Source organism: Falsiroseomonas sp. (genome assembly GCF_051860665.1).
Lineage (GTDB): Bacteria > Pseudomonadota > Alphaproteobacteria > Acetobacterales > Acetobacteraceae > Falsiroseomonas.
Map to the genome: position 1 here is coordinate 1 of NZ_JBHYDM010000015.1, position 55,522 is coordinate 55,522.

Sequence of the window (55,522 nt, forward strand, 5' to 3'; positions counted from 1 at the left end):
CGCCGCGGACCGGGCGGCGCTGCGCGGGGTCTCCCGGCTGGTGGCCCGCGGCGTGGCGCGGGTGGAGGCCCGGCTGGCGGGGCTGGCGGCGAGATTGGTTCTGCTGACCGAAGTGCCGCTTCTTTCGTCCCGCCTGGCCGCATCGGCCGACTGGGGAGCAAGGACGAGCAAGGACAGCAGGGCCAGCAGGATCAGCCGCATGCGATAGTATTCCCCCATTCACCACGCCGGCCTGATGGCCTGGCGTGGTCCCCCGAACCCCCAAGGGTTCCCCGAAACCTACTAGACTGACGCCCCCGTGACCTGTCAACGCGCATTTCAGGATGTTACGTGAGATGCGGAAGTCCCAGCCAATCCTGGCTTTGCATCTCGTTCAGCCGGCTCGCCGTCCGGGCGAACATGGCAGCATTATGACCTTCTTCGTGCAGCCGGTCCGGAATCGCCTCGGCACTCGCCAGCAGCTTCACGCGATGTTCGTAGAGCGTATCGACCAGCGTGATGAAGCGCCGGGCGCGGTCGAAATTCTCCGGATTGAGACGGGGAATCCCGTCCAGCACCAGCGTGTGGAAATGGGTCGCCAGGGCGAGATAATCCGCCGGGCCCAGCGGCCGGCCGCAGAGCGACTCGAAATCGAAGCGCGCCACCCCGTCCACCGCCTGCGGCACCTCCAGCGTGCGGCCCAGCAGGGTCAGCCGCGTCGGCTTGCCGTGCTTCTGCCCGGTCAGCTCCTCGAAGGCCCGATCCAGCGCCCGGGTCGCCCGCTCATCCGCCGGCACATGCCAGGTGGGCAGGGCACGGATCCGGTCGCGGCGATAGTCGCGTGCCGATTCCAGCGTCAGCACCTCCAGCCGGCGGGAGATCAGGCCGATGAAGGGCAGGAAGGCATCGCGGCCGGGCCGGCCCTTGAACAGGTCGGCCGGCGCCGTGTTGCTTGTGGCCACCACCACCGTGCCGCGGGCGAAAAGCGCCTGGAACAGCCGGCCGAGGATCATCGCATCGGCGATGTCATGCACCTGGAACTCATCGAAGCAGAGCAGCGCCGCCTCCGCCGTGATGGCATCCGCCAGCGGCGGGATGGGGTCCGTGGTATCGCCGTGCTGCTTCTTCCAGGCATGGATGCGCCGATGGGCGTCCTGCATGAATTGATGAAAATGGATGCGGCGCTTGCGGGCGACCTCCGCCGTCTCGAAGAACAGGTCCATCAGCATGGACTTGCCGCGCCCGACCTCGCCCACGAGATACAGGCCCATCGGCGTGCCGGGCGGCGCCTCCTCCGCCGCCACCGGCTTGCGGCGGGTGAAGCGGGCGAAGAAGCCGCCCTTCTCCGGCTCCTCCGGATGCGGGTCATAGCCCTGGGTGCGGCGCCAGAGGTCCTGCAGCACCTCCACCGCCCGCGCCTGGGCGGGGTCGGCGGCCAGTGCGCCTTCCGCGAGGCGGGCACGGTAGGTCGCGAGCGGACCTCCGGGGGAAGGGCGATCGTTCATGCGGCGCGCGATACCGCGACAGGGCGGGCGCGGCAACGCCGTGCAGGAAAAGCAAGGGCGGGGAGAAGGTATTCTCCCCGCACCCCTCATCTATTTTTGGTGAATGGGGCATGCTGGGGGCATGACGAAGCCCACCGCTGCCCTGCTCTATGCCCCTGACGGGTATGATACCTCCCGGCCCAAGCTGATGGGGCGCCACGCCGCCGGCGCCGGCTTCCTCGGCGGCCTCGTGCGCCATGCGGGCTTCGACCGGCTGGTGGCACTCACCCGCAGCCCGGGCGATGCGGCGGCCTTCCGCGCCCAGCTCGCCGAACTCGGCGCCACCGTGCCGGCGGAAACCCTGGGCGATGCGGAATTCCCGCGCCTGGCGGAGACCGGCTGCCTGATGCTGCCGGGACCTGAACTGTCCAGCTTCGCCTGGCGGCGCCGGCGCATGTCAGCGGCGCCGGCCTTCAGCCTGGTCGGCATCACCCATACCATCGCCTCCGCCACCGCCATGGATTCGATCGCGGAGATGCTGGTGGCGCCGGTGCAGCCCTGGGATGCGCTGATCTGCACCTCCACCGCCGTGCAGGCCGCGGTGCGGCGGCTGTGGCAGGCGGAGGGCGCCTGGCTCGCCCGCCGCACCGGCGCCACGCGGATCGAGGGCCCGGCCCTGCCGGTCATTCCACTCGGCGTGGATGCCACGGCGCTGGCGCCCGACCCGGCAGCGCGGGCGGAATGGCGCCAGCGGCTGGACATTCGGCCGCAGGATATCGCGGTGCTGCACCATGGCCGCCTGTCCTTCCACGCCAAGGGCCATCCGCTGCCGATGTTCCTGGGCATTGCCCGCGCGGCGGCGGCGGCACCGGCGGGGGCCAAGGTGGTGCTGATCCTGTCGGGCTGGTTCGCCGATACGGTGCAGCGCCGCGCCTTTTCCGGGATGGCGAAGGCGCTGGCGCCGAACCTCGAGATCCGCCTGGTGGAGCGGCCGGAGACCAATACCACCCTGCGCAGCGCGGCCGATCTCTTCACCCTGCTGTCGGACAATATCCAGGAAAGCTACGGCCTGGCCCCGGTGGAGGCACTCGCCGCCGGCCTGCCGGTGGTCGGCACCGACTGGGACGGGCTGAAGGATACGGTGGAGCACGGCGTCACCGGCTTCCGGGTGCCCACCCTGCTGGCCGGCCCGATGTCGGACCTCGCCGCGCGGCACGACGACGGCATGGATACCTATGACCAGTATATCGGCGGCGTCGCGCAATTCACCGCCGTCGATGTCGGCGCGGCGGAGACCGCCTTCGCCGCGCTGATCGGCGATGCGGAGCTGCGCGCCCGCATGTCGGCGGCCGCCCGTGCCCGGGCGGTGGAACGCTACGACTGGAAGCCGGTGATCGGCCAGTACCAGAGGCTTTGGGCAGAGCTCGCGAAACTGCGCGGCGCCGGCCGTGGCGAGCGCGCGGCGCGGCTGCGCGGGGAGGATCCGGTGCCGCGCCGGCCCGACCCCTCCGCGCTGTTTGCCGACTACCCGACCCGCCGTCTGACGCCCGAGACCCGGCTGCGCCTGGCGCCCGGCCTCGCCGATGCGGCGGCGGCGGTGGCGCGGCTGCAGGCGATCGCCGGCCTCAGTGGCGGCGCGGCGCGGCGCGAATTGCTGCCGTCGGCGGAGTTGTTCCAGGCCGCCCTGGCGCCGCTGGAGGCCGGGCCGGCCACGGCCGGGACCCTGGTGGCGGACCTGCCGCCGGGGCAGGCCCGGGGCGTGTTCCGGGCGCTGGCCTGGCTGGTGAAGATCGACGTGCTGCGGCTGGAGGCGGCCGCGTGAGCATCGCGGCCGTGATCTTCGATTGCGACGGCACGCTGGTGGACAGCGAGTCGATCGGCGCGGCCGTATTGGCCGAGGCCTTGGCCGAGGAAGGCCTGGCGATGAGCCCGGCGGAGGTGCTGCTGGCTTTCCGCGGCGCCCGCCTGGCCAGCTGCATGGCCGCGGTCTCGGCGCGGATCGGCCGCGCCCTGGCGCCGGATTTCGAGCCGCGGCTGCGCGAGCGCACGGCGCTGGCGCTGCGCCAGGGGCTGCGCGAGATCGAGGGCGCCACGGCGCTGGTGCAGGCGCTGACCCTGCCCTTCTGCGTCGCCTCCAACGCGCCGCGCGCCAAGACGGAGCTGAGCCTGACCGTCACCGGCCTGCTGCCGCATTTCGCGGGACGCATCTTCAGCGCCTACGAAGTCGGGTCCTGGAAGCCCGATCCCGGGCTGTTCCTGCACGCCGCGGACGCGATGGGCGCCGACCCGGCGCGCTGCCTGGTGGTGGAGGATTCCGCACCGGGCGTGCAGGCCGCGCTGGCGGCGGGGATGCAGGTGGTGGCGCTGCTGCCGGAAGGCCCTTTGCCCTGGCTGCCCGAAGGCGTGCGACATGTGCGGGCGCTGCACGAAGTGGCGCGCCACTTCACCCCCGGCGCCGGAACCGCTCCACCGCACTGACCAGCGCCGTCCGCACCCCCGGCTCCAGCGCCGAATGCCCGGCATCGGGGATCACCGTCAGCCGCGCCCTTGCCCAGGCGGCGGCCAGTTCGAAGGCGGTGTCGCAGGGGCACACCATGTCGTAGCGGCCCTGCACAATCTCCGCCGGGATATGGGCGATCCTGTCCATGTTCCCCAGAAGCCCCTCGGGCGGCAGGAACAGGTCGTGGCGGAAGTAATGGGCCTCGATCCGCGCGAGGCCCAGCGCCGTGCGGTCCTGCGCAAAACTCGCCACCGTCTCCGGGCTCGGCAGCAGGGTGGAGCAGGAGCCCTCATACAGGCTCCAGGCGCGGGCCGCCGGGCCATGCACCATCGGGTCCGGGTCGCACAGGCGCTTCAGATAGGCGCTCAGCAGGTCGCCGCGCTCCTCCGGCGCCACATGCTCGGCGAAGGCCGCCCAGGCATCCGGGAAGACGCGGCGCAGGCCATAGAGGAACCACTCCACCTCCGCCGCCCGGCCGAGGAAGACGCCGCGCAGCACGCAGCCCGTCACCCTTTCGGGATGCGCCTGGGCATAGGCCAGCGCCAGGGTGCTGCCCCAGGACCCGCCGAAGAGCAGCCATTTCTCGATGCCGAGGAAGCGGCGCAGCGCCTCGATATCCGCCACCAGATGCGGGGTGGTATTGTCCCGCAGCTCCCCCAGCGGGCGGGACCGGCCGGCGCCGCGCTGGTCGAAGATCACCACGCGCCAGTGGTTCGGGTCGAAGAAGCGGCGATGGATGGCGCCGGCGCCGGCGCCCGGCCCGCCATGCAGGAACAGCGCCGGCTGGCCGCGCGGATTGCCGACCTGCTCCCAGTACATGACATGCCCCGAGGAGAGGGGCAGCAGCCCGGTCTCATAGGGGGCGATATCGGGATAAAGGTCGCCACGGGGCATGCCTGCCCTTTACGGGGCGTGGGCACCCCGAGTCCAGAAGGCTTGTTTGTGACCGTTTGAGAATGCCGGCGGTTGAGGATCCGCAGGGAATTTTGCGGCCCTGGAAGGCGCCGGGCGCCGCCGATGCTGGTTGCATCGGCAAGCCCGGCGTCGCGCGGATAGCGCGCCATAGGCGCGACCCAGGGGCGGAAAAGAGCCGCGGAGCGGACCCGCAGGCATTCTCAAACGGACACTTACGCCCGCTGCTGCGGATTCCCGCAAAGGGACCCTTCGCCCGCGGCCCGATCATCCCTAGTTTGGGGAGATGGCCGAGACCCCCTCGGCCGGCTCCCGTTCCGCCACCGCCGGCGCCCTGCGCTGCGGGGTCTGCGGAACCGAAAGCCGGCACCCCGCTTTCCGCCCCGCGCCGCCCGAACAGGCGCCGGACCTCGACCTGCGACCGGGGGAGCCGGTGCGCTCCACCATGGCACGCTGGCTGCAGCAATGCCCGGGCTGCGGCTATGCGGCGCCCGATATCACCCGCGCCCATCCGGCCGCGGCGGAGGCGGTGCGCGCCGCCCCCTTCCGCGCCCTGCTGTCCGAAACCGGCACGCCGCCGCTGGCGCGCCGCTTCCTGGCCTGGGCGCTGGTGCTGGAGGAGACCGGCGCGCTGCATGCCTCCGCCGAGGCGACGCTGCATGCCGCCTGGGTGGCGGATGACCTTGGCCGGCCGGACCTCGCCCGCGCCTGGCGGCTGGATGCGGTGGCGCTGTGGCGCGGCGGGCCCCAGCTGGATGCCGAGCAAACCGTGCGGGTGATCGATGCGCTGCGCCGGGCGGAGGCCTGGGGCGATGCCGGGGCGACGGCGGAGGCGCTGGCGCTGCGCGAACCGCCGGAGGCGGTGGCCCAGGTGGTGGCGCTGGAGCGCCGGCTGATCCAGGCCCAGGATTCCGGGCGCCACACCGTCGCCTCCGCCCTGCCGCCGCCCTCGCGCCGGCCGCATGTGACGCATCAGCGGATCGAGGCCCGCGGCGAGGGAATCTGGGCGCGGCTGCGGCGCTGGCTGGGGCGCGGCTGAGCCGCCCGCGCGGGCCTCACTCCGTGCAGGCCATCCGCTCAGTCGCCGTCTGGATATAGAGGCGGGCCGGGCGGGGCGGCTGCAGCGTCATCTCGCAGCTCATGTTTTCCCGCACATTGCTGGAAGCCCGCGCCCGCAGGCGGACGGCGCCGGTATAGGCGGCGATGAAGGTCCAGCAGGCGGACTGGCCGAGCGGCAGGCTGCTGGGCCCGTCGAGCAGCCTCTGCCAGCCCGCATTCCGCGGGCCCGGCGCGCCCGGCAGGGCCAGGGCCTCCAGCGTGAATTGCGCGAAGAAGCGGCCGCGATTCTCGACGCAGATCTGGTGGCGCGGCAGCGAGGGGTCATGTTGGCCCGGGGGAAAGCTCTGCGCCAAGGCCGGCATCGCGCCCAGGGCCAGTCCAGCCAGCACCGCCGCCACGCCCCACCGCACCTTCCTCGACATCGCTTGTCCTCCCTGGCCCCTTTGCCCTTCGATATCCCATGGCGTGCCGCGGATGCCAGTCGGCGGGCCCTACCGCCGCGATAGGTGAAGCCGAGGTTCCATGCCCTGCGGCTTGCCCCGCATCGCATCGCAACGTATAGTTATAATATAACATCACCAGGACCTGCCTCGCCATGCTTCGGCGCAGCCTATTCTCCCTGCCGGCCCTGCTGCTGGCCGCCCCGGCGCGGGCGCAGGCGGCCACGCCGCTGGTCGTCGCCTCCTTCTCCATCCTCGGCGACATGGTGGCGCAGATCGCCGGCGATGCGGTGCGGCTGCGGACCATCGCCGGGCCGAATGTCGATGCGCATAGCTTCGCGCCCCGCCCCTCGGACGCGCAGGCGCTGCGCGAGGCGGCGCTGGTGGTGCGCAACGGGCTCGGCTTCGATGGCTGGATGGACCGCATGCTGCGCGCCGCCGGCTATCGCGGTGCCGTGGTCACCGCGACCGAGGGCCTGACCCCGCGGATGATGGACGGCCATGCGCACAACCACGACCATGGCGGCGCCGGCCGGCGCCAAAACCATTCGGTCGGCCCGCGCCAGGTGCCGGATCCGCATGCCTGGCAGGACCTGCGCTTCGGCATCCATTATGCCCGCGGCATCGCCACCGCACTCGCCGCCGCGGCGCCCGCCCAGGCCGCCGCCATCCAGGCGGGCGCGGCCGCCTATGTGGCGCGGCTCGAGGCGCTGGATGCCTGGGTGCGGGCACAGGTGGCCTCGGTGCCGGAGGCCCGGCGCAAGGTGGTCACCAGCCACGATGCCTTCGGCTATTTCGGCGCCGCCTATGGCGTGACCTTCCTGGCGCCGCAGGGCATCTCGACCGAGGCCGAGCCCAGCGCCGCCGATGTCGCCCGGCTGATCCGCCAGATCCGCGCCGAGGGCATTTCGGCCGTGTTCCTGGAGAATATGGGCAATCCCGCGACGCTGGAGCGCCTGGCGCGGGAGGCGGGGGTGACGGTGCAGGGCCGGCTCTATGCCGATGCGCTTTCGGAACCCGGCGGCCCGGCGCCCAGCTACGAGGCCATGTTCCGGCACAATCTCGGCCTGCTGGTTCCCGCCATGCGCGGTGCGGCATGAGGCCGCTTCTGGCAGCGCTGGCGGCGCTGATCCCCTTCACCGCCGCGGCCCAGGACAGCGCCAGCGGCTTCCGCCCGCACCTGGCGACGGAGGTCGATCTCGGCCTCTATACCGTGGGGACCACCAGCGCCTCCGACCCCGCGCGCCGGGGCACCAGCAGCTATCTCTATGGCGAGCTGGCCGCCGGGCTGCACCTGACGCCGAATTTCTCGCTGCAGGGCGTGCTGGCCTTCGAACCGATCGGCGAGGGCGATGCTCTGGGCGGCACGCCGGGCGGCGGCACCACCTTCTTCCGCCGGCAATCCGCCTTCCTGGAGGCGCTGTTCCTCGAATGGAAGCCGGATGCCGACACAACCCTGCAGGCCGGGCGCTTCGTGGCCCCCTTCGGCCGCGGCCACCACGATTTTCCGGGAATCCTCACGCGCATCCGCGCGCATGAGGTGAACGCGATCACGGACAGCCTGGGCGTCGCAGCCACCCATACCCTCTACTCGGACCCGACATGGGGCGAGCACGACATCTCGGCCGCGGTCTTCACGCTGGACCGGACCTTCCTCTCCTCCACGCTGCTGACCCGCCGGTCCTGCTGCGACGAGCGCTACGAACGCTTCAACCGCAACACCCGCGCCCAGGGCGGGCCGGGCAATACCGGGCAGCTCGACAATGCCGTGCTGGCGCTGGATGGCGATGGCTTCGCCTGGGCACCGGGCCTGTCCTACCACCTGGGCCTGCTGACCCGCGGCGCCGGCGATGACGGCACCGCGCGCGAATGGGGCTATACGGTCGGCCTACGCTACGAGCAGCGCTGGTCCGCCACCCAGCGCACGCTGTTCTTCGCGGAGGGGGTGCAGTTCCGCAACGCCGCCGCCCGCCCGCGCACCGAGATCACCCTGCTCGGCCTCGACCCGGATACCGGCGACGAGATCGAGACCATGCTGGACACCTCCATCCGCGAACGCCGCACCTTCACCACGCTGGGCGTGCAGCACCGCATCGGCGAATGGCGCGGCACGCTGGCCTGGCAGCGGGACCAGCGGAAGCGCAGCGTGGAGGCGCTGCCGACGGAGAACTACCTCGAAGCCTCCATCGGCACCGACCTGCCGCACAATTTCTCGATCGATGCGGGCTACCAATACGCCCGCTATGCGCGGGAGGAGACGGGCGGCCTGGGGACCAGCCACGCGCTGCTGCTGCGGCTGGGGTGGAAGGGATTCTGAGGGGGTGGGCCGAGCCCCCACCCCGACCCTCCCCCGCAAGAAAAGCCCTCCCCCGTTTACGGGGGAGGGTTGGGGTGGGGGCCAGCAGGGGCTGACGCCATCCCCCGCCCCCTGCCACCCTGCCCCGCATGGACTTCCCCACCACCGCCGCCGCCGCCCGCCTTCTCCAACCCGAACTCGCCGCCCGCGTCATCGCCGAGGACGCGCACGGTGCCATCCGCGTGGTCGCCGGCGCCGATGCCAGCACGCTGCGCTTCGACCCGACGCGCACCGTCCATGCCGCCATGGTCGGCCTGGATGCCCAGACCCTGGCCCCGCTCGGCGAGGCCGGCGCCACTCGCTCCGGCGGCCTGCCCTATGTCCCCGGCCTGCTCGGCTTTCGCGAAGTGCCCGCCCTGGCCGAAGCCTTTGCCCGCCTGCCCGCCCGCCCGGACCTGATCCTGGTGGATGGGCACGGCCTGGCGCATCCGCGCGGCCTCGGCGTCGCCTGCCTGCTCGGCGTCTCGCTGGATGTGCCGACCATCGGCGTCGCCAAATCCCTGCTGGTCGGCAGTGTGGAAGGCGACCTTGCCGACACGGCGGGCGCGGAGGCGCCGCTGGTCTGGAAGGGCCAGGTGATCGGCCTGGCGCTGCGGACGCGGCGCGGCGCCAATCCCATCTACATCTCCATCGGCCACCGCATCTCGTTGCCCACCGCCCGCGCCTGGGTGCTGGCGCTCGGCCGTGGCCGGCGGCTGCCGGAGCCGACGCGGCTGGCGCATGAGGCGGCGACGCGGGTGCGGCTGGCGGCCCGCCCGGCCGCGGGGTAGATGCGCGACATGGCACGCTTGTGGATGGTCTTGGGCGCCCTCTCGGGGCTGATCGCGGTCGGCATGGCCGCCTATGCGAGCCATGGGCTGCCGGCCGAGACCGCCAGCCTCGCCAATACCGGCGCCTCGCTGCAGGCCTGGCACGCCCTGGCACTGCTCGGCTGCGGGCTGCTGGCGGAACGCCGGCGCGGGCCGCTGGTGCATCTGGCCGCCTTCTGCTTCCTGCTGGGCACGCTGGGCTTTGCCGGTGGCGTCTATGTGCGGGTGCTGACCGAGACCTCGCTCGGCCCGGTCACGCCGCTGGGCGGCACGCTGCTGCTGGTCGGATGGGGCATCCTGGCCGCCGCCGCGGCGCTCGCGCCCGAGCGATGATCGCCAGCGCCTATCTCGCCGCCGAGGGATTCGAACAGGACCTGGCCGAGGAACTGTCCCGCGCCGGCCGCCGTATCTCCGCCTGGCACGGGCGCCTCGCCCTCTCGCCCGATCCCCCGGCCCCGGCCGCCTGGGCGCTGGAGGCCTGGACCGCGCCGCAGGACATCCCCGTGGCTTCCGTCAAGCAGGCGGCCGATGCGCTGCGCGCCATCCAGCGCAACTGGGCCGGCTATGCCGCCGCGCATCACCGTCGCAGCGCGCTGATCGCCGAAAGGCTGCCGCCGGTGAAGGCGCGGCCGCTGGTCTTTCCGGAAGCCGCGCCCGGCGGCCATCTCGGCGCCTGGACGCTGCTGGCGCCGGACCGGCTGCTTGCCAGCCCCACCAAGACCAGCCCCTTCGTCAATGGCGCGGTCGCCTTCGTCGAGGATCGCGAAGGCCCCCCCTCCCGCGCCTATCTGAAATTGTGGGAGGCGCTGACCCGACTCGGCCGCCACCCCGGCCCCGGCGAGACCTGCCTCGACCTCGGCGCTGCGCCGGGCGGCTGGACATGGGTTCTGGCGAAGCTGGGCGCGCAGGTGGTGGCGGTGGACAAGGCGCCGCTGGATCCGGCGGTGGCGGCGATGCCCGGCGTGACCATGCGCGCCGAGAGCGCCTTCGGCCTGGATCCCCGGGCGGAGCCGAAGGTGGATTGGCTGTTCAGCGACGTGATCTGCTACCCCGCGCGGCTGCTGGCCCTGGTGCAGCGCTGGATCGCCGCCGATGCGGCCCGCAACTTCGTCTGCACGCTGAAATTCCAGGGCGAGACCGACCATGCGACGGCGGAGGCCTTTGCCGCCATCCCGGGCGCCGTGCTGTTCCACGGCGCGCACAACAAGCATGAGCTGACCTTCGCGCGGCTGGCGCCCGGCTGATCCTGCGGGCGGCGGGGATCGAACCCGCATGGCACAAGGCCGAGGGTTTTTAAGACCCTTCCGTCTACCGTTCCGGCACGCCCGCCTCCCGGCCACTATGCCGGCGCGGACCTTTCCCCGCCAGGGCCTGCTGCTAGAGCCGTTTCACCGTAAGCGAAGACGCTGAAACGGCTCCAGCTTATTGTTCTGACGCATTTTCCGAGTCGCCATGCGAAGCCGCATGGCTTGAAAATGCTCTAACCGGGGGCCGGGTCCACCTCGGCATGCTCGGCCAGAACCAGCTCCGCCTCCATCGGGCGTCGCACGCTCCACCACTCGCACTGCTCCTCCCGCCCCCGCGCGGCGCACCAGATATGGCCGATGCCGAGCGGCCGCATGCCGAGGCCGCGCAGCACGGCGCGGGAGGCCAGGTTGTCGGTCTGCACCGCCGCCCGTGCCTCGCCGACGCCGAGATGGCGGAAGGCGGCGGCCAGCGCCGCCGGCGCGGCCTCCCGCATCAGCCCCTCGCCATGGAAGCGGTCGCCGAGCCAATAGGACAGCACCGCGCGGTTGCGATCGGCCTCGGCGCGGGAGGCGCTGATCCAGCCCATCACCTCGCCACTGCCGCGCCGGGTGATGACCATGGGCAGGGCAAGGCCCGCCATGGCGGCGGCCCGCGCCTCCCCTAGCCGCGCGGCCGCGGCCTCGGGCGCCAGCCGCACCGGCCAGGAAGCCAGGCGCGCGCTGATTTCCGGCCCCATCAATTCCGAAAGTGGAACGGCATCATCGGGATGTGGAAGACGGAGGCACAGCCTTCGCGTGCAGACCTCACGAAAAGGATCGCCCGATGCGCTCATGTATCGAGTCTGCCACTGTTAACGAACCCTTACCAGACGGGCGATCAACCGGGGGGCGAGTCTTTTCCTAGGAAGATCAAAGAGGCGCGAGAGGCTCCAGCGCCAATGCCGAACTTGTGATCGGGTGTCCGAAAAGGAAAAAAAACCAGACTTTCCGTGGTAGCGACCCTGGCCGGATTCGCCTGCCCCGCCGAAGCCCAGCGCCGGAAAGGCGGCGTATTCCACCGCCCGCCCGGCCACCAGCGCGCCCGACCGGGTGCCGGAAGCGACCGCCGCCTGCTCCGCCCGCGTCGCCCCGAAAAGGTAGATGGCGAGCGGCACCGGCCGGGCCCTGATCCAGGCGCAGGCGGAGGCGAGATCCGGCACGGACAGCACCGCCAGCACGGGGCCGAAGATTTCTTCCTCCGCCAGCGCCTGGCCCGGTTCCGGAAAGGCGATAGCCAGGGCGCGCTGCCGGCCTGGGCCGTCCGGCCCGAGTTTTTGCAGCGTCACGCCCCCCACCAGCCGGTCCAACCGCGCCGCCTGGGCGGGGCTGGCGATGCCCGATTCCGGCAGGGCGATGCCGCTCGCCCGGCAGGCCTGAAGAAAATCCTCCGGACGGTGGCCGACCAGCAGCACGGTATCCGGCGCGATGCAGGTCTGGCCCGCATTCACCGCCTTGCCCGCCAGGATATCCCGCGCCGCCGCGGCGAGATCCGCGCCGGGCAGCACCAGGGCCGGGCATTTGCCGCCGAGTTCCAGCGTCACCGGCACCAGGTTGCGCGCGGCGGCCTCGGCCACCTTGCGGCCGGTCTCGGTGCCGCCGGTGAACATCAGGTGGTCCCATCGCTGGGCGGCGAAATCCGCCGCCACATCCGGCCCGCCCAGCACGGTCGCCGCGATATCGGGGCCGAGCGCGGCCTCCAGCACCTCCGCGATCAGCGCGGCGGTGCGCGGCACCGCCTCGCTCGGCTTCACCGCCACGCGGTTGCCGGCGGCGATCGCATCCACCACGGGAATGAGGGCCAGCTGCACCGGGTAGTTCCAGGGCGCCATGATGCCGACGATGCCCTTGGGCACCGGCTCCTCCCAGGCGCGGGCGGGCCAGAAGGGATAGGGCACGGCGACGCGGCGGGGCCGGGCCCAGGCTTTCAGGTGACGGCGGGAATAGCGTGCGGCGTCGACGGTACACAGCACATCCGCCAGCAGCGTCTCCAGCCGCGACCGGCCGCCGTAATCGGCATCCAGGGCGGCGGCCAGGTCCTCCGCCCGCAGCAGCAGGGTCTGCGCCAGGCGGTCCAGCAGGTCGCGGCGCCGGTCCAGCGCCAGCCGGCCGTCCCGCGCTTCCGCCGCGCGCAGCCGCCCCAGCGCCTGCCCCGGCGTCACGCCGGCACCGCCGAGGGGCGCGCCAGGGCGTAGAGGATGGCCGCCGCCGCCGCCTCGCCGGAGCGCACGGCGGATTCCAGCGTCGCGGGCAGTTCGCCAAAGGTCCAGTCGCCGGCCAGGGCCAGGTTGGCCAGCGGCCGGCGCGGCGGCACCGCCGGGGGGTTCAGCCCGTGCCGCGGCGTGGCGCGGCGTTCGCGCACGGCGCGCGCGGGCGGTGGCGCGGCGGGCCATTCGCCGGGCAGGCCGAAGCGCAGCGCCGCCTGGCGCACCTCCGGCCAGATCCGCGCCGCGGCCTCCGCATCGGTCAGGCCGATGCTGTCATCCGCCGCGCTGACGGTGACGGAAATGCCGCCCGGCCGCACCAGCACCCATTGCGCCAGGCCGCCCAGCAGGCCCAGGAAGCGCACAGGATTGTCCCCCGCCGCGCTGCAGTCCGGACGGCTGAAATGGACATTGAGGATCGGCGCATGGCGTTGCGGCGCGGAGAGCCCGGGCAGCAGCCGCGCCGCCTCCCAGGGCGGCAGGGCCAGCACCACGGCATCCGCCGGGCGGATCGGCAGGGTGGCGCCGGCGAATTCCAGCCCGGTGACGCGGCCGCCCGCCTGCAGCACCTCCCGCAGCCGGCTGCCGGTGCGGAGATTGGCGCCGTGGCAGGCCAGCGTCGCCAGCGCCGGCGCCACCAGGTCCGGCCCCAGCCCCTGGCGCGCCACCAGCAGCCGTGCCGCGCCGCGCCCGCCCAGCCGCCGCAGCACCGCGCCCAGCAGTCGCGCGGAAGCCTCCTGCACCGGGGTGTTCAGCGCGGCGACGGTCAGCGGCTCCACCAGCGCCCGCAGCAGCCGCGGATGGCCGGCAAAGGCGGTGGCAACGCTGCGGTCCGGGCCCGGCAGGGCCAGCCGCAGCAGGGCAAGGACGCCGCCCAGCGTCACCCCCTCCGGCCGCCTTGCCGCATCGCCCCAGCCGAGGGGCGAGAGCGCGACGCGGCGCGCGCTGCCGGTCTCCAGGTCCAGCACCGGCAGGCCGCCCGGCTCGGGCTCCACCCAGCCCTCCCGCGCGCCGATCTGGGTGAGGAAGCGCAGCGCCGCGCGATTGGCGCCGAGCAGCGCGTGGGTGCCGTTGTCGGTGCCATCCGGCAGCGCGCGCGCCCGGCCACCGGCGGTGGGGCTTGCCTCATGCAGCGCGACCCGCTGACCGGCCCGCACCAGGGCCAGCGCGGCGGCGAGACCGGCGATGCCGGCGCCGATGACATGCACCGTCATGGCAGCAGGGCCAGCCAGGCCATGTGCAGTTTTTCGCCGCGCGTCAGGCGCGGCCGCGGGCGCGGAGCGGCGAAGCCGCGCGCCTGCATGCGCTGCAGCAGGCGGCGATAGCCCCACATCATGATCCGTGCCGGCTTCATCGCCGCCGCATCATGGTCCCGCAGATCCTGCGCCGCCAGGGCGAAGCCGGCCTCCGCCCGCGCCGCCAGCTCCGCGCAGCAGAGCGCGAGGCCGGGATGCTGCAGGATCAGGGCCGGCGGCCCGGCGGGCACGCCGTGGCGCGCCAGCATCGTCGCGGGAATGTAGAGGCGGTCGATCGCCGCATCCTCCTCCACGTCGCGAAGGATATTCACCAGCTGCAGCGTGCGGCCGAGCTCCAGCCCGAAATCCTCCGCCGCCGGCGCGCCGAAGATGCGCACGGCCATGGCGCCGACGCTGCCGGCGACGCGGCGGCAATAACCATCCAGCGCGGCCTCGTCCGGCAGGCGCAGGCCGGGGGTGGCGTCGGTCTCCATGCCCTCGATCATCGCCTCGCATTCGGCGTGGGGCAGGTCGTAGGCCTGGCCGGCCCAGGCGAGTTCGGCCGAGAGCGCGCAATCCGGCGCCGCCAGCTTGGCGCGCCAGCCGGTCAGCAGGCGGCGCTTCTCCGCCTCCGGCATCGCGCCATCGGCGATATCGTCCACCGCGCGGCAGAAGCCGTAGACGGCATAGAGCGCGCGGCGCCGCTGCCCCTTCAGCACCGCCATGCCGCGGCCGAAGCTGCTGCCGGCGCGGCTGACCCGCGCCCGCACCACGGCGGCGTCCGAGGGTGGCGGGCGCAACAGGCTGGCGAAGGCGGCGGCGAAATCGGCCCGGCCCAGCGCCACCCGCCCCAGCACCGGATCGTCGGCGCGCAGCTTGGCCAGGAGCCGCCATGCCAGGGCCAGGGTGACGGCCGCCTGGCGCTTCAGGCGCGACTGCAGCAGGCGCGGCAGCGGCGCGGCGACCTCCAGCATGGCCTCCACCCGGTCCAGCGCCGCATCCAGCACGGCGCGGCGGCGGGGATTTTCGGGCGCAAAGAACGCGGCCTCGCCGCCGGCCAGCGCCAGCCAGGATTCGGGCAGGTAGATGCGGTCGAGCTGCGCGCGATCCTCCACCAGGTCCTGCAGGTGGTTCAGGATCTGCAGCGCGGTGCAGAGCGCATCGGCGGCGCGCGGCGCCCCGGGATCGCCCTCTCCATGCAGGCGCAGCAGCAGCCGCCCCACCGGCTCGGCGGAATTGGCGCAATAGGCCTCCAGCGCCGGCCAATCGGCATAGCGCTTCTGCACCGCATCCTGGCGGAACGCGGCCAGCAGCTGGCGGGCTTCCTCGGTGCCCACGGCGGCCAGCGGGCCGGCCGGGTCATCCAGCCGGCGCTCCATGGTCGCCAGCCGCGTCAGCTTCACCGCGGGCGAAAGCTCCGCCGCATCGGCGATGTCATCCGCCAGCCGGGCGAAGCGGTAGAAGGCGAGCACCTTGGGGCGCAGCGCCGGCGGCAGCAGGCGCGAGGCGACGGGGAAATTTTCCGTTGTTTCGGTGCGGTTCGGCGCCCGGTCCGCGGGGGCGACGGCGAGCCCGGCCGCGAATTCGGGTCGGTCCATGCTCAGGCGGGCCCGCGCGGGTCAGACGGTGCCATAGGCGCGGCCCTTCCAGCCGGCGGGCTTGCCCAGCAGGCCGCGCACCAGCGCCACCCATTGGATCGCCAGCGCCACCGCCACCGTCAGCGGATGCAGCGGGATGGTCCACCACGGCTCCCGCACCCGCAGCGTCACCGCGGCGCGCAGCGCGAGGCCGAGCGCCAGGGCCAGCAGCGCCGCGCTGCGCGGCAGGAAGAAGAAGGGCCAGAGATGCGCGCCGGCCAGCATCACGGTCCAGATCGGCAGGCCGACCGGCGTCGCCATGCCCTCGCGGGCGTTCTTGATGAAGCCGGCCCAGCTGTCCCGGAAATTCGTGTACATGCGGCAGGTGGCCAGGGCGTGGCCCTCGACGATCTCGGTGGCCAGCCCGTGCTCGCGCATCCGCCGCGCGAGGGCCAGGCCGTCATGCAGCACGCCGCGCACCCCCTCATGCCCGCCGCTGGCGAAATAGCCCTCCCGCTCCACCAGCAGAAGCTGGCCGCAGGCCGCCGCCATGCCGGGCCGGCGCGTGAAGGCACGCCCGCCGCCCGGCAGGTAGCAGAAAAGCAGAAAGTTGATCATCGGCACGGTCAGCGCCTCGCCCAGCGAGCCGATCACCTGGCGCGGCACGCCGGTGACCATGGCCGTGCCGGTGCGCGCGGCGTGGCCGGCCATGCTGGCCGCGGCATCGGGCGCCAGGCGCACATCGGCATCGATGAACAGGAAATGCGTGCCCCGCGCGGCGGCCGCCAAGCGGGCGCAGGCATGCACCTTGCCGGTCCAGCCGGGCGGCAGGGCCGGCGCCGATTCCAGCCGCACCCGCGCATCGCGCGCCGCGTAATCCGCCACGATCCGCGCCGTGGCATCGGTGGAGCCGTCATCCATCACCACCACCTCCACCGCCACGCTGCGGGAGGCCAAGGCGGCATCGAGACAGGCGGCGATATTCGCGGCCTCGTTCCGCGCGGGGATCAGGATGGAGACCAGCGCGCCCCCACCTTGGACTCCCACGGGCGGGGTCCCGCGCGGTGGACGCACCAGGAACAGGTTCACCACGCCCATGCTGGCGGGGAACATGGCCAGCGCCAGGGCGATCCAGGCCCAGGTGAATTCCAGATCCATGCCTAGCCTGCCCCCCCCGTGAAATCCCCTTTGGGATCATGTCTTGGATCGAATGATTGCCCCTTCGCCATGGAAAGCAAGCGTCGCCAGAGCTGATAGATGCCGCCCATGCCCTCCGGCCCCCGCAGCAGCGTCTCGAACCGTGCCGGATCGCGCGCGATGGCGTCCTGCGCCAGGCGGTCCATGGTGGCGGCAAGGGCATCCGACAGCACCGAGAGCCGATCCTCCCGCGGCAGGGCGGCCAGCGTCGCGGCGGCGATCGGCTCGCCGAAAGCGCACAGCATCTCGGCCTTGCGCTCGGTCCAGAAGGGGTAGTCGAGCGCCAGCGGCACGAAAAGCGCATCGGGCGCCATCTCCGCCAGGCGGGACATGCCGGGGGCGATCGGCACCGGGCGTTCGCGCACATCGCTGAAGCGGCCGGGCGCGTTCATCCAGAGCATGCGGTCGGGTGCCGCCAGCACCTCCCGCGCCGTGCGCAGGAAGGCGACCGCGCCCCGGGGCGTGCCGCCCTCCACCCCGAAGACGCCGATGCGCGTCATGAAGCGATAGCGGGCCAGCGCCGCCGCATCCATCGGGATGAACATCCGCCGCCCCGGGAAAAGCCGCTGCGACAGCAGCATGAAGGCGACGCCGTCCCACCAGCCCGGATGATTGGCGAAGACCACCAGCGGCCGCGCGCCGTAATGCTGCGGCAGCCCCCAGCTGGCCACCCGCGCCGCCCGCATATGGGTGCGGAAGAAGCGGGTGAACATATAGTGGAAGAAGGCCATGCGGCGCGGATCGTAGAGCGTGATCGGGCTCTCGCCCGCCTCGCCCCGAGACCCTGGCGGCATGGCGCTCATGGCACGGCTATTCCGCCGCGGCGGCCAGTTCCGCCTCCCGCCGCCCGGCCTCGCGCGCCACCTCGGACATGCCGCGGCCGCCGCGGTCGCGGTCCAGCGCATCCGCCGCGATCCAGCCGGACATCATCACCATCGGCATGCCCGGCCCCGGATGCGCCGCACCGCCGCATAGATACAGGCCCTTCACCATCTTGGACCGGTTGCCCGGCTTGAAGGCGCCCGTGAAGCTGCCATGGCTGGCGAGGCCATAGATGGCGCCGTCCAGCACCTTGTAGCGCTCATGGATATCGACGGGCGTCAGCTTGCCCTCGACCACGATCCGCTCCTCGATATCCTCGAGCCCCGCGGTGCGCTTCAGCTTGTCCAGGATGGTCTGGCGGTATTTCGGGAAGATCTTCGACCAGTCGTGATGCGGGCGCAGATAGGGCGTGTGCACCAGCACATAGAGCGCCTCGCCACCCTCGGGCGCCGTGGTGTCGTCGCTGCAGGAGGTCGCCGCGAGATAGGCGGTGGGATCGGGGGCCGGCTCGCCCTTCTTGTAGATCGCATCGAACTCCTCCTCCGCATCGCGGGAGAAGACGAAGTCATGATGCGCCAGGTGGTCGTAGCGCTTGTTCAGGCCGAGATAGAGCACCACGCCCGAACAGGCCGGCTCGAAGTTCTTCTTGGCATACTTCCGGCCGGGCTCGCCGCCCACCAGCTCCTTGTAGGTGCGGATCGCATCCATGTTGGAGATCACCGCATCGCAGGCGATCGTCTCGCTGCCGACGCGCACGCCCTTGATGGCGCCGTTCTCGATATCGAAGCCCGTCACCTCGGCACTGGTGCGCAACTCCACCCCCAGCTCACCCGCGAGCTTCGCCAAACCCTCCGCCACCGCACGCGTGCCGCCCACCGGATACCAGACGCCCTCGCTGGCCTGCATGTCACCAATGGAACAAACCACCGCCGGCGCCAGATAGGGGGAGGAGCCGATATACTGGCAGTAATGGTCCAGCATCTGGGCCAGCCGCTCATCCGGCACATGGCCACGAATCACCTTGGCCGCCGTCTGCCCCATCTTCAGCGACAGCACATCCCGGATCGTGCCCGGATTCATGTTCGCCTTCATGTCGATGGTGTCCGTCACCCCCTCGACCGGCCGCCAGAAGAAGAATTTCTCCGACACCCCATGCAGGTGACGGCTCTCCTCCTGGAACCTGCGGTAGCCCTCACCAAGCCCCCGGCCCGGCGCGAACTTCTCGATCTCGGCCTGCATCGTGGCGACATCCGCCATCAGGTCGATCCGCGTGCCATCCTCGAAGAAACACCGCCACTGCGGATCCAGCCGGATCAGCGGCAACTCCTTCGCCTGATCCCGCCCCGCCTCCGCAAAAATCCGCCGCAGCACCCGCGGCACCGTCAGAATCGTCGGCCCCATGTCGAACCGGAACGCCCCCGACCCATCCGGCGCCTCCAGCGTCAAGACCGCCGCCTTCCCCCCCAACCAGGGATTCTTGTCCAGCAAGGTCACCCTGTGCCCCCGCGCCGCCGCCACACACGCCGCCGCCAGGCCACCCAGGCCACCCCCCACCACCACCACCCGGTCTGCCATGCGTGCGTCCCTCCGTGTCGTCCGAAGTCTTAGCAGGTTCGCGCGGGTGATTTGCAGGGAGGGCGCTGCCCTCCCTGCACCCTCCCGCGAAGGGGCAGTGGCCCCTTCGAACCCAGGGATGAGGGGTGGAAGGGAGGAGGGGCACCGCGGAGCCGCCGGCCCGGCGGTCGCTCCATGCCCCTCCTCCCTTCCACCCCTTAACGGGATTCCAAAGGGACCCCTGTCCCTTTGGCGGGGGTGCAGGGGGGCAGCGCCCCCTGCAAGACCACCCGCGGAAACCAGGTTAAGGCTCGGCCGTCACCGGGGTTGCCGCACGGAAGCCGCTGTCGGCCGTGGGGCGGCTGGGGGCGCCGGACAGGCCGAGGTCGGCGGCGAGCAGGCCGGTGGTGATGCGGGCACCTTCGTAGATGACGGGCAGGCCGCTGCCGGGGTGTGTGCCGCCGCCGACGAGGTAGACGCCGTCCACTTCGCGGAAGCGGTTGCCGGGGCGGAAGAGCAGCATCTGCGGCAGTTCGTGGGAGAGGTTGAAGGTGGCGCCGTAGCCGACGCCGTAGTCGCTTTCCCAGTTCTGAGGGGCGACGATGCGTTCGTACTTGATGTGCGGCCGCAGGTCGCCGAGGCCGAGGACTTTCAGGCGGTCCAGGGCGATCTCGCGGAAGCGGGCGCTTTGCGTGGCCCAGTCGGGTTGCACGATGAGGTTCGGCACCGGGACCAGCACGTAGAGGGCGGAGTGGCCTTCGGGGGCGAGGGTCGGGTCCGTGGCGCCGGCGTGCTGGACGTAGAGGGAGGGGATTTCCGGGATTTCGCCGGATTCAATCTGGCCGATGTTCTGGCGGTACTGCTCGGAGAGGATGACGTTGTGGTGCGCGACGCCGGGCAGGGTCCGGTCGAGGCCGAGGTAGAGCATGAAGGTCGAGCAGGAATAGCGCGCCTTGCTGATCTTCTTGTCGGTCCAGCCTTTGCGGCGGAGGTGATCCGGGATCAGCTTCGGGATGCCGCCGGCGAAGTCGGCGTTCACCACCACGGCATCCGCGTCGTGGCGGGTGCTGCCGATCTCGACGCCCTTGGCGCGCTTGCCTTCGAAGGCGATGCGCTCGACCGGGGTGTTCAGACGGATTTCCGCGCCGAGGCGTTCGGCCACGCGCGCCATGGCGGTGGAGACGGTGCCGCAGCCACCGATCGGGTGGAAGACGCCGTGCTCATATTCCAGGAAGGACAGGATGGTGAAGAGCGCCGGGCATTTGAACGGCGACATGCCCAGGTATTTGGTCTGGAAGGAGAAGGCCAGGCGGACGCGCGGGTCCTTGAAGTGGCGTGCCAGGTCGCGGTCCACGGTGGACCAGGGCTTCATCAGCGGCAGGGCCTTGATCATGTCCGGGCGGATCATGTCGGCGGCGGTGGTGAAGGCGCGTTCCAGGACGGGGCGGAAGGCTTCCAGCTTGGCGCGGTTTTCCGCCATGAAGGGGCGCAGGCCCTTGGCGTCGCCGGGCGAGATGCGGGCGATCTCGGCTTCCATGCGGTCGAGGTCGGCGCTGGCGTCGAGCTTGGTGACGTCGCCGCCCTGTTCGAAGAGCAGCCGGTACTGCGGCTCGAGACGCCGCATATCGACCTCCTTCTCCAGGTCCGCGCCGCAGCGGGAGAAGATCTCCTTCAGGATGCGGGGGTAGAGGAAGAAGGTCGGGCCCAGGTCGAAGCTGTAGCCCTCGGGCGAGGTCAGGGTGCGGGTTCGCCCGCCCACCACCTCATCCTTCTCATAGACCGTGACCCTGGCGCCGGAGGCGGCCAGCAGCATGGCGGCGGCGAGACCCCCCGGTCCGGCGCCGATGATGGCGACCTTGGGACGGGAGCGGTGAAGGGCGGGGGAGGACAGGGGTGCGGTCATGTGAGTGGGCAGCAGATGCGGGCGGCGCCCAAGGCTGCAAGAGGTACGAACATGAGGTTAATGCACCATGGGGACGGAAACCGCCGCGCCCTGTTGGATTTCAAGGCAGCGCGCCTCCGCCCGGGGCAGCATCCGGGCCAGGTAGAAGGCGGCGAGCAGGGCGTGATCCGGGGCGGCCGCGGCGGCGCGGGCCAGCATCCAGCCGCCCAGCAGCCAGCCGCTGGCGTCCAGATAGGCGGCGGCGAGGGATTGCGCCGTGTCAGGGTCCCGCGCCTGCAGGGACAGCATCTGGTCGGTCGCCTGGCCGAGCCGGGCGGTGGCCGGGGCCAGGCGTGGGTCGCTGGCCGCGACCTCCGCCAGCAGGCCGCGCATGGCGGCGCCCTCGTCCTTGGCCAGCTTGCGAACCAGCAGGTCGATGGCCTGGATGCCGTTGGTGCCCTCGTAGATCGGGGCGATGCGGGCGTCGCGAAGGATCTGCGCGGCGCCGCTGTCCTCGACGAAACCCATGCCGCCATGCACCTGGATGCCGAGGCTGGCGTTTTCGACACCGCGATCGGTGCACCAGGCTTTGACAATCGGGGTCAGCAAGGCGAGGCGGGTGGCGCCGGCCTCCTCCCCCAGCAGGTGGTGGCGGTCCAGCGCGGCGGCGGCCTCCAGCGCCAGCAGGCGACCGGCGAGGGTGGTGGCGCGCATCTCGGCCAGCATGCGGGCGACGTCCGGGTGCTGCGCGATCATGCGGCCGTTCTGGCTCCGCTGCGCCGCGTAGGCTTCCGCTAAAGCCAAGGCGCGGGCGCCCTGGCCGACGCCCTGCACGCCGACGGCGAGGCGGGCGGCGTTCATCATGGCGAACATGGCGTTCAGGCCACGGCCGGGCTCGCCCACCAGCTCGGCCTCGGCCCCATCGAAGAGCATGATGCAGGTGGGCGAGGCATGGATGCCCAGCTTGTGCTCGATGCCGCCGCAGCGCAGCGCATTGCGCTGGCCATTGGCGAGCACCTTGGGCGCGGCAAACAGCGAAATGCCGCGCGAGCCCTCGGGCGCGCCGGGCAGCCGGGCCAGCACCAGGTGCAGGATGTTTTCGGTGAGGTCGTGCTCGCCCCAGGTGATGTAGATCTTCTGGCCATGCAGGGCGTAGCGGCCCTCACCCACCGGCTCGGCGCGGCAGCGCAACGCGGAGAGGTCGGAGCCGGCCTGGGGCTCGGTCAGGCACATGGTGCCGGTCCATTCGCCGGAGACCAGTTTCGGCAGCCAGCGCTCCGCCTGGTCCGGCGTCGCATGGCCCACCAGCAGGTCGATGGCGCCGGCGGTCAGCACCGGGCCGAGGAAGAAGGCCATGTCGGCGGCGGAGGCGAGCTCCGTCACGGCGATCCACAGCGCATGCGGCAGGGCCTGGCCGCCATGCTCGGCCGGCGCCGCGATGCCCTGCCAGCCGCTCTCGATCCAGTCCCGCATCAGCTGGGTGTAGTGCGGCGGCACGGTGACGGTGCCGTTGGCGTAGCGGGCGCCGTGGCGGTCCGCCTGCTGCCAGCCCGGCGCCATTTTTTCGGATGTGAAGCGGGCGGCTTCCTCGACCAAAGCGGCGATATCGGCGGCGTCCAGCCGGGCGCCGGCGGCTTCCGTCAGGCCCGGCAGGTCGATCACCCGGGTCAGGCCGAGCACCAGGTCGTCCGTCACGCTCATGCGAGGGAGCCTTGTTCGAGATCGGCCAGCAGGCCGGGCGGGGGTGGGGTGGCGCCGGCGGCCCAGCCGGGCAGGCCCTGCGCCAGCGTCGCATCGCCGGCGGCCCGCGCCAAAGCCAGGCCGAGCAGCGCGCCGAACTTGAAGCCATGGCCCGAGAATCCGGACATGACGAAGGCGCGTTCGCCCAGCCGCTCCACCACGAATCGCTCCCCCGGTTCCACGTCGTAATAGCAGGCGGCGGCGGAAAGCACCCGATAGCTCTCGAGGTCGCGGATCCGGTGCCGCGCCAGGTGCAGGATCGCCTCCGCCTCGGCGGGGCTGGCCTCGCGCGGCGCATCGGGGTCGGAGGCGGGGGCGAAGCGGTGGTCGCCGATCTTCAGCGGCGTGCCGGCCACCGGCGGCACGGCGTAGAAGCCGCCATCCTCGGCCAGGTCCAGCAGCATCGGCGCGGCCTGCCAACCGGCCTCGAAGGCGGGGGGCGGGGCGAGGCGGATGATGATCTGACGGGTCGGGCGCACCCGCGTGGCGAGGTCCGGCAGCAGCCGCGGCGCCCAGGGCCCGGCGGCCACCACCAGCAGGTCCGCCTGCAGCCGCGTGCCATCGGCCAGCGTCACCGCGCCATGGCCAGGGTCCACCGAAAGGGCCTGGCCGCGGCGGATATCGACGCCGCGCGCTGCGAGGCAGCGGGCCAGCAGCTCCACGATGCGCCGCGCCAGCAGCACGCCGCCCGTGGGCAGGTGGAAGGCGCTTGCGATGCCATCCGGCGAGAGCCAAGGATAGCGCGCGGCGACCTCGGCCGCCGCCAGCGCCTGCACCGCATGGCCATCGCCGCGCAGCGCCGCCTGGCTCTCGGCCAGCCAGCCGCCGGGGGCATTGGCCAGGGCCAGCACGCCGGTCGGCACATAGGGCCGCTCCCCGGCCTCGGCGAACAGAAGCTCCCAGGCGGCATAGGCGGGGTCGATCATCCGCATATAGCCCAGCGCCGCGCCATAGGCGTGGCGGATCAGCCGGTGGTCGTCCACGGAACTGCCGCGGGGATTGGGCACGGGGTCCTGGTCCACCACCCGCACCGCCCAGCCGGCGCGCGACAGCGCCCAGGCGGCCGAGAGGCCCATGACACCGGCACCGAGCACGAGAGCGCTTTGCATGCGGGCAGTCTGGCCTGACGTGCGGCCGTTGTGAAAGGGGGGGGGCGGCCCCTACACCAATAGCAGGCTTGCCCCGCCGCGCAGCGCCGCGCCCGGCGCCAGCGGATGCATGGCGCCATGGGCGGCCAGATGCGGGCGGTTCACCACATCCGGCACATGGCTCACCGGCTCCACGCAAAGCACCGGGACGCCGCGCGGGGCATAGACCTGCAGGTTGCGGGCCCAGTCGCCGGTGGCGGTCAGCGCCAGGTCCGGCCCGCCGGGGCGGGTCATCACCGCGCGGCCATCCCAGCCGGCGAAATGCGTGTCGAGCCCCGCCAGCACCTCCTCCCCCCCGTTCAGCCCGGCGCTGGGGCGGGGTGCGATAGCCAGGTTGCGGGCGTCGCGGCCGAAGACGGTTTCGGCGGCGAAGCGCAGGCGGGTGCCGGGCGGGCGGGTGAAGAAGGGGTGCCAGCCGATGCCCATGGGGGTGGGCTCATCCCCGGTATTGGTCAGCGCCAGTTCCAGGGTCAGGCCCTCCGGCGCCAGCGCCACCTCCAGCCTCGCCGCGCAGCGGAAGGGCGCGTGATCGACGACGCAGCCCATCACCGTGCGATCGGGCGCCTGGCTTTCCACCACCCAGGCGCGATCGCGGACAAAACCGTGCAGCGCATGGCCTTCCAGCGGCCGGTTGATCGGCATGGTGTAGTCCTGGCCGCCGACGGCGATCCGCCCATCGGCCAGGCGATTGGTCCAGGGCGCCATCAGGAAGGCGCTGTGCAGGCCGCGATTGGGGCTCTCGCCCTCCGGCACCGGCTCCACCACCGGGATGCCGCGCCAGGAGAGCGCGCCGATGGCCGCGCCCTGGCTGACCAGGATGTTGGCGTCCCAATCGCCGGCCGCAATCCGGATCATCCCTCGTCCCCGCTCCCCCGCGCCAGCCTGCAAGCCTAAAGGCTGGCCGGGGGCGCGGAAATCCTCACTCGAGATCGAATTGGTCGCGCGGCGAAAAGCCGCCCTTGCGGGAGTATTCGATGGAGCAATAGCCACCGCCCTGGTAGCGCTCCTCCACCGGGTCGTCGGAGACGATCGTGCCGACCTCCGCCCGATAATCCTCGGCCGTATCCTGCGGCTGCCAGCCCAGCCGGTCGCGATGGTCCTCGCCCCAGAAGGTGTCGGGGTTTTTCGAGGCGCCCCAGACCACGCAATGGCCCACGCGCTCGGCCTCGATGGTGCGGGTGATCAGCCGGGCCAGGTCGGGATAGGACAGCCAGGTGGCCAGCATCCGCTTGTTGATCGGCTTCGGGAAGCAGGAGCCGATGCGGATATTGACGTTCTCCACCCCGTGCTTGTCCCAGTAGAGCCGCCCCATCAGCTCCCCATAGACCTTTGACAGCCCATAATAGCCGTCCGGCCGGAAGGCGCAGTCGGCGTCGAGCCGTTCCGCATTGCCCTGCGGGCGCGTGTGGAAGCCGATGGAGTGGTTGGAGCTGGCAAAGACCACGCGGGCGCCAAAAAGCCGGGCGGCCTCATAGATGTGGTAGAGGCCGTGCAGGTTCGGGCCCGCCACTTCCTCGAAGGGCCTCTCCACCGAGACGCCGCCGAAATGCAGGATGGTACCGCAGCCCTCCGCCTGCCGGACGATGGCGAGCGATTCCGTCAGGTCCGCCTTCACGAAGGTTGCGCCCTTCGGCAGCGCGTCCGGGAAGGGCATGAGGTCGGTCAGGCGCAGGGTATAGCCGGCGGCCGACAATTCCCTGGTCAGCATGCGGCCGAGATTGCCGGAGGCGCCGGTCAGCAGGATGGGTTTGGACATGGAAGGGATCCTCAGTCGGCAAAAAGCGGAACGGGCGCACCCTGGCCCAGGCCCTCGGCGCGGAACAGCCCGCCGAGGCTGGGATGCGCGGCGAGCGCAGCCGGATCCTTGCCGGCGCGCAGGCTGGTGACGAAAAGCGTGGACAGGTCGGGCCCGGCGAAGCAGGGCATGGTGGGCGCCGGCACGGGAAAGTCGAAATGGCGCAGGAGCGTGCCATCCGGTGCGATCACGTTGATCCGACCCGCGGAGACGCCGGCGGACCAGTAGTTGCCCTGGGCATCGCAGGCCGCGCCATCCGGGCGGCCGGTTGCCTCGTCGAAGTCGCGCAGGCGCCGCCAGGGGCCGGTGCTGCCGGTGGCGGGATCGAAGTCGGCGCAATCCAGCACCGCAAGGCGGCTGTCCGCATGCCAGATGGTGCGGCCATCCGGCGACCAGGCGAGGCCGTTGGAAACGACCAGCCCTTCCCGCCTGCGCTCCGCACGGCCATCGGGCTTGATGCGCCAGAGCAGGCCGGTGGGGTGCTTCTCCGGCCGGTCATCCATGCTGCCGACCCAGAAGCAGCCATCCGGCCCCACCTTGCCATCGTTCAGCCGGTTCTCCCCGGGTTCCTCCGCTAAGGTGGCGAAGGGGGTGATGGCTCCCGTGGCGGGATCCAGCCGCACCAGGCTGGCGCGCTGCGCCACCAGCAGCGCGCCGGACCGGCACAGCGCCAGGCTGCCACACACCTCCGGCACCGGGATGCGGCGGGTGACGCCGGTCGCGGGGTCGAAGCGGATGACGCAGGGCGCCAGGATATCCACCATCCACAGCAGGCCGCGCGCGGCGTCCCAGACCGGGCTCTCGCCGACCTGCGCGCGCAGGTCGGCGGCAAGGCTGAACACCGCGCTCAGCCCTCGTAGCCCAGCAGCAGCCGCGGCAGGGTCAGGGACACGGCGGGCCAATAGGTGGTCAGCAGCAGCGCGGCCAGGATGGCGCCGTAGAAGGGCCAGATGGTGCGCATCACCGCCTCGATCGGGATCCGGCCGATGGCGCAGCCGACGAAGAGCACGGCGCCGACCGGCGGTGTGGTCAGGCCGAGCCCGAGGTTCATCATCATCACCATGCCGAACTGCACCGGATCGACGCCGATCGCCACCACCACCGGCAGGAAGATCGGCGTGGTGATCAGGATCAGCGCCGCCATGTCCATCACGCAGCCCAGCAGCAGCAGGCAGACATTGATCATCAGCATGATGACGACGGGGTTGGAGCTGATGGCCAGCATCCCCTCCGTCAGCAGGTCCGGCAGGCGATACAGCGCGAGCAGATAGGCGAAGGCGGTGGCGGTGCCGACCAGCAGGAAGACGACGGCGGAGGTGCGCACGCTGGCGGCGACCGCCACCTTGAAATCCGCGAAGCTGAGGCTGCGATAGACCAGCACGGTGACCAGCAGCGCCCAGAGCGTGCCGAAGGCGGCACTTTCCGTCACGGTGAAGATGCCGGACAGCACGCCGCCCAGGATGATGAAGGCGGTGAACAACCCCGGCAGCGCATCCACGAACTTCCACATCAGGTGGCGGAAGCCGGCCCAGGGCTCCGCCGGATAGCCGCGGCGCACCGCCATGACATAGGCGGCGATGGCCAGGAAGCCGCACATCATCAGCCCCGGCACGATGCCGGCGATGAACAGCGCCGTGACGGAAATGCCGCCGCCCGCCGCCAGGCTGTAGAGGATCATATTGTGGCTTGGCGGGATCAGGATGCCGGCGATGGAGGAGGTGACGGTGAGCGAGACCGCATAGTCCACGCCATAGCCCTTGGCCTTCATCGCCGGGATCAGGATGACGCCGGTGGCCGAGGTATCGGCAACGGCGGAGCCCGAGATGCCGCCGAAGAGCATGGAGGTGGAGACATCGACCATGCCGAGCCCGCCGCGCATCCAGCCCACGGCGGCGGAGGCCAGCGCCACCAGGCGGCGCGCGATGCCGCCATGCAGCATCAACTCGCCCGCGAAGATGAAGAAGGGGATGGCGAGCAGCGCGAAGATGCTCATGCCCGAGGCCATCTGCTGGAAGGCGACCGCGGGGTTGATGCCCTCATAGAGGAAGCCGACCAGGGCGGCGATGCCGAGCACGAAGGCCACCGGCACGCCGGCGACGACGCCCAGGATGAAGATGCCGAAGATCAGGAGAAGGCCGAATTCCACGCGCTGCTACTCCAGGAAGGCCGCGGCCACGCCGCGCTGTTCGGGGCCGTCCTTGTTCAGGATGTCGCGCAGCACCTGTTCGAGGGCGAAAAGCGTCACAAGCCCGCCGCAGACCTGCAGCGGCACATAGGTCCAGCCCTGGCTGATGCCGAGCAGCGGAATCTTGAAGTTCCAGACCATGTCCACGAGTTCCTGCGAATAGACCATCATGGCGAAGCCGAAGACGCCGACGGCGCTATCGCAGCCCACGGCGATCCAGCGCTGCGCCTGCAGCGGCAGGCTCTCGCGGAAGCCGAGCACGGAAAGATGGAAACGCTCCCTGACGCCGACGGCGGCGACCGGCAGCGCGATGCAGAGGATGGAGAGCGTGGCGGCGCGTTCGATCCAGGTGGGCGTGTCGTTCAGCACATAGCGGCCGAAGACCATCCAGCCCATCATCGCCACCAGCCCGACCAGCGCGATGCCGGCCACCATGACGACGATGTGGCAGAAGATATCGAGAATGCGGGAAAAGATTGCCATGGCATCGGGCACCCAGCCAGCGGAGGAACGGCGGAGACGAAAAAGGGGGCGGCATGGCCGCCCCCCATATCGGGACCCGATCAGGGCAGCGCGCGGATCGCCTGCACCATGCCGGACAGCCGCGGCGTCGCCGCGTATTTCGCGTAGACCGGCTCCATCAGCGACGACCAGGGCGTGCGGTCGGTGATCTCGATCACCGTGGCGCCGCCGGCCTCGACCCGCTGGCGCGAGACGCGCTCCCGCTCCGCCCACAATTGCCGCTGCAGCGCGGCGCTTTCGCGCGCGGCGTCGCGCACGATGGTGCGCTCCTGCTCGTTCAGCCGCTGCCAGCGCTGGCGGGAGACGGCGAGCACTTCCGGCACGTTGGAGTGTTCCGTGGTGGAGTAGAAGCGCGCGACCTCGAAATGCCGCGTGCTCTCATAGGACGGGAAATTGTTCTCCGCCCCGTCGATCACGCCCGACTGCAGGCTGGTAAAGACCTCGCCGAAGGGCAGCGGCGTCGGGTTGGCGCCGAGCGCGCGCACCAGGTCGATCCACAGGTCGCTGGTTTGCACGCGGATCTTCATGCCGCGCAGATCGGCCGGCGTGCGGACGGGGCGGATGGTGTACATGCTGCGCGCCCCGCCGTCATACCAGGCGAGCGCGATGATGCCGATCGCCTCCAGGTCCTTGGCGATCTCCTCCCCGGTCGCACCGTCGATCGCGGCATGCAGATGCGCGACATTGCGGAACAGGAAGGGCAGCGTCACCACATTGGTGGACGGCGCCAGGTTGTTGAAGGGCGAGAGGTTGAAATTGCCGAAGTCGATGGAGCCCAGCCGCATCTGCTGGATGGCCTCGTCCTGCTGGCCGAGCTGCGCGGAGTGGTAGGTGCGCATGCGGATGCGGTTGTTGGTGCGCTGCATGACCAGCTGGCCGAAGCGATCCAGGCCCTGGCCATTGGGATACTCCGCCGCATGGATGTTCCAGCCGCGCCATTCCTGGGCGGTGGCCGGCGTCGCTGCCCAGGGCAGCAGGGCGGCGGCGGCCAGGGCCCCGGCGCGGAACGCGGTCAGGGCCTGGGCGCGAATCGCGCGCATCGCTTTCATGGTTGTCCTCTCCTTCCCCTCCCGCCGCCTTGTGGCGCCGGGTTATACGACATCATACGACTGTCGCACGCGGCTTTGTCAATTCGCCCCGCGGAACGCCGGGGCGGCTGCCGCGCTGGGCTGTATCGGGGCGGTGGAGAGCAGCATGGACCGGGACAGCACGATTGAGGAAGCCGAGGCCGGCGGTGTGCGCCTGCTGCCGGCCGGGCTGGTCGGCTTCCTGGTCTATCCGGCGGTGCTGGAGCTGATCGTCGCAATTCCCCCCGCCAACGACCAGCTGGCGCCGCCGGCCCAGGGCTGACGCGCGCCGGGCCGCTTGCGGCGCCCGGCCATCCTGCGCAGCATCCCGGCGAACCTTGCCGGATGATCCCTGCCATGCCGCCTGCCACCCTTGCCGAAGCCGCCGCCGACCTCGCCGCCGGGCGCAGCACCGCGCTGGCGCTGACCGAGGCCGCGCTGGCGCGCATCGCCGATCCGGCCGGTGAAGGGTCCCGCGCCTTCCTGCTGGTGCAGGCCGAAGCCGCGCGGGCCACGGCGCGCGCCATGGATGCGCTGCGCGCCGCCGGCCGTGCGCCGAGCCCCTGGGCCGGCATCCCGATCAGCATCAAGGACCTGTATGACGAGGCGGGCCAGCAGACCCGCGGCGGGTCCCGGGCGCTTGCGGATGTGGCGCCGGCCAAGGCCACCGCGCCCAGCGTCGCCCGGTTGCAGCGCGCCGGCTTCGTGGTGCTGGGCCGCACCAACATGGTGGAATTCGCCTTCTCCGGCCTCGGCCACAATCCGCATTACGGCACGCCGCTGAGCCCCTGGGACCGCGTGACGGGGCGGCTGCCGGGCGGGTCCTCCTCCGGCGCCGCCGTCGCCGTGGCGGATGGGATGGGGCTGGCGGGGCTCGGCTCCGATACCGGCGGGTCCTGCCGGATTCCGGCGGCGCTGTGTGGCATCGTCGGCTGGAAGCCGACCGCGAAGCGGGTGCCGCTGACCGGCACGCTGCCGCTGTCCTTCACCCTGGACAGCCTGGGCCCGATCGCCAATTCGGTGGCCTGCTGCGCCGTGATCGACAGCCTGATGGCCGGCGAGGAGAGCTGGACCCCTGCCCCGGCCATGCCGGTGGCCGGGCTGCGCCTCGGCGTGCTGCAGGGCTATGTGACGGAAAATTGGGACCCGGCCGTGACCACCGCCTTCGAGGCGGCACTGGCAAAACTCTCGGCGGCCGGCGCGCGGGTGGAGAGGCTGGTGGTGCCGGAGCTGGCGGAGATCCCGAAGGCCAATGCCACGGGCGGCTTCGCGGCCTCCGAGGCCTTTGCCTGGCATCGCGGGCTGATCGAGGCACAGCGCGGGGCCTATGACCAGCGCATTCTTTCGCGGATCCTGCGCGGCGGGCAGATGTCGGCGGCGGAGTATATCCAGCTCGGCCAGGACCGGGCGCGCATCATTTCCGCCATTGCGGCGCGCACGGCGGCCTTCGATGCGGTGGTCTCCCCCACCTGCCCGCTGGTGCCGCCGGCGCTCACCGCGATCGAGGACGAGGCGGAATATGGCCGCATCAACCTGCTGCTGCTGCGCAATACGGCGGTGGCCAATTTCCTCGACCGCTGCGCCATCAGCCTGCCCTGCCACAAGCGCGGGGAGGCGCCGGTGGGCTTCCAGCTGATGGGCGAGCATGGCGGCGATGCGCGGCTGTTTGCCGTGGCGCAGGCGGTGGAAGCGGCGCTGGCGGCGTGACCACCCCGCGCTTCGGCCACCTGCCGGACGGCGAGGCCCCGGCCGAGGGCGCCGAGAGCTTCGCCACGCTGCTGGCGGAGGCCGGTGTGGTGGTGGAGCGCATCGCCTCCCACCGCGCCGCCAGCCCGGAGGGGTTCTGGTACGACCAGCCGAGCGCCGAATTCGTCTTCCTGGCGCGCGGCAGCGCCACGCTGGCCTTTGCCGACGGCACGGAACGGGTGATGGCGGCGGGGGATTGGGCGGTGCTGCCGGCGGGCTGCCGGCACCGCGTGGAGGCCACCAGCGCGGAGGCGCTGTGGCTGGCGGTTCACCTGCCCCCGGCCTGACCCTCCAGCAAGGGCCGCGCCGGCTGCTCGTCCTTCAGCGCCACGCCCGTGGCCCCCAGGCCGCGCGCGGCGGCGACCAGCCACAGCAGCTTTGCCGCCGCCTCCGCCACGCTCAGCCCGCCGGGGCGGATATTGCTGATGCAGTTGCGCTCGGCATCCGTGCGGCCCGGGCGGGGAGCGTGGGTCAGGTAGATGCCCATGCTGTCCAGCGCCGAGAGGCCCGGCCTTTCGCCGATCAGCACCGCGACCATGGCGGCCCCCAGCGCCGCTCCGATTTCATCCCCGATGGCCACGCGCGCCTGGGTGGCGATGACCGGGGGCGCGACATCCCATCCGGCCGCCCGCAGGCCCGTGGTCAGCGCGGCAACCAGCGCCGGCGCCTGGGCCTGCACGCCGGTGGCGCAGAGTCCATCCGCCACCACGATGGCGAAGCAGCCGGGGCGCGGCGTGAAGGTGGCGCCCTGCGCCAGGCGGCGGCCGAGATCGGGGCGCAGCAGATAGGTCCGGCGATCCGGCGCGGCGCTCGCCACCACCTGCGCGCCGAGCGCATCGCGTAGCGCGGGCACATCGAGCGTCGACCAGACGGCGTCGCGCGCCTGGGCATGCGCCTCCTGGAAATCGAGATGCGCCGCGGTCGGCAGGCCGTGGCCGACGCGGCCGAGCGCCACGCGCGCCGCGGTGTGGCGGCGCAGGTCGCGCCAGAGGGTCGGCGCGCTCACAGCAGCCCCGCCACCGCCATGGGCAGGCGGTCCGGCGTCCGGTCAGACAGGCCCATCCGTTGCAGCCACTCGAGAAATTCCGGCGCCGGCGACTTGCCGAGCGCGGCGCGGATATAGAGGCCGTCGTGGAAGGAGGTGGACTGGTAGGCCAGCATGGTGTCGTCCGCGCCCGGCACGCCCATCACATAGGTGACGCCCGCCACGCCCAGCAGCGTCAGCAGCGCATCCATGTCGTCCTGGTCCGCCTCGGCGTGATTGGTGTAGCAGACATCCACCCCCATCGGCAGGCCGAGCAGCTTGCCGCACATATGGTCCTCCAGCCCCGCGCGGGTGATCTGCTTGCCGTCGAAGAGGTATTCGGGGCCGATGAAGCCGACCACGCTGTTCACCAGCAGCGGGCGGAACCGGCGCGCCACGGCATAGGCGCGGGCTTCCAGCGTCTGCTGGTCCACGCCGTGATGCGCATCGGCCGAGAGCGCGCTGCCCTGGCCGGTCTCGAAATACATGCAGTTGTCGCCCAAGGTGCCGCGCTTCAGCGACAGCGCCGCCTCATGCGCCTCCGCCAGCAGGGAGAGGGAGACGCCAAAGCTCTCGTTCACGCCCTGGGTACCGCCGATGGACTGGAAGACCAGGTCCACCGGCGCGCCGCGCTGCATGGCCAGCAGGGTGGTGGTGACATGGGCCAGCACGCAGGACTGGGTCGGGATGGCGTAGCGATCCCGCACCGCATCCAGCAGGCCGAGCACACGGCAGAGATTGTCGACATTGTCGGTGGCGGGATTCACGCCGATGACGGCATCCCCCGCGCCCAGCAGCAGGCCGTCCAGCACCTGCGCCGCGATGCCCTTCGGATCGTCCACCGGGTCGTTCGGCTGCAGGCGGATGGAGAGCGTGCCGGGAAGGCCGATCGTATTGCGAAACCTCGTCACCACGCGGCATTTCGCCCCGATCGCCACCAGGTCCTGCAGCCGGCAGATCTTGGACACCGCCGCCACCATCTCGGGCATCAGGCCGGGGGCGAGGGCGGTCACCGCCTCCGGCGCCGCTTCCAGCAGCCAGTCGCGGAAGCCGCCGACCGTCAGATGCGCGACGGGCGCGAAGGCGGCGGCGTCGTGGCCGTCCAGGATCAGCCGCGTGACCTCATCCGCCTCATAGGGCACCACGGCCTCGTTCAGAAAATGGCGCAACGGCAGGTCCGCCAGGGCCCGCTGCGCCGCCACGCGCTGCGCCGCACTCTCCGCCGCGATGCCGGCCAGGGCATCGCCGGACCGGAAGGGGGTGGCGCAGGCCAGGAGCTGGCGCAGATCGGCAAACACATGCCGCGTCCCGCCCACCACCGCCGAGAATCCCATGCCGCCCTCGCCTTGCCAGTTGGAGCCACCGGGGGGAGGATGCCACAGAAACGGAGGAACGGCATGGATCGCGCAAAACTGGAAATGCGCCCGGATGCGGCGGCCGCATGGCCGGATGCCATCTACGACACGCTGAAGGCCAATGGCATCACCCAGGTGGCCCTGGTGCCCGATGCCGGGCACAGCCGGCTGATCAAGCGCTGCCTGGCGGACAATGAGATGACCGTCGTCACCCTGACGACGGAGGAGGAGGGTGTGGCACTGCTCTGCGGCGCCTGGCTGGGCGGCGTGAAGGGCGTGCTGCTGATGCAGTCCTCCGGCGTGGGCAATTGCATCAACATGCTGTCGCTCTCACACATCCATCGCACGCCGCTGCCGATGATCGTGACCATGCGCGGCGATTTCGCCGAGTTCAATCCGGCGCAGATCCCGATGGGCCAGGCGACGCCGGCGGTGCTGGAGGCGATGGGCACCATCGTGCACCGTGCCGACCGGCCGGAGGATGTGGCGGCCACCGTCGATGCGACGCTGCGCCTCGCCTTCAACACCTTTCGGCCCGCGGCGACGCTGCTGGGCCAGCGCCTGATCGGCGCCAAGACCTTCGGGAAGGACTGAGGCGCATGGCCGATTATCCGAACCGGCGCGACGTGGTGCGCGCTTTGCTGGAAGACCGTGGCGAGCTGCTGGTGATCGCGGGCCTCGGCGCCTCCGCCTGGGACATCACCGCCATCGGGGACCATCCCCGCAATCTGCCGCTCTGGGGCGGCATGGGCGGCGCGGCGATGATGGGCCTCGGCCTGGCCCTGGCGCAGCCCTCGGCCAAGGTGCTGGTGATCACGGGGGATGGCGAGATGCTGATGGCGCTGGGCGCCATGGCCACCATCGCGGTGAAGAAGCCGGCCAACCTCTCCGTCGTGGTGCTGGACAACGAGCATTACAGCGAGACGGGGAACCAGGAGACGGCGACGCGGCATGGCGTGGACCTGGCCGCCATGGCGCGCGGCGCCGGCCTCGCCAATGCACGCACGCTGACCACGCTGGAGCAGGTGCCGACGCTGCGCAGCGAGATCCACGCCGGAACCGGACACGTATTTGCTGTCGCAAAAATCGCGCCGGGCAACCTGCCGCTGGTGCTGCCGCCGCGGGATGGCGCCATCCTGCAGGCGCGTTTCCGCGAGGCCCTGCTCGGCCCCGCCGCCCACCACCAGCTGTGAAAGCCCGACCATGCCGCATGTGATCTGCGTCCGCCCGATCCACGAGGAAGCCATCGCCAAGATGCGGGCGACGCCGGGCGTCACCGTCGACGTGCTGATGGACCTCTCGCCCGAGAGCCTCGCCGCCAATCTGCCGAAGGCGGATGCGCTGATCGTGCGCACCCTCCGCATCGACCGCGCCTTTCTCGCGCATTGCACCAACCTGAAGATCCTCGTCCGCCACGGCGTCGGCTACGACATCGTCGATGTCCCCGCCTTGACCGAGCGCGGCATCCCGCTGGCCATCACGCCGGAGGCCAATGCGGTGTCCGTCGCCGAGCACGCGCTGATGATGATGCTGGCCTGCGCCCGCAAGCTGACCAGCTTCAACGCCAATCTGCGCGAGCCGACGCCGGTCTGGGGCGCGCAGCCGAACCTTCCGACCTTCGACCTGCAAGGCAAGACCGTGCTGGTGGTCGGCTTCGGCCGCATCGGCACGCGCGTGGCGAAGCTCTGCGCCGCCTTCGGCATGCGCGTGCTGGTGCGCGACCCGAATGTGGCGAAGGGCAGCATCCGCGGCCTCGGCTTCGAACCGGTGGACGATGCCGCGACGGCGGCGGCGGAGGCGGATATCGTCACCGTCCACGTGCCGAGCGGCCCCGCCACGCGCAACATGATCGACGGCGCCTTCATGGCCCGCATGAAGAAGGGCGCCGTGCTGGTGAATACCGCACGCGGCACCATCGTCGACCAGGTGGCGCTGGAAGCCGCGCTGCGCGCCGGGCATCTCTCCGCCGCCGGGATCGACGTCTTCGAGGAGGAGCCGGTGGAGGCGCCGATCAGCCTGCTCTCCGCCCCCAACCTGATCATGACGCCGCATGTCGCCGCCAGCACGGCGGAGGGGCTGCGGCGCATGGCGCTGGACAGCGCGGCGGCCGCTTTGGCCTGCTTCGCCGGCACGCTGGACCCGGATGTGATCGTGAATCCCGAGGTCCTGCCCCGAAGGAACTGACACGCCATGCGCCGCCTGCTGCTCGCCTTCCTGATCCTCGCCGGACCTGCCGCGGCGGAGCCGGCGCGCGCCACGCGCCAGATGGCCGCCACCGCCAGCCCGCATGCCACGGAAGCGGCACTCGCCATGCTGCGCGCCGGCGGGTCCGCGGTGGATGCGGCGATCGCGGCGCAGGCGGCGCTTTCGGTGGCGGAGCCGCATGCCAGCGGCGTGCTCGGCGGCGCCTTCATCCTGGTCTGGGACCAGGGCGCGCAACGGCTGCGCTACTATGAGGGGATCGCCAGCGCGCCGGCGGCGAGCGCGGACCGGCTGACGGCGGGCGGCGTGGGGCCCGCCACCGTCGCCCGCTCCGGCCGCGCCGTGGCGGTGCCGGGCACGATCGCCGCCCTGGCGCTGGCACATGCGGCGCATGGCAGGCTGCCCTGGGCGGATCTGTTCCGACCCGCCATCGACCTGGCGGAGCGGGGCTTCCCCCTGCCGCCCTATCTGCATCAGGTGATCCGCAACCGCGCGGCGGAACTGGCCCGCATCCCCGCGATCCGCGCGCTGTATTTCGATGCGGAAGGCCAGCCGCTGGCCGCCGGCGCGCCCTTCCGCAATCCGGACCAGGCGGCGGCGCTGCGCCTGCTGGCCTCGGAAGGCCCGGCCACGCTCTATGGCGGCACGCTCGGCCGCGCCGTGGTGGAGGCGGTGCAGACGCATGCGGTGCCGGGCTGGATGACGCTGGCCGACCTTTCCGCCTATCGCGCCGTCGAACGCGCGCCGATCTGCGCCGAGGTCCTGGCCAGGCGCATCTGCACCGCCGCCGCGCCCTCCTCCGGCGGCGTCGCGGTGCTGCAGACGCTGGGCCTGGCGGAGCGGCTGGGCATCGCGGCGGTTGCGCGCGACAGCGCGGAGGCGGCGCATATCTTCCTCGAGGCCAGCCGGCTCGCCACCGCCGACCGCCGCCGCTGGATGGGCGACCCAGACCAGGTGGCGGTGCCGCAGGCCGGGCTGCTGGCGCGCGACTACCTCGATGCCCGCGCGGCGCTCGCCGGGCCGGCGCGCGCCATGGAAACGGTGGTGCCCGGCACGCCGGCGGAGCGCCACGGCGCCCTGCCCACGCCCAGCGACCCGATGGCGGAGACGGCGACGACGCAGCTCGCCATCCTCGACGCCGCCGGCAATGCCGTGTCCTTCACCACCACCAACAACCTGAATTTCGGCGCCGAGCTGCTGGCCATGGGGGTCACGCTGAACAATGGCATGACCAATTTTTCCGCCAGTCCCGGCATGGCGGAGGCGCCGGCGCAGAACCGCCTGGCGCCGGGCAAGCGGCCCGTCACCACCATGGCGCCGACCATGGTCTTCGGCGCGGATGGACGGCCGGAGCTGGTGCTGGGCGCCGGCGGCGGCGCGCGCATTCCGGATGCGGTGGCCGCCGCGGTGATCGAGGTGCTGGTCTTCGGCGGCGATGCCGAACGCGCCACGGCCCGGCCACGGATCGGCGCGCAGAACGGCGTGGAGGAGCTGGAACAGGGCACGCCACTGGCGGATCTGGCGCCCGCCTTGCAGGCGCTGGGCCATGCGCCGCGGGTGGTGGTGATGAACACCGGATTGCAGGTGATCCGGCGGCTGCCGGATGGAAGGCTGGAGGGTGCGGCGGATCCGCGGCGGGATGGGGTGGCGGCGGGGGATTGAGGGGGCCGGGGGGCCCCCCCCCCCCCCCGCGCTGCGGGGGAGGGAGATACGGCTCAGTCGAAGGTGATGTTCGCGCGGCGGATCACCTCGGCGTATTTCGCGGCGTCGCGGCGCAGCAGGGCCGCGGCATCGGCGCTGGTGCCGCCGCCGGGGATATAGCCGGCATCCAGCACGCGCTGGCGCAGGCCGGGATCGGCCAGGGCCTTGTTCACCGCCTGCACCCAGCGCTCGCTGATGGTGGAAGGCAGGCCGGGCGGGCCCATCACCATGTACCAGACGGCGGCATCAAAGTCCGGAAAACCGCTTTCGGCGATGGTCGGCACATCGGGCAGCGTCGGCACGCGCTGGGGCAGCGTCGTCGCCAGCGCGCGCACGCGGCCGGCGCGGATATGCGGCAGGTAGGTGGGCAGCGTGTCGATGGCGATATCGATGCGCCCGGCCAGGATCTCGTTCACCGCCTGGCCGGTGCCGCGGAAGGGAATGTGGGTCATGTCCAGCCCGGCGGCGAAGCTGAGCGCGGCCGCCGCCAGGTGCTGCTGCGTCGCGACGCCGGAGGAGGAGTAGTTCAGCTTCCCGCGATTGGCCCGCGCATGGGCGATGAAGCCGGGAAAATCCTGCGCCGGCGAATCCAGCGGCACCACCGCCACCAGCGGCACCGTGCCCGCCAGCACCACCGCGGTCTGGTCCGCGATGATGTCGAAGGGCGGCGGCTTCATCGTCGGCGGCACGACGGCGGAGGCGCTGACGGTGGTCATCAGCATCTGGTAGCCATCCGGCCGGCCGCGCGCATTCGCCGTCGCCGCGATGGTGCCGGACCCGCCGGGGCGGCTCTCGATCGCGACCGGGTGGCCGAAATCCTCCTGCAAGGCAGGCTGCAGGAGGCGGGAGATGATGTCCGTGCCGCCGCCCGGGGCAAAACCCATCAGCAGGGTGACGGTGCGGGTGGGATAGGCGGCCGGTTGCGCCCAGGCGGGCATCGGCAGGGCAAGGCCGCCCGTCGCGGCCCAGAGGCTGCGTCGCGAAATCATGGTGTTTCCTCCGGTTTTTTCTTCTGACCGGAGGATGGCGCGGGGCTACCGGCCCGTCCAGACCGGCTTCCGCTTGGCGAGGAAGGCTTCAACCCCCTCCCGGAAGTCATGGCTGCCGAAGCACATGGTCACCAGGTCGTCGCCCTCGATGGTGCCGCCGGCCAGGCGCAGGCGCTTCAGCGCCACCTTGGTGGCGCGCAGGGTCAGCGGCGCCATGCCGGCGATCTCCACCGCCAGCTTTTCCGCCCGCTCCGCCAGGGCTTCGGGCGTCTCCAGCATCTCGGAGATGAAGCCGGCGGCCAGGGCCTCGGGCGCATCCATCAGCCGGGCGGTGAAGATCAGGTCCTTCAGCTTGGCCGGCCCGATCAGCGCGGCAAATCGCGAGATGTTCATGGTGGAGAGGGTATTGCCCAGGGTGCGCGCCACCGGAACGCCGAAGCGGGCATTGGCGCTGGCGATGCGCAGGTCGCAGACGCCGGCGATGCCGAGGCCCCCGCCGACGCAGGCGCCGGCGATGGCGCCAATGACGGGCTTCGGGCAATCCTCCACCGCCGACAGCACCCGGTCGATGCGGCTTTCATAGTCCAGCGCATCCTGGCCGGTGGAGAAGTGCTGGAACTGGCTGATATCGGTGCCGGCCGCGAAGGCCTTGCCGCCGGCGCCGGTGATGACCCAGCAGCGGATGTCGGGATTCGCCGCGACGGCGGCGGCCTGTTCGAACAGGCCCTCATACATTTCGAAGGTCAGGGCGTTGCGCTGGTCCGGGCGGTTCAGCGTGGTCCAGGCCACGGGGCCGCGGGTCTCGTGCAGGATATCGGGCATGGTTTCCTCCTTGGTCCCCCCTTGTGCGGCCAGGGCGCGGGGGGCGACAAGTCCGGCGAGCGGATGGAGGCCGACAAGAATGCGTATCGTCAGCGTCAAGCAGGGCATCGCGCCGATCGCGAGCGACATCGCCAATGCCTATATCGATTTCTCGAAAATGACCGCCTCCATCGTCGCGGTGACCGTCGAGGGCGATGGCAAGCGCGCCACCGGCTACGGCTTCAACTCCAATGGCCGCTATGCCCAGCCCGGCCTGCTGGCCGAGCGCTTCGTGCCGCGGCTGCTGGAGGCGACGGAGGCGCAGGTCACGGCCCCGGACGGAAGGCTGAACCCGCAGGGCGCCTGGGCCACCATGATGAAGAACGAGAAGCCCGGCGGGCATGGGGAGCGCAGCGTCGCCGTCGGCGTGCTGGACATGGCGCTCTGGGATGCGGCCGCGAAGCTGGAGGGTGTGCCGCTGTGGCGGCTGCTGGCGGATCGGTACAATGGCGGCACGGCCGATTCCGCCGCCTGGGTCTATGCCGCCGGCGGCTACTACTACCCCGGCAAGGGCGTGGATGCGCTGGTCGAGGAGATGAAGCGCTACCTCGGCATGGGCTATGCGACCGTGAAGATGAAGATCGGCGGCGCCCCCGGCACCGCGCTGGCCGATGCGCTGTCCGAGGACATCGAGCGGATCGAGGCGGTGGTCGCGCTGCTGGGTGGCGATGGCAGCCGGCTGGCGGTGGATGTGAACGGCCGCTTCGACCTGCCGGCCGCGCTGGCCTATGCCGAGGCCTTGGCGCCGATGAAGCTGCGCTGGTACGAGGAACCGCTCGACCCGCTCGACTACGCCACCCATGCGACGCTGGCCGAACACTACGCCCCGCCGATCGCAACAGGGGAAAATCTGTTCTCGATGCAGGATGCGCGCAACCTGATCCGCCACGGCGGGCTGCGGCCGGATCGCGACATCCTGCAGATGGACCCGGCGCTGTCCTACGGGCTTTGCGAATATCTGCGGACGCTCGACATGCTGGCTTCCCATGGCTGGTCCCGCCGCCGCTGCGTGCCGCATGGCGGGCACCAGTTTGCGCTGAATATCGCGGTGGGGCTCGGGCTGGGCGGCAATGAGAGCTACCCCGAGGTTTTTGCCCCGTTTGGCGGCTTTGCGGATGACGTGCCGGTGGTGGAGGGGCGCGTGGCGATGCCAAGCATTCCGGGCATCGGCTTCGAGGCCAAGAACGCGTTGCACAACGTCTTCAAGGGCCTCGCCTGATGCCGCAGCGCGCCATCCCCGCCGTCTTCATGCGCGGCGGCACCAGCAAGGCCATCATGTTCCACGCCCGCGACCTGCCGGCGGATCGCGCGGAATGGGACGCGATCTTCATGGCCGCGCTGGGCACGCCCGATCCTTACGGCCGCCAGCTCAACGGCATGGGCGGCGGCGTCTCCTCGCTCTCCAAGATCTGCGTGCTGGCACCGTCCGAGCGTGACGATGCCGATATCGACTACACCTTTGCCCAGGTGCTGATCCGGGAGGCGCGCGTCGACTGGAAGGGCAATTGCGGCAATATGAGCTCCGCCGTCGGCCCCTTCGCGGTGGATGAGGGGCTGGTGCGGCCGAATGGCACGCAGGCCACCGTCCGCATCTACAACACCAATACGAAGAAGATCATCCACAACAGCTTCGAAGTGGAGGATGGCCGCGCCAAGGTTCTGGGCGACCTCGCCATCCCCGGCGTCGGCGGCACCGGGGCGCCAGTGCGGCTGGATTTCGTGCAGCCGGGCGGCGCCACCACCGGGCGGCTGCTGCCCTCCGGCCAGGTGCGGGATGTGCTGGAGGTGCCGGGGTTCGGGCGCATCGAGGCCTCGCTCGTCGATGCGGCGAATGCCAGCGCCTTCGTGCGCGCGCGGGATATCGGGCTGACGGGCCGCGAATTGCCGGAGGAGCTGGAGGCGCGGCCGGATGTGCTGGCGCTGCTGGACGCGATCCGCCTGCAGGCCTCGATCCGCATGGGCATCGGCGCCGACCTGGCGGCGGCCAAGGCGATCAGCTCCGTGCCCTATATCGGCTTCGTCAGCCCGCCGGCCGAGGCGCCGACCCTGTCGGGGGAGACCATCGCGGCGGATCAGATCGACCTGGCCGCGCGCATCATCTCGAACGGCCAGCCGCACCGGGCGCTGCCGCTGACCGGCTCGCTGTGTACCGCCGTCGCCGCGCGCATCGCGGGAACGCTGGTGGCGGAGTGCCTCGGGCCGGTGGCGTCCGAGGGACAGGCTCTGGGCCCGATCCGCATCGGCATGCCCTCCGGCGTGCTGACGGTGGGCGCCGATGTGGTGCAGGAGGCGGGGCAATGGGTCGCCCGCGCCGGGTCCTTCTACCGCACGGCGCGGCGGCTCTTCGATGGGCGGGTCTGGATTCCGGGCTGAGCTTCAGCGCGCCAGCCAGCCCGGAGCAAAACGGTCGGCGCCGGAGGGCAGCGGCGCCGCGGGATCGGCGGTGAAGGCCAGAATGTCGCCGACCACCGCCGCCCGGTTGCTGTCGGTCAGCAACAGATGAAAGCCTTCCTCATGGATGCCGATGCGCACCGGGCTGTCCGGTGGCAGGCGGCGCAGGGCGGCGCGGACCGGGCGGGCGGGGATCAACGTGTCCTTGTCGCCATAGAGCAGCAGCACCGGCACCGCCCGCTGCTCCGCATCGCGGCAGCAGGTGGGCAGGGCGGCGGTGGCCGCATCCATCAGGTCCACCAGCCCCACCGCGGCATCCACGCGGGTGCTGCGCAGCACCAGCGGGTCCCGCCCCAGGCGGCGCAGCGCCGCCATATTGTCGCTGGCCACCACGCCCCCCACCCCGCCCTGGAAGCCGAGCACCGGCATGGTCCGCGCCGCCACCCAGAGCCCGCCGCGCATCACCGCATTCATGCTGGCCCGGCCCCAGAGCGCCGGGGCCAGCAGGATATAGCCATCGACCGGCGGCGGCTCCGCGCTGGTGCCGGCCACCACCGCCACCGCACCGCCCATGCTCTCCCCCATCAGGAACAGCGGCAGGTCCGGGTGGCGGGCGCGCAGCAGGCGGGCGGCGGTGGCGGCATCCGCGGCCAGCGTCGCCTCCCCGGGCCAATAGCCACGGTTGGGGGACCGGCCGAAGCCGCGCTGGTCATAGGCATAGACCAGCAGCCCCCCCGCGTTCAGCGGGCCGATGCTATCGGCCAGGAAGTTGCCCGAATGGTCGTTGAAGCCATGCAGCGCCAGCAGCACGGCCCGCGGCGGCCCCTCCGGCGGAAAGGCGCGCATCGGCAACCGGGCGCCATCGGCGGCCACCACCGCATCCTCCGCCAGGCTGGGCGGGGCGATGGCCGGGCCCATCGGCATCACCACCGGGGTGCAGGCGGCCAGGAGCAGGGCCAGGAGGATGGCGAGGCTGCGCATCCCCGATCGGTAGCGCGGGGGCCCGGGCTGGTCCATCGCCCTCGGCCCCCCTATGTTCCCCGTCCTGCCACCAGACCCCCCGAGGACCGCCATGCGCGATGCCCGCCTCACCGGCTATACCCCGGTCGCCCTGCCCGGCGTCACGCCGGTGGACACCCTGCCCGCCACCTCCCGCACCGTCGGCTGCGATGGCGGCGGCGGCGCGCTGGGCCATCCGCTGGTCTATCTGCGCATCGAGGACCGGCAGGTGACCTGCCCCTATTGCTCCCGCACCTATGTGCTGGCCGAGGGGGCGGGTGAAGACCACGGGCATTGATCCCATGAGCGACGCCACCCCCGCCACCGCCGAGGAAGCCGTCCCGCCGGTGGCGCCGGGGGAGAAGCGGCTGATCCTGGTCGACGGCTCGGGCTATATCTTTCGCGCCTTCCACGCCCTGCCGCCGATGACCAGGCCGGACGGGACGCATGTGAATGCCGTCTTCGGCTTCACCCAGATGCTGTCCCAGTTCCTGTCGCGCCACGCCGCCAGCCATATCGCCGTGGTCTTCGACAGCGCGCGGCTGACCTTCCGCAATGATTTCTACCCGGACTACAAGGCGCACCGGCCGGAGCCGCCGCCGGAACTGATCCCGCAATTCGCGCTGATCCGGGAGGCGACGGAGGCCCTGGGCGTCTGCCAGGCGGAGCAGCCGGGCTTCGAGGCGGATGACCTGATCGCGGCCTATGCCAAGGCCTTCGTGGCGGAGGGCGGCAGCGTCTCCATCGTCTCCTCCGACAAGGACCTGATGCAGCTGGTCGGCCCCGGCGTGCAGATGCTGGACCCGATCAAGCAGAAGCCGATCCGCGAGCCCGAGGTGCTCGAGAAATTCGGCGTGACGCCGGACAAGGTGGTGGAGGTGCAGGCGCTGGCCGGCGACAGCACGGACAATGTCCCCGGCGTGCCCGGCATCGGCATCAAGACCGCCGCCCAGCTGATCAACGAATACGGCGACCTCGAAACGCTTCTGGCCAATACGCAAAAAATCAAGCAGCCGAAGCGGCGCGAGGCGCTGGAGCAGAACGCCGAGAAGGCGCGCATCAGCAAGCGCCTGGTGCAGCTGGATGCGAACGCCCCGCTGCCCTGCCCGATCACCAAGATGGAGGCCCGCGCGCCGAATCCGGTGACGCTGGAGAAATTCCTGCGCGACAACGGTTTTCGGAGTTTGCTGGCCCGCCTCGGCCTGGGCGATGCCAGCGCGGTCACGCGCAGCAACGGCTATCGCCCGCCCTTGCCGAGCCAGGCGCCCGCGGCCCCCGTCGCACCGGCGGAGGCACCGCCCTTCACGGGCTATGAGACCGTCACCACGCTCGATGCGCTGAAGGCCTGGGTGGCGGAGGCCGAGGCCGTCGGCGTGATCGGCTTCGACACCGAGACCGACAATCTGAACGCCATGAAGGCCCAGCTGGTCGGCTTCTCGATCGCCACGGCGCCGGGCCGCGCCTGCTATGTGCCGCTGCGGCATGAGGGCAGCGGCGACCTGATGGGCAGCGGCACGCCGGAGCAGATCGCGCCCGAATCCGCGCTGGAGGAACTGCGCGGGCTGCTGGAGAACCCGGCGGTCCTCAAGGTGCTGCACAACGCGAAATACGACCTGGAGGTGCTGTGCCGGGTCGGCATCGCGGTGGCGCCCGTCGATGACACCATGCTGATGTCCTATGCGCTGCGCGCCGGCAAGCACGGGCATGGCATGGATGAGCTGGCCAGGCTCCATCTGGGGCATGACTGCATCAGCTATGACAGCGTGACCGGCACCGGCCGCAACCGCATCCCCTTCGGCAAGGTGACGCTGGACAAGGCCACCGCCTATGCGGCGGAGGATGCCGATGTGACGCTGCGGCTGTGGCAGGCGCTGCGGCCGGAACTGCGCCAGGCGCGGGCGCTGACGCTCTACGAGCAGGTGGAGCGCCGCATGGTGCCCGTGCTGCGTGACATGGAGCTGGCCGGCATCAAGATCGACGCCGCGGAGCTTTCGCGCATCGGCGCCGACTTCACGGAAAAGCTGGCGCGGTATGAGCGGGAGATCCATGAGCTGGCGGGCAAGCCCTTCAATGTGGGCTCGCCCAAGCAGCTCGGCGAAATCCTGTTCGACGAGCAGAAACTGCCCGGCGGCAAGCGCAGCAAGCTGACCGGCGCCTGGGGCACGGATGCCAGCGTGCTGGAGGAGCTGGCCGCGCAAGGCCATGCCCTGCCGCGCCGCGTGCTGGACTGGCGGCAGATCGCCAAGCTGAAATCCACCTATGTGGACGCGCTGGCCCAGGCGGCGGATGCCCAGGGGCGCGTGCATACCGACTTCGCCATGGCGGTGACCTCCACCGGGCGGCTGTCCTCCACCGATCCGAACCTGCAGAACATCCCCGTCCGCACGGAGGAAGGCGCCCGCATCCGCCGCGCCTTCGTGGCGGAGCCCGGGAATGTGCTGCTGGCCGCCGACTACAGCCAGATCGAGCTGCGCATCCTGGCCCACCTGGCGGACGTCCCCGCGCTGAAGGAAGCCTTTGCCAGCGGCCAGGACATCCATTCCCGCACGGCCGCCGACATCTTCCACCTGGCGCCGGAGGCGGTGGACAAGGAAGCGCGGCGGCGGGCCAAGACGATCAACTTCGGCATCATCTACGGCATGTCCGCCTTCGGCCTGGCAGCGCGCCTCGGCATCTCGCCGGGCGAGGCCCGCGCCATCATCGATGCCTATTTCGCCCAGTACCCCGGCATCCGCGCCAGCATGGAAAAGCTGAAGGAGGATGCCCGCACCAACGGCTATGTGACCACGCCCTTCGGCCGCAAGCTGTGGATCGCCGATATCGCGTCCAAGGACCCCGTGCGGCGCGGCGGGGCGGAGCGCGCGGCGATCAACGCCCCCTTCCAGGGCGGCGCGGCGGAGGTGATCAAGCGGGCCATGGTGCGCCTGCCGCTGGCACTGCGCGAGGCCGGCCTCGGCGCGCGCATGCTGCTGCAGGTGCATGACGAGCTGGTCTTCGAGGTGCCGGCGGCGGAGGTGGAGGCGACCTCCGCCCTGGTGAAGCGGATCATGGAAGGCGTGGCGCAGCTTTCCGTGCCGCTCTCGGTCGAGATCGGCCACGGCGCCTCCTGGTCCGAGGCGCATTGAGCCGGGCCAGGCAGCAGACCCCCATCGCCCACGGAAAGACCGATGCCGCCACCCGCCATGGAGATCCGGCCGAAGCCGAGGGCCTGCGTCATCGGCACCTCGAACAGCGCGGGCGCCGGCAGCTATGCGGGGGCGCTGGCGCGCGACCCCTGGTTCCAGTCGGTGGAGAACCGGGCGCTGGGCTTCTGCACCAGCGACCTTTTCTCCTTCCGCAAGCCCGGCCTGGATTTCGCGGCCTTCGACCTCTGCATCCTGGACTTCGCGCCGAATGAGGGCGCGCTGCTGACGGGTCGGCGCCTGGACCGGGAGCGGGTTCTGGAGGGGCTGACCGGCGCCGTCTCCGAGATCTCCCGCGCCGGCTGCCTGCCCATCCTCACCATCCTGCCGATCGTCAACCTGATGCCGGATGGCCGGGCCATCCGCCAGCTCTATACGAAGATCGCGGAACGCCATGGCCTTCCCTTCTTCGACGGCTATGCCTTCCTGAACCGCCTGCTGGCGGTGGATCCGGAGGCGCCGGCGCCCGGCCTGTTCAAGGACCGGATGCACTTCACCAACGAGGTCGCCCGCTTCATCGGCGAGGAGCTGGGGGACGCGCTGCGGCAGCTCTGGGCCATGCCCATCGACTTCGATGCGCCGCTGACCATGACCAAGGGGCACGACTACCGCTTCCTGCCCGCCGGGACGCTGTTCGAGGGATATCCGACCCTGCACCGCGAGACCGCCATGGTGGAGGCGAAATTCGTGCATGTGACGGGCGAGACGAGGTTGCGCACGAGGATCCCGGCGGGCTGGGAGCTCACCTCCCTCGTCGCCGACTACGCGCGCTGCCGCGGCGTGCTGTCGATCAGCGACGCTGGCACCGGCGCGGGCACCGGCGCGGCCACGACCTGCCTCGGCATCACCAGCAGGAATTATACGGAGGATCCGGCGGTCAAGATGACCCTGGGCATCTTTCCGCTGCCCGCCCCGGTGGGCGCGGCCGATGGCGAGATCGAACTCACCCTTTCGGCCGATGGGCCGGCCGCTTTCTCCGTGGGCATCCCGGCCTCGGCGGGTGACAGCCCCGGTTTGATGATCGCGGGCTTCGTCGCCCGCGGACCGCGCGGCCCGATCCCGATGCGGCGCATGCTGCCGGAGGCGGTGGAACTCGGCGCGCTGATCCCGGATGCGCGGTTGCGGGCGGCGCGGGCCAGGCTGGCGCCGCCCGCCGACTTCGTCGCGACCGGCAAGATCGGCTACGAGTGAGCCGCGGGTGATGCGCGGGTGATGCGGCGGCCGCCGGTCTGACCCCGGCCGGGCGCGGCTGGTCGGATGGCCAGGCCGGCCCATATGCTCCGGCAAAATACGCGAGGATGCGCCATGCCAAGCCTGGGCTCGAAGGGCGTGCAGATCTGATGTCCGCGATCCTGCAGGATGCCGCGCCGCTGGGCTGGACGCGGCCGGAGCGGCGCACGCTGGGCGCCATCGGCGCCGCGCATGCGGTGAGCCACCTGCATATCCTGGTGCTGCCGCCGCTGTTCCCGCTGCTGCAGACGCGCCTCGGCGTCAGCTTCATCGAGCTGGGGCTGGCGATCACGCTGTTCAGCATCGTATCCGCCCTCACCCAGGCGCCGATGGGTTTCCTGGTCGACCGGATCGGGCCGCGGCGGGTGCTGGCGGCGGGGCTGGTGGTGGGGGGCGCGGCCTTCGGGCTGGTGGGGCTGGTGCCGAGCTATGCGATGGTGCTCGTGGCGGGGGCGCTCGCGGGGCTGGCCAATGCGGTCTACCACCCTGCGGACTATGCCATCCTCAATACGGTGATGGCCGGGCCGCGCATGGGGCGGGCCTTTTCGCTGCACACCTTTGCCGGCTTCGCCGGGGGCGCGGTGGCGCCCTTTATGATGCTGGGGCTGGCCGCCTGGCTGGGGCTTTCGGGGGCGCTGCTGGTGGCGGGGGGCATTGCCTGGGTGGTCGCCGCCTGGGTCCTGGCCACCTGCCCGCCGGACCCGGTGAAGGGTGTGCCGGTGAAGCCGGTGGAGGGGCAGCCGACGCGGGTGCTGAACCCGGCGGTGATCTCCCTGACCGGCTTCTTCGTGCTGATCTCGCTCTCCGTCGGCGGCATGAACGCCTTCGCCATAGCCGCCCTGGTGGCGGCCGGGGCGATGGGGCTGGGCATGGCCTCCGTCGCCCTGACGGCGCTGCTGGCAGGGTCCGCCGGCGGGGTGCTGATCGGCGGGGCGCTGGCGGACCGGGCCAAGCGGCACGGGCTGGTGGCGATGGGCGGCTTCGGCCTGGCCGGGGTGCTGACCCTGGCCGTGGGGCTGTTGGCGATGCCGGCCTGGCTGGTGGTGGGGGTGCTGGGCGCGGCGGGGACGCTGACCGGCCTCTGCATGCCGTCCCGCGACATGATGGTGCGCGCGGCGGCGCCGCCGGGACAGGCGGGCGCCGTCTTCGGCATTGTCTCCACCGGCTTCAACATCGGCGGCATGATCGCGCCGCCGGTCTTCGGCTGGCTGGTGGATAGCGGGCGGCCGGAGGCGGTCTTCGTGCTGGGCGGCGCCTTCATGCTGGCGACGGCGGGGATGGCGCTGGTGCAGGAGATGCGGCGGTAGATTTTTGTAAGAGGGTCAGGAAATACGGGGGGCGGGACAGGCGCTCGAAACCATTAAAGAAATAAATCTTTTATTGAGTTAAAGGGGCGACCATTTTCGGCAGCCGCCCGTGCTTTGCGTTCGACAATCTCGCGAAGCGGGATACGCCGGCTGAGCGCTTCGTTGATCTCGAAGCCAGCCATCAGGATAATCGCCTTTCCTCGCCCAAAAGCATCCAGGCCTTCCTCTGTGAAGCCTTCAAAGGCGATGAACAGACCTCGCGCCCACGTTGCTTTGTCAGTGACCTTTCCGTGGAATGAGTGCAGATCCCCGACCCCGGTTGGATGCGCTTTATATTTTGCCTCTACAAGATAGGTGTTGCTCCCCAGCAGAAAACTACCATCAATTTGCTCGCCGCGATTGCGAAACGGCTCTCGTGGGTCGAGCCCCGAATTCCGGAAATACTGGGTCAGAAACTTCTCGAACTCAAGACCCCTCGTCTGAGGGGCCAACTGCCTGATGCGCAACAGCTCAGCCTGGAGTGCGTCAAGCACGTAGTTTTCTGGCGGAGGCAAGACAAACGGCGGAACGCCACCTCCGTCGGTCTCTTTCAGGCGCTGGATCAAGGTGAGAAAACGACCTTGGGCATGGGCGACAGGGTCAGCTGCGCCCAAGCTGGCAATGATGTGTTCCCTGTGTGACCAAAGTTTTTTTAGAATTTGGGCTGCAGTCGCATCGTCCGTCGTCTTAAGGAGGGTGCGGACCCGATTGCCCTTGGAGGGTCCATTTTTGGCGTATATTGGATTATCGATGTCAATATCCATTTCACCAAAAAACCCACGAATCGAACGGTCAGACAGATCAAGCACGTAACCTGGCCCGCGCGGATACTCCAGGCAGTCTGTAATCAGCTTTATCTCGGAGGGCGTAAGCGAGCTCAACTATTTCCGTCCTTCGTCGACTTCTTTTGGGGAAATTCGCCGAGTGTACCAGTTCCGCAGCAGGATATGGCAAGAAGGTGTTACGCGGAAGATGTATCCGCGCGTCCACGCTCACACAGCTTGGATTCGAAGCCTCGCATCAACATGACCCCTCTCAATTTTAAGCCCTTCGCCAGCTTCGCTCTCGCCCACAGAAGCCCCCCTCAGCTCATACTCGCCGTCACGCCGCCATCCACGAACAGCAACTGCCCCGACACAAAATTCGACGCCGCCGACGCCAAAAACACCGCCGTCCCCGCGATCTCCTCCGGCTGCGCATAGCGCCCCGCCGGGCAGCGCCGCTGCACCATCGCCAGCCAGTCAGGATTGGTCAGCAGCGGCTTGTTCAGCTCCGTGTCGAACCAGCCGGGCCCGATGGCATTGCACTGGATATTCCAGGGCCCGAGCTCCACCGCCAGCGCGCGCACGAACATCTTCAGGCCGCCCTTGGCCGAGGCATAGGGCGTGATGGTGGCGCGGCCGAGGTCGCTGGCCAGGCTGCCAGTGGCGATCACCTTGCCGCGGCGCCGCGCCTTCATCCCCGGCACCACCAGGCGGGACAGGCGCCACAGCGCGGTCAGATGCGTGTCGATCACGCTGTGCCAGCCTTCCTCCGTCGTCTCCTCGATCGGCGCGCGATGCTGGTTGCCGGCGTTGTGCAGCAGGATGTCGATGGGGCCGAGGCCGGCCAGCGCGGCCTCCACCGCCTTCCCGTCCGTCACGTCGAAGGCGCTGATGCGGCAGGCGAGGCCCTCGGCGCGGAGCGACTCCGCCTGGGTCTCCAGCGTCGCGGCGTCGCGCCCGTTGAGGATCACCTCCGCCCCCGCCTGCGCCAGGCCGCGCGCCATGGCGGCGCCGAGGCCGCGGGAGGCGCCGGTGACCAGCGCCACGCGGCCGGTCAGGTCGAAAAGGCGGCGATGCGCGTCGTTCATGCTGTTTCCCCCATTTGGGGGCAGTCTGGCGCCAGGCCTCAGCCCTGGTCCAGGGCATGGGCGCGCAAATCCGCCAGGCTGACCACCGCCAGCGCCGCCACATGCGTCGCCTCCAGCAGCACCGGCGGCGCCTTGCCGGCGAGGCGCGCTTCTTCCCAGCGCGCCGCACAGAGGCACCAGCGGTCCCCGGGCTTCAGGCCCACAAAGCCGTATTCGGGGCGGGGGGTCGAAAGGTCGTTGCCGCGCGCCTGGCTGAAGGCGAGGAAGTCCGCGGTGACCTCCGCGCAGACCACATGCAGGCCGCGATCCTCGGGCCCGGTGTTGCAGCAGCCATCCCGGAAGAAGCCGGTGACGGGCGCGACGGAGCAGGGCAGCAGAACGCCGCCGAGCACATTGCGTGCCGGCGGCGGAGTCTCGCCGCGATCGTCGCGGCGTCTGGAATCATCGAGCGGCATGGTCAGGCTCCCGATCAGGACGGCGCGGATGCGCCGCCCTGCATATGGGGCGTGATCAGGCCGCCGCGCGGATCGCCGCGGCCTTCACCTCTTCGCTGGCACCGCCCGCGAAGGTCTCGAAGTTCTGCTCGAAGAGGGAGACGAGGTGCTTCGCCTGCTTGTCATAGGCGGCCTTGTCGGCCCAGGCGTTGCGGGGGTTCAGCACCTCGGTCGGGATGCCGGGGACCGCCTTCGGGATGGACAGGCCGAAGAAGGGATCGGTCTCGAACTCCACCTTGGCGAGGCTGCCGTCCAGCGCGGCGCGCAACAGGGCGCGGGTGTGCTGGATGGACATGCGCTTGCCGGTGCCATAGGCGCCGCCGGTCCAGCCGGTATTCACCAGCCACACCTCGGCGCCGTCCTTGGCGATCCGCTCGGCCAGCATCTTGCCGTAGACTTCCGGGTGGCGCGGCAGGAAGGGGGCGCCGAAGCAGGTGGAGAAGGTGGCCTGCGGCTCCTTGCCCAGGCCCTTTTCCGTGCCGGCGACGCGCGCCGTGTAGCCCGAGAGGAAGTGGTACATGGCCTGCGCCGGCGTCAGCTTGGCGATCGGCGGCAGCACGCCGAAGGCATCCGCCGTCAGCATCACCACGTTCTTCGGCTTGCCCGCCTGGCCGCCGGGGACCGTGTTCGGGATGAACTCGATCGGGTAGCAGGACCGGGTGTTCTCGGTCAGGCCGTTATCGTCCAGGTCGAGGCTGCCGTAGTCGTCGCCGACCACGTTCTCCAGCACCGCGCCGAAGCGATGCGACGCGTCCCAGATCTGCGGCTCGGCCTCGCGGCTCAGCTTGATGACCTTGGCGTAGCAGCCGCCCTCGAAGTTGAAGACGCCTGTGTCGGACCAGCCATGCTCGTCATCGCCGATCAGCTGGCGCTCGGGGTCGGAGGACAGCGTGGTCTTGCCGGTGCCGGACAGGCCGAAGAACAGCGCCGTGTCGCCGTCCTTGCCGAGGTTGGCGGAGCAGTGCATCGGCAGCACGCCGCGATCCGGCAGGATCCAGTTCATCACGGTGAAGATCGACTTCTTGATCTCGCCCGCATAGCTGGTGCCGGCGATGCAGATGGTGCGCGCGGCGAAGGACAGCGCGATCAGCGTGCTGGTGCGGCAGCCGTCGACGGCCGGGTCGGCCTCGTATTCCGGGGCGTGCAGGATGGTGTAGTCCGGCGTGAAGTTCGCCAGCTCCGACCGCTCCGGCCGGATGAACATGTTGCGCGCGAACAGGGCGTGCCAGGCATTGGTGGTGACCAGCCGCACCTTGATGCGATGCGCGGGATCGGCGCCGGCATAGAGGTCCTGGGTGAAGAGCTCCGGCTTCGCGCCCAGCCAGGTGCGGACCTTGGCGGTGAAGGCCTGGAACTTGTCGACCGGCAGCGGGCGGTTGACCTTGCCCCACCAGACCGCGTCGCGCACGCCGGCATCGTCCACCACGAACTTGTCCTGGACGGAACGGCCGGTGTGCTGGCCGGTGACGGCCATGAAGGCGCCATCCGCCGAGAGCCGCCCCTCACCCCGCCGCAGCGCATGGGCATAGAGGCCCGCCGCCGTCAGATTGGCGTGGATCGTCGCCGAGCCGGAAACGCCGGTCCCGGCCAGGGCGGAAATGTCGGATGTCATCGCTAGCCTCCAAATGGGTGCGCCATGACAGCCAACGTGCCAGCCGCACCATGCGTCCCCTATTGGGCGCCCGTGGCGGCGAAATTAGGGCGGGTAAGCTGTCACAATCAACGCGAACCAGTTGGTTACTTTACAAATGTCGTTGCGCCGAGCCGGGACCGGGCCTCCCGCGCCGCCGCCACCAGCGCCATCCGCACCCCGGCCGCATCCCCCACCGGGGCGGGCCAGGCGAGGCGGGCCACCGCCTCCCCGGCCGCCAGGTCGCAGCCATCGGGGTCCACGCCGGTCATGCGCCACGCCCCCGGTGCCTGGCCGAGCAGGCCGGTGGCGATCGCCGCCAGGGCATCCGCATGGTCCTCGTTCACATGGCCGATGATGCCGGCCTCCGCCGCCGCCAGGGCCGCGAGGGCCGCGGGGCCGGGCAGCAGATCGGCCTGGCGCAGCCGCGTGGCGCGGGCGAAGCCCGCCACCAGCAGGGCCGCCATGGGGCGGATCTGCCACAGGTGAAAATCGCCGAAATCGGCATAGAAGGCGGCATAGGGGTGGCGCGCCAGCCAGCGCGACTTCAGCTCCGGCGGCGCCAGTTCGGCCAGGCCGGTCACCGTCACGCGCGGGGCGGTCTGCGGATTGGCCGTCTCCGGCTGGCCCTGCACCAGCAGGGCGCAGCGCGGCTCCACCTTCAGGTGACGGGTATGCTCGGACAGGTCGGACAGCAGCAGCAGCACCGTCAGGTCCGGCAGCACCGCGGGCGTGACCAGGCTGGCGAAGGGCTGGCCTTCCGCCGTCGTGGCCAGGCTGGCGGCGCCAGCGCCGCGCAACAGGCTGCGGGCCACGAAACCATGATCCTCTTCCGCCATTCGACCCCGCACCCTTTGCCTGACCCGGCTTTGCCACAATCTGAGGTTACCATCCGAGACCGGCGCTGCCTGTGCGCCTTCACCTGCCCCTTTTGGCGTCCGCCCCTTCTGGAGTTCACCCCGTGCCGCACACCATCGCCCTGGTGGATGACGACCGCAACATCCTGACCAGCGTCTCCATGACCCTGGAGCAGGAGGGTTTCACCGTGCGCACCTATACCGATGGCGAAAGCGCCCTGCAGGGGCTGATGGCCCGGCCGGCGGATCTCGCGGTGCTCGATATCAAGATGCCGCGGATGGATGGGATGGAGCTGCTGCAGCGGCTGCGCCAGCGCAGCGCCATGCCGGTGATCTTCCTGACCAGCAAGGATGACGAGCTGGACGAGCTGATGGGCCTGCGGCTCGGCGCCGACGACTACATCACGAAGCCCTTCAGCCAGCGCCTGCTGCTGGAGCGCATCCGCGCTTTGCTGCGCCGGAACGAGGCCGGCCGCGCCGAGGGCAGCGGCACCCCCGCCGGCGGCATCATCGCCCGCGGCGACCTGGTGCTGGACGAGACGAAGCACACCTGCATGTGGAAGGGGAAGCAGGTGCAGCTGACCGTCACCGAATTCCTGCTGGTGAAGGCGCTGGCCGTGCGGCCGGGCATGGTGAAGAACCGCGACCAGCTGATCGACGGCGCCTATGGCGAGAACATCTATGTCGATGACCGCACCATCGACAGCCATGTGAAGCGCGTCCGCAAGAAGTTCCGGCAGGTGGACGACGATTTCGCGCAGATCGAGACGCTGTACGGGCTGGGCTATCGCTACAAGGAGGCGTGATTTCCCTCCCCACCGCCGGCCTGTGGGGCCGGCGGCAAAGCTGATCGGACCTGCCGTGCCTGCCTTCCGCCTGATCGCGCTCCTCCTGCTGCTCGCCATTCCGTCTCTGGCGGGGGCCGAGACGCCCGGTTTTCGGGCCGGCGTCGCCCGCCCTTCCGCCACGGGCGAGGCGCCCTTCGAGATGCTGGTCTGGTATCCGACCGAGGCCGAGGAGGTTCCCTGGCAGACGGGCCCCTTCCCGATGCCGGCCACGCGCGAGGCCGCCGTGGCACCCGGCCGCTTCCCGGTGCTGCTGCTGTCGCATGGCGGCGGGCGCGGCGGCGGCACGCCGCTGATCCTGCGGGAGATCTCGGTGGCGCTGGCGCGGCGCGGCTATGTCGTCATCGCGCCCTTCCATGGCCGGCCGGGCCTGGCCGGACGGCCGCAGCAGATGCGGCGGGCGCTGGAGACGGTACGCGCCGATCCGCGCTTCGCGGCGCATCTCGATACGGCACGGCTCGGCATGCTGGGCTTCTCGCTCGGCACGGCGGTGACCCTGCAACTCGCCGGCGCGGTGCCGAACCCCGCCCATCTGCTGGCCTATTGCGCGGCCCATCCGCGCGACGCGATGTCCTGCGGACAGGCGCCGGAGGGCAACAACGCCGCGCCGGCCCAGGCCCCGATGCCTGCCGAGCCGCTTCCCCTCAAGGCGCTGGTGCTGATGGACCCCTTTGCGGTGCTGTTCCAGCGGCCCGAGCTGGCGGGGGTGACCATTCCGGTGCTGATCCTGCGCCCGGAGGCCAGCGAACTGCCTGGCGAGGCCAATGCCACGGGGCTCGCGGCGGGCCTGCCGCAGACGCCGCAGGTACAGGCCATCCCCGGCGGCCATTTCGTCTTCACGGATATCTGCCCCACCGTCCTCAGGGCCGCCTCGCCCGAGCTGTGCGAGGATCCTCCGGGGGTGGACCGCGCCGCCGTGCATGCGGCCGTCGAGGCCCGGATCATCGCCTTCCTGCGCGAGCGGCTGTAGCGCCTTCCTACAGGAAGCGCCGCAACATCGGCAGCGCCTGTTCGACGCAGGCGCGGCCCTCGGCGATGGCTTCCTTCCCGCGATGAAAGTCCATCAGC

At 71.0% G+C, this 55,522-nt stretch carries 54 protein-coding genes and 1 tRNA gene (1 of these 55 cut by a window edge); 24 read left to right on the forward strand and 31 right to left on the reverse strand.

All coding sequences use genetic code 11. The annotated features are described in order from the left end of the window. Positions 1-208 (forward strand): hypothetical protein (locus ACTIF1_RS15910; RefSeq protein WP_439597424.1); only part of this gene is annotated, 208 nt, incomplete at its 5' end. Between the two features lie 118 nt (positions 209-326). Here the strand turns inward: ACTIF1_RS15910 and zapE are convergent. After that, complete coding sequence (gene zapE, locus ACTIF1_RS15915; RefSeq protein WP_439597425.1) at positions 327-1,484, reverse strand: cell division protein ZapE; 1,158 nt, start codon at positions 1,482-1,484, stop codon at positions 327-329. Positions 1,485-1,605: 121 nt separating this feature from the next. Between zapE and ACTIF1_RS15920 the strand changes: the two genes are divergently transcribed. After that, positions 1,606-3,285, forward strand: a complete 1,680-nt coding sequence (locus ACTIF1_RS15920) for a glycosyltransferase (protein WP_439597426.1) — start codon at positions 1,606-1,608, stop codon at positions 3,283-3,285. Next, positions 3,282-3,941 (forward strand): HAD-IA family hydrolase, encoded by a 660-nt coding sequence (locus ACTIF1_RS15925; RefSeq protein ID WP_439597427.1) that lies wholly within the window; start codon positions 3,282-3,284, stop codon positions 3,939-3,941. Before ACTIF1_RS15920 ends, ACTIF1_RS15925 begins: the two co-directional genes overlap by 4 nt. On the opposite strand, the gene pip is transcribed toward ACTIF1_RS15925, so the two are convergent. Then, on the reverse strand, positions 3,907-4,857 hold the full coding sequence (pip, locus tag ACTIF1_RS15930) for a prolyl aminopeptidase (protein ID WP_439597428.1): 951 nt from the start codon (positions 4,855-4,857) through the stop codon (positions 3,907-3,909). The genes ACTIF1_RS15925 and pip overlap by 35 nt on opposite strands. A 304-nt stretch (positions 4,858-5,161) precedes the next feature. Here pip and ACTIF1_RS15935 point away from each other — a divergent pair, with 304 nt between their 5' ends. Then, positions 5,162-5,914 (forward strand): hypothetical protein, encoded by a 753-nt coding sequence (locus ACTIF1_RS15935; protein ID WP_439597429.1) that lies wholly within the window; start codon positions 5,162-5,164, stop codon positions 5,912-5,914. 16 nt (positions 5,915-5,930) lie between these two features. Here ACTIF1_RS15935 and ACTIF1_RS15940 read toward each other — a convergent pair whose 3' ends face one another. Continuing rightward, the gene (locus ACTIF1_RS15940; protein ID WP_439597430.1) at positions 5,931-6,356 is read right to left on the reverse strand and encodes a hypothetical protein; all 426 of its coding nucleotides are present in this window, start codon (positions 6,354-6,356) and stop codon (positions 5,931-5,933) included. Between the two features lie 173 nt (positions 6,357-6,529). Here ACTIF1_RS15940 and ACTIF1_RS15945 point away from each other — a divergent pair, with 173 nt between their 5' ends. The 5 genes from ACTIF1_RS15945 (at position 6,530) to ACTIF1_RS15965 (ending at position 10,783) form a co-directional block, all read left to right on the forward strand. Then, positions 6,530-7,474, forward strand: coding sequence for a metal ABC transporter solute-binding protein, Zn/Mn family (locus tag ACTIF1_RS15945; protein WP_439597431.1), 945 nt, complete (start codon positions 6,530-6,532; stop codon positions 7,472-7,474). Next, a complete protein-coding gene (locus ACTIF1_RS15950; RefSeq protein WP_439597432.1) occupies positions 7,471-8,691 on the forward strand; it encodes a hypothetical protein in 1,221 nt (406 codons plus the stop codon). The genes ACTIF1_RS15945 and ACTIF1_RS15950 overlap by 4 nt, the downstream gene beginning before the upstream one ends. 128 nt (positions 8,692-8,819) lie before the next feature. Further along, complete coding sequence (locus ACTIF1_RS15955; RefSeq protein WP_439597433.1) at positions 8,820-9,500, forward strand: endonuclease V; 681 nt, start codon at positions 8,820-8,822, stop codon at positions 9,498-9,500. 9 nt (positions 9,501-9,509) lie between these two features. Then, on the forward strand, positions 9,510-9,872 hold the full coding sequence (locus ACTIF1_RS15960; protein WP_439597434.1) for a DUF423 domain-containing protein: 363 nt from the start codon (positions 9,510-9,512) through the stop codon (positions 9,870-9,872). After that, on the forward strand, positions 9,869-10,783 hold the full coding sequence (locus tag ACTIF1_RS15965) for an SAM-dependent methyltransferase (RefSeq protein ID WP_439597435.1): 915 nt from the start codon (positions 9,869-9,871) through the stop codon (positions 10,781-10,783). The genes ACTIF1_RS15960 and ACTIF1_RS15965 overlap by 4 nt, the downstream gene beginning before the upstream one ends. Before the next feature lie 3 nt (positions 10,784-10,786). Here the strand turns inward: ACTIF1_RS15965 and ACTIF1_RS15970 are convergent. The 17 genes from ACTIF1_RS15970 to ACTIF1_RS16050 form a co-directional block, all read right to left on the reverse strand. After that, a tRNA-Leu gene (locus ACTIF1_RS15970) sits at positions 10,787-10,868 on the reverse strand. A gap of 151 nt (positions 10,869-11,019) precedes the next feature. Beyond that, positions 11,020-11,619, reverse strand: coding sequence for a GNAT family N-acetyltransferase (locus ACTIF1_RS15975; protein WP_439597436.1), 600 nt, complete (start codon positions 11,617-11,619; stop codon positions 11,020-11,022). Positions 11,620-11,637: 18 nt separating this feature from the next. Beyond that, the gene (locus ACTIF1_RS15980; RefSeq protein ID WP_439597437.1) at positions 11,638-12,984 is read right to left on the reverse strand and encodes an aldehyde dehydrogenase family protein; all 1,347 of its coding nucleotides are present in this window, start codon (positions 12,982-12,984) and stop codon (positions 11,638-11,640) included. Next, positions 12,981-14,240, reverse strand: coding sequence for a hydroxysqualene dehydroxylase (locus tag ACTIF1_RS15985; RefSeq protein WP_439597438.1), 1,260 nt, complete (start codon positions 14,238-14,240; stop codon positions 12,981-12,983). Before ACTIF1_RS15985 ends, ACTIF1_RS15980 begins: the two co-directional genes overlap by 4 nt. Beyond that, complete coding sequence (locus ACTIF1_RS15990; RefSeq protein WP_439597439.1) at positions 14,237-15,859, reverse strand: squalene/phytoene synthase family protein; 1,623 nt, start codon at positions 15,857-15,859, stop codon at positions 14,237-14,239. The genes ACTIF1_RS15985 and ACTIF1_RS15990 overlap by 4 nt, the downstream gene beginning before the upstream one ends. A 21-nt stretch (positions 15,860-15,880) precedes the next feature. Continuing rightward, a complete protein-coding gene (locus ACTIF1_RS15995; RefSeq protein ID WP_439597440.1) occupies positions 15,881-16,996 on the reverse strand; it encodes a glycosyltransferase in 1,116 nt (371 codons plus the stop codon). 2 nt (positions 16,997-16,998) lie between these two features. Continuing rightward, positions 16,999-17,838, reverse strand: coding sequence for a lysophospholipid acyltransferase family protein (locus tag ACTIF1_RS16000; protein ID WP_439597441.1), 840 nt, complete (start codon positions 17,836-17,838; stop codon positions 16,999-17,001). A 7-nt stretch (positions 17,839-17,845) separates the two neighbouring features. Continuing rightward, positions 17,846-19,432 (reverse strand): phytoene desaturase family protein, encoded by a 1,587-nt coding sequence (locus ACTIF1_RS16005; RefSeq protein WP_439597442.1) that lies wholly within the window; start codon positions 19,430-19,432, stop codon positions 17,846-17,848. A gap of 283 nt (positions 19,433-19,715) precedes the next feature. Continuing rightward, positions 19,716-21,314: a phytoene desaturase family protein gene (gene crtI / locus ACTIF1_RS16010; RefSeq protein ID WP_439597443.1), complete on the reverse strand. Its 1,599-nt coding sequence runs from the start codon at positions 21,312-21,314 to the stop codon at positions 19,716-19,718. A gap of 57 nt (positions 21,315-21,371) precedes the next feature. Next, a complete protein-coding gene (locus ACTIF1_RS16015) occupies positions 21,372-22,994 on the reverse strand; it encodes an acyl-CoA dehydrogenase family protein (RefSeq protein WP_439597444.1) in 1,623 nt (540 codons plus the stop codon). After that, positions 22,991-24,142 (reverse strand): FAD-dependent oxidoreductase, encoded by a 1,152-nt coding sequence (locus tag ACTIF1_RS16020; RefSeq protein WP_439597445.1) that lies wholly within the window; start codon positions 24,140-24,142, stop codon positions 22,991-22,993. The genes ACTIF1_RS16015 and ACTIF1_RS16020 overlap by 4 nt, the downstream gene beginning before the upstream one ends. Before the next feature lie 51 nt (positions 24,143-24,193). Further along, positions 24,194-25,036, reverse strand: coding sequence for an aldose epimerase (locus ACTIF1_RS16025; RefSeq protein ID WP_439597446.1), 843 nt, complete (start codon positions 25,034-25,036; stop codon positions 24,194-24,196). A 64-nt stretch (positions 25,037-25,100) separates the two neighbouring features. Next, on the reverse strand, positions 25,101-25,937 hold the full coding sequence (locus tag ACTIF1_RS16030) for an NAD-dependent epimerase/dehydratase family protein (protein WP_439597447.1): 837 nt from the start codon (positions 25,935-25,937) through the stop codon (positions 25,101-25,103). Positions 25,938-25,948: 11 nt separating this feature from the next. Beyond that, positions 25,949-26,818, reverse strand: coding sequence for an SMP-30/gluconolactonase/LRE family protein (locus tag ACTIF1_RS16035; protein WP_439597448.1), 870 nt, complete (start codon positions 26,816-26,818; stop codon positions 25,949-25,951). 5 nt (positions 26,819-26,823) lie between these two features. Beyond that, positions 26,824-28,122, reverse strand: coding sequence for a TRAP transporter large permease (locus tag ACTIF1_RS16040; RefSeq protein WP_439597449.1), 1,299 nt, complete (start codon positions 28,120-28,122; stop codon positions 26,824-26,826). Between the two features lie 6 nt (positions 28,123-28,128). After that, complete coding sequence (locus tag ACTIF1_RS16045) at positions 28,129-28,644, reverse strand: TRAP transporter small permease (protein WP_439597450.1); 516 nt, start codon at positions 28,642-28,644, stop codon at positions 28,129-28,131. A gap of 80 nt (positions 28,645-28,724) precedes the next feature. Next, on the reverse strand, positions 28,725-29,732 hold the full coding sequence (locus ACTIF1_RS16050) for a TRAP transporter substrate-binding protein (RefSeq protein WP_439597451.1): 1,008 nt from the start codon (positions 29,730-29,732) through the stop codon (positions 28,725-28,727). A gap of 145 nt (positions 29,733-29,877) precedes the next feature. Between ACTIF1_RS16050 and ACTIF1_RS16055 the strand changes: the two genes are divergently transcribed. The 3 genes from ACTIF1_RS16055 to ACTIF1_RS16065 all read left to right on the forward strand — a co-directional run bounded on the left by ACTIF1_RS16055 (position 29,878) and on the right by ACTIF1_RS16065 (position 31,783). Then, a complete protein-coding gene (locus tag ACTIF1_RS16055; RefSeq protein ID WP_439597452.1) occupies positions 29,878-30,033 on the forward strand; it encodes a hypothetical protein in 156 nt (51 codons plus the stop codon). A gap of 65 nt (positions 30,034-30,098) precedes the next feature. Beyond that, positions 30,099-31,457, forward strand: coding sequence for an amidase (locus ACTIF1_RS16060; protein WP_439597517.1), 1,359 nt, complete (start codon positions 30,099-30,101; stop codon positions 31,455-31,457). Then, positions 31,454-31,783 carry a cupin domain-containing protein gene (locus tag ACTIF1_RS16065; protein ID WP_439597453.1) on the forward strand — a complete coding sequence of 110 codons (330 nt, stop codon included), beginning with the start codon at positions 31,454-31,456 and terminating at the stop codon, positions 31,781-31,783. Before ACTIF1_RS16060 ends, ACTIF1_RS16065 begins: the two co-directional genes overlap by 4 nt. Here the strand turns inward: ACTIF1_RS16065 and eutC are convergent. Together eutC and ACTIF1_RS16075 are read right to left on the reverse strand one after the other, a co-directional pair. Then, a complete protein-coding gene (eutC, locus tag ACTIF1_RS16070; RefSeq protein ID WP_439597454.1) occupies positions 31,765-32,502 on the reverse strand; it encodes an ethanolamine ammonia-lyase subunit EutC in 738 nt (245 codons plus the stop codon). The two genes, ACTIF1_RS16065 and eutC, sit on opposite strands and share 19 nt — an antisense overlap. Then, a complete protein-coding gene (locus ACTIF1_RS16075) occupies positions 32,499-33,854 on the reverse strand; it encodes an ethanolamine ammonia-lyase subunit EutB (RefSeq protein WP_439597455.1) in 1,356 nt (451 codons plus the stop codon). The genes eutC and ACTIF1_RS16075 overlap by 4 nt, the downstream gene beginning before the upstream one ends. Before the next feature lie 63 nt (positions 33,855-33,917). Here ACTIF1_RS16075 and ACTIF1_RS16080 point away from each other — a divergent pair, with 63 nt between their 5' ends. The 4 genes from ACTIF1_RS16080 to ACTIF1_RS16095 are packed head-to-tail and all read left to right on the forward strand — an operon-like array spanning position 33,918 to position 37,739. Next, on the forward strand, positions 33,918-34,469 hold the full coding sequence (locus tag ACTIF1_RS16080) for a thiamine pyrophosphate-binding protein (protein WP_439597456.1): 552 nt from the start codon (positions 33,918-33,920) through the stop codon (positions 34,467-34,469). Positions 34,470-34,474: 5 nt separating this feature from the next. Continuing rightward, positions 34,475-35,068 (forward strand): thiamine pyrophosphate-dependent enzyme, encoded by a 594-nt coding sequence (locus tag ACTIF1_RS16085; protein WP_439597457.1) that lies wholly within the window; start codon positions 34,475-34,477, stop codon positions 35,066-35,068. 10 nt (positions 35,069-35,078) lie between these two features. Further along, the gene (locus tag ACTIF1_RS16090; protein WP_439597458.1) at positions 35,079-36,059 is read left to right on the forward strand and encodes a hydroxyacid dehydrogenase; all 981 of its coding nucleotides are present in this window, start codon (positions 35,079-35,081) and stop codon (positions 36,057-36,059) included. 6 nt (positions 36,060-36,065) lie between these two features. After that, positions 36,066-37,739, forward strand: a complete 1,674-nt coding sequence (locus tag ACTIF1_RS16095) for a gamma-glutamyltransferase family protein (protein ID WP_439597459.1) — start codon at positions 36,066-36,068, stop codon at positions 37,737-37,739. Between the two features lie 53 nt (positions 37,740-37,792). Here ACTIF1_RS16095 and ACTIF1_RS16100 read toward each other — a convergent pair whose 3' ends face one another. Both ACTIF1_RS16100 and ACTIF1_RS16105 read right to left on the reverse strand, forming a co-directional pair. Next, positions 37,793-38,767, reverse strand: coding sequence for a Bug family tripartite tricarboxylate transporter substrate binding protein (locus ACTIF1_RS16100; protein WP_439597460.1), 975 nt, complete (start codon positions 38,765-38,767; stop codon positions 37,793-37,795). Positions 38,768-38,812: 45 nt separating this feature from the next. Then, entirely contained in the window at positions 38,813-39,589 is a 777-nt protein-coding gene (locus tag ACTIF1_RS16105) for an enoyl-CoA hydratase/isomerase family protein (RefSeq protein ID WP_439597461.1), read from the reverse strand. Positions 39,590-39,668: 79 nt separating this feature from the next. Here ACTIF1_RS16105 and ACTIF1_RS16110 point away from each other — a divergent pair, with 79 nt between their 5' ends. Both ACTIF1_RS16110 and ACTIF1_RS16115 read left to right on the forward strand, forming a co-directional pair. Beyond that, positions 39,669-40,847, forward strand: a complete 1,179-nt coding sequence (locus ACTIF1_RS16110; protein WP_439597462.1) for an enolase C-terminal domain-like protein — start codon at positions 39,669-39,671, stop codon at positions 40,845-40,847. Beyond that, complete coding sequence (locus ACTIF1_RS16115; protein ID WP_439597463.1) at positions 40,847-42,001, forward strand: 2-methylaconitate cis-trans isomerase PrpF family protein; 1,155 nt, start codon at positions 40,847-40,849, stop codon at positions 41,999-42,001. Before ACTIF1_RS16110 ends, ACTIF1_RS16115 begins: the two co-directional genes overlap by 1 nt. Before the next feature lie 3 nt (positions 42,002-42,004). Here ACTIF1_RS16115 and ACTIF1_RS16120 read toward each other — a convergent pair whose 3' ends face one another. Then, on the reverse strand, positions 42,005-43,000 hold the full coding sequence (locus ACTIF1_RS16120) for an alpha/beta fold hydrolase (RefSeq protein ID WP_439597464.1): 996 nt from the start codon (positions 42,998-43,000) through the stop codon (positions 42,005-42,007). Between the two features lie 91 nt (positions 43,001-43,091). On the opposite strand from ACTIF1_RS16120, the gene ACTIF1_RS16125 reads away from it, so the two are divergent. The 4 genes from ACTIF1_RS16125 (at position 43,092) to ACTIF1_RS16140 (ending at position 48,737) form a co-directional block, all read left to right on the forward strand. After that, a complete protein-coding gene (locus ACTIF1_RS16125; RefSeq protein ID WP_439597465.1) occupies positions 43,092-43,316 on the forward strand; it encodes a zinc-finger domain-containing protein in 225 nt (74 codons plus the stop codon). Between the two features lie 4 nt (positions 43,317-43,320). Beyond that, complete coding sequence (gene polA, locus ACTIF1_RS16130; protein WP_439597466.1) at positions 43,321-46,143, forward strand: DNA polymerase I; 2,823 nt, start codon at positions 43,321-43,323, stop codon at positions 46,141-46,143. A gap of 42 nt (positions 46,144-46,185) precedes the next feature. Further along, positions 46,186-47,391, forward strand: a complete 1,206-nt coding sequence (locus tag ACTIF1_RS16135) for an SGNH/GDSL hydrolase family protein (RefSeq protein ID WP_439597467.1) — start codon at positions 46,186-46,188, stop codon at positions 47,389-47,391. Between the two features lie 149 nt (positions 47,392-47,540). Continuing rightward, positions 47,541-48,737 (forward strand): MFS transporter, encoded by a 1,197-nt coding sequence (locus tag ACTIF1_RS16140; RefSeq protein WP_439597468.1) that lies wholly within the window; start codon positions 47,541-47,543, stop codon positions 48,735-48,737. 53 nt (positions 48,738-48,790) lie between these two features. Here the strand turns inward: ACTIF1_RS16140 and ACTIF1_RS16145 are convergent, their stop codons facing one another. The 5 genes from ACTIF1_RS16145 to ACTIF1_RS16165 form a co-directional block, all read right to left on the reverse strand. Beyond that, positions 48,791-49,657, reverse strand: a complete 867-nt coding sequence (locus ACTIF1_RS16145) for a restriction endonuclease (RefSeq protein WP_439597469.1) — start codon at positions 49,655-49,657, stop codon at positions 48,791-48,793. A 203-nt stretch (positions 49,658-49,860) separates the two neighbouring features. Then, positions 49,861-50,628, reverse strand: a complete 768-nt coding sequence (locus ACTIF1_RS16150) for an SDR family oxidoreductase (RefSeq protein ID WP_439597470.1) — start codon at positions 50,626-50,628, stop codon at positions 49,861-49,863. 38 nt (positions 50,629-50,666) lie between these two features. Continuing rightward, entirely contained in the window at positions 50,667-51,083 is a 417-nt protein-coding gene (locus tag ACTIF1_RS16155; RefSeq protein WP_439597471.1) for a DUF2237 family protein, read from the reverse strand. A gap of 55 nt (positions 51,084-51,138) precedes the next feature. Continuing rightward, complete coding sequence (locus ACTIF1_RS16160; RefSeq protein ID WP_439597472.1) at positions 51,139-52,734, reverse strand: phosphoenolpyruvate carboxykinase; 1,596 nt, start codon at positions 52,732-52,734, stop codon at positions 51,139-51,141. 125 nt (positions 52,735-52,859) lie between these two features. Then, positions 52,860-53,567: a HugZ family protein gene (locus ACTIF1_RS16165; protein ID WP_439597473.1), complete on the reverse strand. Its 708-nt coding sequence runs from the start codon at positions 53,565-53,567 to the stop codon at positions 52,860-52,862. Between the two features lie 146 nt (positions 53,568-53,713). On the opposite strand from ACTIF1_RS16165, the gene ACTIF1_RS16170 reads away from it, so the two are divergent. Together ACTIF1_RS16170 and ACTIF1_RS16175 are read left to right on the forward strand one after the other, a co-directional pair. Then, positions 53,714-54,415, forward strand: a complete 702-nt coding sequence (locus ACTIF1_RS16170; protein ID WP_439597474.1) for a response regulator transcription factor — start codon at positions 53,714-53,716, stop codon at positions 54,413-54,415. 55 nt (positions 54,416-54,470) lie between these two features. Beyond that, on the forward strand, positions 54,471-55,424 hold the full coding sequence (locus tag ACTIF1_RS16175; protein WP_439597475.1) for an alpha/beta hydrolase family protein: 954 nt from the start codon (positions 54,471-54,473) through the stop codon (positions 55,422-55,424). 7 nt (positions 55,425-55,431) lie between these two features. Here the strand turns inward: ACTIF1_RS16175 and ACTIF1_RS16180 are convergent, their stop codons facing one another. Next, positions 55,432-55,522: the end of a patatin-like phospholipase family protein gene (locus ACTIF1_RS16180; RefSeq protein ID WP_439597476.1), read on the reverse strand. The gene runs 821 nt beyond the window's last position; the window shows 91 of its 912 coding nt (coding positions 822-912); its start codon lies off the right edge, out of view; it ends in the stop codon at positions 55,432-55,434.

Bases quoted from the DNA above. Each gene is read 5' to 3' on its own strand.
- ACTIF1_RS16115 (WP_439597463.1), top strand. From the start codon at position 40,847: ATGCCGCAGCGCGCCATCCCCGCCGTCTTCATGCGCGGCGGCACCAGC.
- ACTIF1_RS15940 (WP_439597430.1), bottom strand. From the start codon at position 6,356: ATGTCGAGGAAGGTGCGGTGGGGCGTGGCGGCGGTGCTGGCTGGACTG.
- ACTIF1_RS15990 (WP_439597439.1), bottom strand. From the start codon at position 15,859: ATGGACCGACCCGAATTCGCGGCCGGGCTCGCCGTCGCCCCCGCGGAC.
- ACTIF1_RS16160 (WP_439597472.1), bottom strand. From the start codon at position 52,734: ATGACATCCGACATTTCCGCCCTGGCCGGGACCGGCGTTTCCGGCTCG.
- ACTIF1_RS15945 (WP_439597431.1), top strand. From the start codon at position 6,530: ATGCTTCGGCGCAGCCTATTCTCCCTGCCGGCCCTGCTGCTGGCCGCC.
- ACTIF1_RS15920 (WP_439597426.1), top strand. From the start codon at position 1,606: ATGACGAAGCCCACCGCTGCCCTGCTCTATGCCCCTGACGGGTATGAT.
- ACTIF1_RS16090 (WP_439597458.1), top strand. From the start codon at position 35,079: ATGCCGCATGTGATCTGCGTCCGCCCGATCCACGAGGAAGCCATCGCC.
- ACTIF1_RS16045 (WP_439597450.1), bottom strand. From the start codon at position 28,644: ATGGCAATCTTTTCCCGCATTCTCGATATCTTCTGCCACATCGTCGTC.
- ACTIF1_RS16120 (WP_439597464.1), bottom strand. From the start codon at position 43,000: ATGCGCAGCCTCGCCATCCTCCTGGCCCTGCTCCTGGCCGCCTGCACC.
- ACTIF1_RS16005 (WP_439597442.1), bottom strand. From the start codon at position 19,432: ATGGCAGACCGGGTGGTGGTGGTGGGGGGTGGCCTGGGTGGCCTGGCG.
- ACTIF1_RS16055 (WP_439597452.1), top strand. From the start codon at position 29,878: ATGGACCGGGACAGCACGATTGAGGAAGCCGAGGCCGGCGGTGTGCGC.
- ACTIF1_RS16125 (WP_439597465.1), top strand. From the start codon at position 43,092: ATGCGCGATGCCCGCCTCACCGGCTATACCCCGGTCGCCCTGCCCGGC.
- ACTIF1_RS15995 (WP_439597440.1), bottom strand. From the start codon at position 16,996: ATGGATCTGGAATTCACCTGGGCCTGGATCGCCCTGGCGCTGGCCATG.
- ACTIF1_RS15965 (WP_439597435.1), top strand. From the start codon at position 9,869: ATGATCGCCAGCGCCTATCTCGCCGCCGAGGGATTCGAACAGGACCTG.
- ACTIF1_RS16095 (WP_439597459.1), top strand. From the start codon at position 36,066: ATGCGCCGCCTGCTGCTCGCCTTCCTGATCCTCGCCGGACCTGCCGCG.
- ACTIF1_RS16075 (WP_439597455.1), bottom strand. From the start codon at position 33,854: ATGGGATTCTCGGCGGTGGTGGGCGGGACGCGGCATGTGTTTGCCGAT.
- polA (WP_439597466.1), top strand. From the start codon at position 43,321: ATGAGCGACGCCACCCCCGCCACCGCCGAGGAAGCCGTCCCGCCGGTG.
- ACTIF1_RS16025 (WP_439597446.1), bottom strand. From the start codon at position 25,036: ATGATCCGGATTGCGGCCGGCGATTGGGACGCCAACATCCTGGTCAGC.
- ACTIF1_RS16155 (WP_439597471.1), bottom strand. From the start codon at position 51,083: ATGCCGCTCGATGATTCCAGACGCCGCGACGATCGCGGCGAGACTCCG.
- ACTIF1_RS16015 (WP_439597444.1), bottom strand. From the start codon at position 22,994: ATGAGCGTGACGGACGACCTGGTGCTCGGCCTGACCCGGGTGATCGAC.
- crtI (WP_439597443.1), bottom strand. From the start codon at position 21,314: ATGACCGCACCCCTGTCCTCCCCCGCCCTTCACCGCTCCCGTCCCAAG.
- ACTIF1_RS16050 (WP_439597451.1), bottom strand. From the start codon at position 29,732: ATGAAAGCGATGCGCGCGATTCGCGCCCAGGCCCTGACCGCGTTCCGC.
- ACTIF1_RS16020 (WP_439597445.1), bottom strand. From the start codon at position 24,142: ATGCAAAGCGCTCTCGTGCTCGGTGCCGGTGTCATGGGCCTCTCGGCC.
- ACTIF1_RS16110 (WP_439597462.1), top strand. From the start codon at position 39,669: ATGCGTATCGTCAGCGTCAAGCAGGGCATCGCGCCGATCGCGAGCGAC.
- ACTIF1_RS16080 (WP_439597456.1), top strand. From the start codon at position 33,918: ATGGATCGCGCAAAACTGGAAATGCGCCCGGATGCGGCGGCCGCATGG.
- zapE (WP_439597425.1), bottom strand. From the start codon at position 1,484: ATGAACGATCGCCCTTCCCCCGGAGGTCCGCTCGCGACCTACCGTGCC.
- ACTIF1_RS15950 (WP_439597432.1), top strand. From the start codon at position 7,471: ATGAGGCCGCTTCTGGCAGCGCTGGCGGCGCTGATCCCCTTCACCGCC.
- ACTIF1_RS15975 (WP_439597436.1), bottom strand. From the start codon at position 11,619: ATGAGCGCATCGGGCGATCCTTTTCGTGAGGTCTGCACGCGAAGGCTG.
- ACTIF1_RS16150 (WP_439597470.1), bottom strand. From the start codon at position 50,628: ATGAACGACGCGCATCGCCGCCTTTTCGACCTGACCGGCCGCGTGGCG.
- ACTIF1_RS16105 (WP_439597461.1), bottom strand. From the start codon at position 39,589: ATGCCCGATATCCTGCACGAGACCCGCGGCCCCGTGGCCTGGACCACG.
- ACTIF1_RS16100 (WP_439597460.1), bottom strand. From the start codon at position 38,767: ATGATTTCGCGACGCAGCCTCTGGGCCGCGACGGGCGGCCTTGCCCTG.
- ACTIF1_RS15955 (WP_439597433.1), top strand. From the start codon at position 8,820: ATGGACTTCCCCACCACCGCCGCCGCCGCCCGCCTTCTCCAACCCGAA.
- ACTIF1_RS15960 (WP_439597434.1), top strand. From the start codon at position 9,510: ATGGCACGCTTGTGGATGGTCTTGGGCGCCCTCTCGGGGCTGATCGCG.
- ACTIF1_RS16085 (WP_439597457.1), top strand. From the start codon at position 34,475: ATGGCCGATTATCCGAACCGGCGCGACGTGGTGCGCGCTTTGCTGGAA.
- ACTIF1_RS16030 (WP_439597447.1), bottom strand. From the start codon at position 25,937: ATGTCCAAACCCATCCTGCTGACCGGCGCCTCCGGCAATCTCGGCCGC.
- ACTIF1_RS16140 (WP_439597468.1), top strand. From the start codon at position 47,541: ATGTCCGCGATCCTGCAGGATGCCGCGCCGCTGGGCTGGACGCGGCCG.
- ACTIF1_RS16135 (WP_439597467.1), top strand. From the start codon at position 46,186: ATGCCGCCACCCGCCATGGAGATCCGGCCGAAGCCGAGGGCCTGCGTC.
- ACTIF1_RS15985 (WP_439597438.1), bottom strand. From the start codon at position 14,240: ATGACGGTGCATGTCATCGGCGCCGGCATCGCCGGTCTCGCCGCCGCG.
- pip (WP_439597428.1), bottom strand. From the start codon at position 4,857: ATGCCCCGTGGCGACCTTTATCCCGATATCGCCCCCTATGAGACCGGG.
- ACTIF1_RS16000 (WP_439597441.1), bottom strand. From the start codon at position 17,838: ATGAGCGCCATGCCGCCAGGGTCTCGGGGCGAGGCGGGCGAGAGCCCG.
- ACTIF1_RS15935 (WP_439597429.1), top strand. From the start codon at position 5,162: ATGGCCGAGACCCCCTCGGCCGGCTCCCGTTCCGCCACCGCCGGCGCC.